Annotated in this window: 50 protein-coding genes and 4 pseudogenes (2 of these 54 cut by a window edge); 9 read left to right on the forward strand and 45 right to left on the reverse strand. The window is 50.7% G+C overall.

Features of this window, described 5'->3' with window-relative positions:
* The 3 genes from ABDZ76_RS14040 to ABDZ76_RS14050 all read left to right on the forward strand — a co-directional run.
* Window positions 1-634: the 3' portion of a FecR family protein gene (locus tag ABDZ76_RS14040; protein WP_343806593.1), read on the forward strand. 320 nt of this gene lie to the left of the window's left edge; the window shows 634 of its 954 coding nt (coding positions 321-954); its start codon lies off the left edge, out of view; the stop codon is at window positions 632-634.
* A 186-nt stretch (window positions 635-820) separates the two neighbouring features.
* Window positions 821-3,334, forward strand: coding sequence for a TonB-dependent receptor (locus ABDZ76_RS14045; protein WP_343806595.1), 2,514 nt, complete (start codon window positions 821-823; stop codon window positions 3,332-3,334).
* Between the two features lie 256 nt (window positions 3,335-3,590).
* A complete protein-coding gene (locus tag ABDZ76_RS14050) occupies window positions 3,591-4,229 on the forward strand; it encodes a trimeric intracellular cation channel family protein (RefSeq protein ID WP_343806597.1) in 639 nt (212 codons plus the stop codon).
* A 65-nt stretch (window positions 4,230-4,294) separates the two neighbouring features.
* Here the strand turns inward: ABDZ76_RS14050 and ABDZ76_RS14055 are convergent, their stop codons facing one another.
* The gene (locus tag ABDZ76_RS14055) at window positions 4,295-4,783 is read right to left on the reverse strand and encodes a hypothetical protein (protein WP_343806599.1); all 489 of its coding nucleotides are present in this window, start codon (window positions 4,781-4,783) and stop codon (window positions 4,295-4,297) included.
* 483 nt (window positions 4,784-5,266) lie between these two features.
* On the opposite strand from ABDZ76_RS14055, the gene ABDZ76_RS17675 reads away from it, so the two are divergent.
* A complete protein-coding gene (locus ABDZ76_RS17675; RefSeq protein ID WP_425541767.1) occupies window positions 5,267-5,776 on the forward strand; it encodes an IS30 family transposase in 510 nt (169 codons plus the stop codon).
* A 12-nt stretch (window positions 5,777-5,788) separates the two neighbouring features.
* On the opposite strand, the pseudogene ABDZ76_RS17680 reads toward ABDZ76_RS17675, so the two are convergent.
* The 8 genes and pseudogenes from ABDZ76_RS17680 to ABDZ76_RS14090 form a co-directional block, all read right to left on the reverse strand.
* Window positions 5,789-5,935: pseudogene (locus tag ABDZ76_RS17680) on the reverse strand (transposase); the annotation flags it as partial.
* A 160-nt stretch (window positions 5,936-6,095) separates the two neighbouring features.
* Window positions 6,096-7,163 (reverse strand): 4-oxalomesaconate tautomerase, encoded by a 1,068-nt coding sequence (locus ABDZ76_RS14060; RefSeq protein ID WP_343806601.1) that lies wholly within the window; start codon window positions 7,161-7,163, stop codon window positions 6,096-6,098.
* 39 nt (window positions 7,164-7,202) lie between these two features.
* On the reverse strand, window positions 7,203-7,691 hold the full coding sequence (locus ABDZ76_RS14065) for a tripartite tricarboxylate transporter TctB family protein (RefSeq protein ID WP_343806603.1): 489 nt from the start codon (window positions 7,689-7,691) through the stop codon (window positions 7,203-7,205).
* A complete protein-coding gene (locus tag ABDZ76_RS14070) occupies window positions 7,688-8,671 on the reverse strand; it encodes a tripartite tricarboxylate transporter substrate binding protein (protein ID WP_343806606.1) in 984 nt (327 codons plus the stop codon). Before ABDZ76_RS14070 ends, ABDZ76_RS14065 begins: the two co-directional genes overlap by 4 nt.
* Window positions 8,672-8,718: 47 nt before the next feature.
* Entirely contained in the window at window positions 8,719-10,203 is a 1,485-nt protein-coding gene (locus tag ABDZ76_RS14075) for a tripartite tricarboxylate transporter permease (RefSeq protein WP_343806608.1), read from the reverse strand.
* Between the two features lies 1 nt (window position 10,204).
* The gene (locus ABDZ76_RS14080) at window positions 10,205-11,092 is read right to left on the reverse strand and encodes an NAD(P)-dependent oxidoreductase (RefSeq protein ID WP_343806610.1); all 888 of its coding nucleotides are present in this window, start codon (window positions 11,090-11,092) and stop codon (window positions 10,205-10,207) included.
* Window positions 11,093-11,133: 41 nt separating this feature from the next.
* Window positions 11,134-11,805, reverse strand: coding sequence for a 4-carboxy-4-hydroxy-2-oxoadipate aldolase/oxaloacetate decarboxylase (locus tag ABDZ76_RS14085; RefSeq protein ID WP_343806612.1), 672 nt, complete (start codon window positions 11,803-11,805; stop codon window positions 11,134-11,136).
* An 86-nt stretch (window positions 11,806-11,891) separates the two neighbouring features.
* A complete protein-coding gene (locus ABDZ76_RS14090) occupies window positions 11,892-12,626 on the reverse strand; it encodes a PIG-L deacetylase family protein (RefSeq protein ID WP_343806614.1) in 735 nt (244 codons plus the stop codon).
* Between the two features lie 143 nt (window positions 12,627-12,769).
* Between ABDZ76_RS14090 and ABDZ76_RS14095 the strand changes: the two genes are divergently transcribed.
* Window positions 12,770-13,951 (forward strand): LysR family transcriptional regulator, encoded by a 1,182-nt coding sequence (locus tag ABDZ76_RS14095; protein ID WP_343806616.1) that lies wholly within the window; start codon window positions 12,770-12,772, stop codon window positions 13,949-13,951.
* 1,038 nt (window positions 13,952-14,989) lie between these two features.
* Here ABDZ76_RS14095 and ABDZ76_RS14100 read toward each other — a convergent pair.
* The 12 genes and pseudogenes from ABDZ76_RS14100 to ABDZ76_RS14155 all read right to left on the reverse strand — a co-directional run bounded on the left by ABDZ76_RS14100 (window position 14,990) and on the right by ABDZ76_RS14155 (window position 26,800).
* Entirely contained in the window at window positions 14,990-15,781 is a 792-nt protein-coding gene (locus tag ABDZ76_RS14100; protein ID WP_343806618.1) for an ABC transporter ATP-binding protein, read from the reverse strand.
* Window positions 15,778-16,830 (reverse strand): FecCD family ABC transporter permease, encoded by a 1,053-nt coding sequence (locus ABDZ76_RS14105; protein ID WP_343806620.1) that lies wholly within the window; start codon window positions 16,828-16,830, stop codon window positions 15,778-15,780. The genes ABDZ76_RS14100 and ABDZ76_RS14105 overlap by 4 nt, the downstream gene beginning before the upstream one ends.
* A complete protein-coding gene (locus tag ABDZ76_RS14110; RefSeq protein WP_343806622.1) occupies window positions 16,827-17,900 on the reverse strand; it encodes a FecCD family ABC transporter permease in 1,074 nt (357 codons plus the stop codon). Before ABDZ76_RS14110 ends, ABDZ76_RS14105 begins: the two co-directional genes overlap by 4 nt.
* Window positions 17,900-18,616: a siderophore-interacting protein gene (locus ABDZ76_RS14115; RefSeq protein WP_343806624.1), complete on the reverse strand. Its 717-nt coding sequence runs from the start codon at window positions 18,614-18,616 to the stop codon at window positions 17,900-17,902. Before ABDZ76_RS14115 ends, ABDZ76_RS14110 begins: the two co-directional genes overlap by 1 nt.
* Complete coding sequence (locus tag ABDZ76_RS14120) at window positions 18,613-19,629, reverse strand: iron-siderophore ABC transporter substrate-binding protein (RefSeq protein WP_343806626.1); 1,017 nt, start codon at window positions 19,627-19,629, stop codon at window positions 18,613-18,615. Before ABDZ76_RS14120 ends, ABDZ76_RS14115 begins: the two co-directional genes overlap by 4 nt.
* A gap of 11 nt (window positions 19,630-19,640) precedes the next feature.
* Window positions 19,641-22,100, reverse strand: a complete 2,460-nt coding sequence (locus tag ABDZ76_RS14125; protein ID WP_343806628.1) for a TonB-dependent siderophore receptor — start codon at window positions 22,098-22,100, stop codon at window positions 19,641-19,643.
* A gap of 154 nt (window positions 22,101-22,254) precedes the next feature.
* Window positions 22,255-23,232 (reverse strand): FecR family protein, encoded by a 978-nt coding sequence (locus ABDZ76_RS14130; RefSeq protein WP_343806630.1) that lies wholly within the window; start codon window positions 23,230-23,232, stop codon window positions 22,255-22,257.
* A gap of 93 nt (window positions 23,233-23,325) precedes the next feature.
* Window positions 23,326-23,817 carry an RNA polymerase sigma factor gene (locus tag ABDZ76_RS14135; protein WP_343806632.1) on the reverse strand — a complete coding sequence of 164 codons (492 nt, stop codon included), beginning with the start codon at window positions 23,815-23,817 and terminating at the stop codon, window positions 23,326-23,328.
* 1,017 nt (window positions 23,818-24,834) lie between these two features.
* Window positions 24,835-24,976: pseudogene (locus tag ABDZ76_RS14140) on the reverse strand (IS5/IS1182 family transposase); the annotation flags it as partial.
* 209 nt (window positions 24,977-25,185) lie between these two features.
* Window positions 25,186-25,566 (reverse strand): hypothetical protein, encoded by a 381-nt coding sequence (locus tag ABDZ76_RS14145; RefSeq protein WP_343806635.1) that lies wholly within the window; start codon window positions 25,564-25,566, stop codon window positions 25,186-25,188.
* 220 nt (window positions 25,567-25,786) lie between these two features.
* Window positions 25,787-26,131, reverse strand: coding sequence for a hypothetical protein (locus ABDZ76_RS14150; protein ID WP_343806637.1), 345 nt, complete (start codon window positions 26,129-26,131; stop codon window positions 25,787-25,789).
* Between the two features lie 99 nt (window positions 26,132-26,230).
* Window positions 26,231-26,800 carry a hypothetical protein gene (locus ABDZ76_RS14155; protein WP_343806639.1) on the reverse strand — a complete coding sequence of 190 codons (570 nt, stop codon included), beginning with the start codon at window positions 26,798-26,800 and terminating at the stop codon, window positions 26,231-26,233.
* Between the two features lie 100 nt (window positions 26,801-26,900).
* Here ABDZ76_RS14155 and ABDZ76_RS14160 point away from each other — a divergent pair, with 100 nt between their 5' ends.
* From ABDZ76_RS14160 to ABDZ76_RS14170, 3 genes are read left to right on the forward strand one after another with little or no spacing between them, the layout of a single operon-like run.
* Window positions 26,901-28,613, forward strand: coding sequence for a hypothetical protein (locus ABDZ76_RS14160; protein ID WP_343806641.1), 1,713 nt, complete (start codon window positions 26,901-26,903; stop codon window positions 28,611-28,613).
* The gene (locus tag ABDZ76_RS14165) at window positions 28,610-29,185 is read left to right on the forward strand and encodes a hypothetical protein (RefSeq protein WP_343806643.1); all 576 of its coding nucleotides are present in this window, start codon (window positions 28,610-28,612) and stop codon (window positions 29,183-29,185) included. Before ABDZ76_RS14160 ends, ABDZ76_RS14165 begins: the two co-directional genes overlap by 4 nt.
* 16 nt (window positions 29,186-29,201) lie before the next feature.
* Window positions 29,202-30,341, forward strand: coding sequence for a COG3904 family protein (locus ABDZ76_RS14170; protein WP_343806645.1), 1,140 nt, complete (start codon window positions 29,202-29,204; stop codon window positions 30,339-30,341).
* A 1,153-nt stretch (window positions 30,342-31,494) separates the two neighbouring features.
* Here the strand turns inward: ABDZ76_RS14170 and ABDZ76_RS14175 are convergent.
* The 24 genes and pseudogenes from ABDZ76_RS14175 to ABDZ76_RS14290 form a co-directional block, all read right to left on the reverse strand.
* Window positions 31,495-33,231: an ABC transporter ATP-binding protein gene (locus tag ABDZ76_RS14175; RefSeq protein WP_343806648.1), complete on the reverse strand. Its 1,737-nt coding sequence runs from the start codon at window positions 33,229-33,231 to the stop codon at window positions 31,495-31,497.
* The gene (locus ABDZ76_RS14180; protein ID WP_343806650.1) at window positions 33,224-34,078 is read right to left on the reverse strand and encodes an ABC transporter ATP-binding protein; all 855 of its coding nucleotides are present in this window, start codon (window positions 34,076-34,078) and stop codon (window positions 33,224-33,226) included. Before ABDZ76_RS14180 ends, ABDZ76_RS14175 begins: the two co-directional genes overlap by 8 nt.
* Window positions 34,075-35,136: a FecCD family ABC transporter permease gene (locus ABDZ76_RS14185; RefSeq protein ID WP_343806653.1), complete on the reverse strand. Its 1,062-nt coding sequence runs from the start codon at window positions 35,134-35,136 to the stop codon at window positions 34,075-34,077. Before ABDZ76_RS14185 ends, ABDZ76_RS14180 begins: the two co-directional genes overlap by 4 nt.
* Window positions 35,133-36,143 (reverse strand): FecCD family ABC transporter permease, encoded by a 1,011-nt coding sequence (locus ABDZ76_RS14190; protein ID WP_343806655.1) that lies wholly within the window; start codon window positions 36,141-36,143, stop codon window positions 35,133-35,135. Before ABDZ76_RS14190 ends, ABDZ76_RS14185 begins: the two co-directional genes overlap by 4 nt.
* 26 nt (window positions 36,144-36,169) lie before the next feature.
* A complete protein-coding gene (locus tag ABDZ76_RS14195; RefSeq protein ID WP_343806657.1) occupies window positions 36,170-37,003 on the reverse strand; it encodes a siderophore-interacting protein in 834 nt (277 codons plus the stop codon).
* 4 nt (window positions 37,004-37,007) lie between these two features.
* Window positions 37,008-37,964 carry an iron-siderophore ABC transporter substrate-binding protein gene (locus tag ABDZ76_RS14200; RefSeq protein WP_343806659.1) on the reverse strand — a complete coding sequence of 319 codons (957 nt, stop codon included), beginning with the start codon at window positions 37,962-37,964 and terminating at the stop codon, window positions 37,008-37,010.
* Between the two features lie 51 nt (window positions 37,965-38,015).
* Window positions 38,016-40,469: a TonB-dependent siderophore receptor gene (locus ABDZ76_RS14205; protein WP_343806660.1), complete on the reverse strand. Its 2,454-nt coding sequence runs from the start codon at window positions 40,467-40,469 to the stop codon at window positions 38,016-38,018.
* A 137-nt stretch (window positions 40,470-40,606) separates the two neighbouring features.
* The gene (locus ABDZ76_RS14210) at window positions 40,607-41,596 is read right to left on the reverse strand and encodes a FecR family protein (protein ID WP_343806787.1); all 990 of its coding nucleotides are present in this window, start codon (window positions 41,594-41,596) and stop codon (window positions 40,607-40,609) included.
* Between the two features lie 127 nt (window positions 41,597-41,723).
* Window positions 41,724-42,224: a sigma-70 family RNA polymerase sigma factor gene (locus ABDZ76_RS14215; RefSeq protein ID WP_343806661.1), complete on the reverse strand. Its 501-nt coding sequence runs from the start codon at window positions 42,222-42,224 to the stop codon at window positions 41,724-41,726.
* Between the two features lie 703 nt (window positions 42,225-42,927).
* Window positions 42,928-44,751 carry a UvrD-helicase domain-containing protein gene (locus ABDZ76_RS14220; protein ID WP_343806663.1) on the reverse strand — a complete coding sequence of 608 codons (1,824 nt, stop codon included), beginning with the start codon at window positions 44,749-44,751 and terminating at the stop codon, window positions 42,928-42,930.
* Between the two features lie 8 nt (window positions 44,752-44,759).
* Complete coding sequence (locus tag ABDZ76_RS14225) at window positions 44,760-46,619, reverse strand: ATP-dependent nuclease (RefSeq protein ID WP_425541766.1); 1,860 nt, start codon at window positions 46,617-46,619, stop codon at window positions 44,760-44,762.
* 271 nt (window positions 46,620-46,890) lie between these two features.
* Window positions 46,891-47,391, reverse strand: a complete 501-nt coding sequence (locus ABDZ76_RS14230; protein WP_343806665.1) for a hypothetical protein — start codon at window positions 47,389-47,391, stop codon at window positions 46,891-46,893.
* Window positions 47,392-47,831: 440 nt separating this feature from the next.
* A complete protein-coding gene (locus ABDZ76_RS14235; protein ID WP_343806667.1) occupies window positions 47,832-48,077 on the reverse strand; it encodes a DUF2274 domain-containing protein in 246 nt (81 codons plus the stop codon).
* 2 nt (window positions 48,078-48,079) lie between these two features.
* Window positions 48,080-49,186 carry a TraB/TrbI/VirB10 family type IV secretion system protein gene (locus ABDZ76_RS14240; RefSeq protein WP_343806669.1) on the reverse strand — a complete coding sequence of 369 codons (1,107 nt, stop codon included), beginning with the start codon at window positions 49,184-49,186 and terminating at the stop codon, window positions 48,080-48,082.
* Window positions 49,183-50,087: pseudogene (locus ABDZ76_RS14245) on the reverse strand (TrbG/VirB9 family P-type conjugative transfer protein). Before ABDZ76_RS14245 ends, ABDZ76_RS14240 begins: the two are co-directional and overlap by 4 nt.
* Window positions 50,084-50,773 (reverse strand): conjugal transfer protein TrbF, encoded by a 690-nt coding sequence (gene trbF / locus ABDZ76_RS14250; protein ID WP_343806671.1) that lies wholly within the window; start codon window positions 50,771-50,773, stop codon window positions 50,084-50,086. The pseudogene ABDZ76_RS14245 and the gene trbF overlap by 4 nt, the downstream one beginning before the upstream one ends.
* Window positions 50,770-52,131, reverse strand: a complete 1,362-nt coding sequence (gene trbL / locus ABDZ76_RS14255; RefSeq protein WP_343806675.1) for a P-type conjugative transfer protein TrbL — start codon at window positions 52,129-52,131, stop codon at window positions 50,770-50,772. The genes trbF and trbL overlap by 4 nt, the downstream gene beginning before the upstream one ends.
* A gap of 3 nt (window positions 52,132-52,134) precedes the next feature.
* Window positions 52,135-52,356, reverse strand: a complete 222-nt coding sequence (gene trbK-alt / locus ABDZ76_RS14260; protein ID WP_343806678.1) for a putative entry exclusion protein TrbK-alt — start codon at window positions 52,354-52,356, stop codon at window positions 52,135-52,137.
* A gap of 22 nt (window positions 52,357-52,378) precedes the next feature.
* Complete coding sequence (trbJ, locus tag ABDZ76_RS14265) at window positions 52,379-53,146, reverse strand: P-type conjugative transfer protein TrbJ (protein ID WP_343806681.1); 768 nt, start codon at window positions 53,144-53,146, stop codon at window positions 52,379-52,381.
* Between the two features lie 17 nt (window positions 53,147-53,163).
* Window positions 53,164-54,537 (reverse strand): annotated as a pseudogene (locus ABDZ76_RS14270) (TraG/VirB4 family ATPase); the annotation flags it as partial.
* Between the two features lie 14 nt (window positions 54,538-54,551).
* A complete protein-coding gene (locus tag ABDZ76_RS14275; protein ID WP_343806684.1) occupies window positions 54,552-54,830 on the reverse strand; it encodes a VirB3 family type IV secretion system protein in 279 nt (92 codons plus the stop codon).
* Entirely contained in the window at window positions 54,830-55,162 is a 333-nt protein-coding gene (locus ABDZ76_RS14280; protein WP_343806687.1) for a TrbC/VirB2 family type IV secretion system protein, read from the reverse strand. The genes ABDZ76_RS14275 and ABDZ76_RS14280 overlap by 1 nt, the downstream gene beginning before the upstream one ends.
* Entirely contained in the window at window positions 55,159-56,142 is a 984-nt protein-coding gene (trbB, locus tag ABDZ76_RS14285; protein WP_343806690.1) for a P-type conjugative transfer ATPase TrbB, read from the reverse strand. Before trbB ends, ABDZ76_RS14280 begins: the two co-directional genes overlap by 4 nt.
* Window positions 56,143-56,296: 154 nt before the next feature.
* Window positions 56,297-57,184: a LysR substrate-binding domain-containing protein gene (locus ABDZ76_RS14290; protein ID WP_343806693.1), complete on the reverse strand. Its 888-nt coding sequence runs from the start codon at window positions 57,182-57,184 to the stop codon at window positions 56,297-56,299.
* 92 nt (window positions 57,185-57,276) lie between these two features.
* On the opposite strand from ABDZ76_RS14290, the gene ABDZ76_RS14295 reads away from it, so the two are divergent.
* Window positions 57,277-57,671, forward strand: the 5' portion of a protein-coding gene (locus tag ABDZ76_RS14295) for a LysE family translocator (protein ID WP_343806696.1). It continues 223 nt past the right edge of the window; 395 of the gene's 618 nt are visible here — the first part of the coding sequence; the start codon lies at window positions 57,277-57,279; its stop codon lies off the right edge, out of view.

Consider the following 57,671-nt stretch of genomic DNA (forward strand, 5'->3'; position numbering starts at 1 on the left):
TCTCACCAGCGATTATGCAACAACCACCGGTGAGATGCGTAGTATCACCTTGGCAGATGGCAGCCATGTCGATCTTGATGCCTATACAGCAATCGCCGTTGATTATAGCGCCAACACACGTCTGATCAGGCTCTTGCATGGCCGCGCTTTTTTCGATGTTGCCAAAGATAGCAGCCGCCCATTTACCGTGCAGGCAGCAGGTGGCAGTGTAACCGCATTAGGTACCCGTTTTGTTGTGCATCAATGGGCTGATGAAGTGACAGTCTCAGTTGAGGAAAGTGCTGTTTCCATCATTGCACCCGATCAGACCACACGCGTTGTGCAAGCTTCGCAAGCAACAAGTTTTAACGCTGACGGCTTTGGTAGCTTGGATAGTGTGGATGCCAATATTGAAGCCGCTTGGAAAAGAGGCAAACTGATTTTTGAAGATCGCCCGCTGCGACAAGTGCTGGCGGATATAAACCGTTACCGCCCTGGCACCATTCGTGCAACCAATGCAAAACTGCTTGATATGCGTGTCAGTGGTATTTTCGACATCCAAAACCCTGACGGCGTGCTGGATGTCATCCGCAACACTTTGCCAGTGCGCGTGACAGAGCTTACCCGCTATCTGGTATTTTTAAGCCCTGCGTGAGCGCAAAAGCCTTACCTAAAAGATCAGAAAATAAATATGATATTTATTTTCAACTTTTATGGTGAGGGAGTCGACTGCAGGACTCGTCTTGTTCGTGAAGGGCATTGTTAAGCCGCTAAGTACGATCAGGACGGAGTATCATCAAAAGCCATGCATATGGAATTTTCAAGCAATTTATCCAAGCGGATGAAAACAGGAAAACTGTTGCTGGCTCTGCTGGCCACAACCGCAATTCAGATCAGCCCATCCTTTGTGCAAGCCAGCCATGCCCAGCAGGCAAACATCACTTATGCCATTCCGGCCGGATCGCTGGGCGCTGTCATTTCCAGTTTTGGCGATAGTTCAAACCTGCAAATCCTTTATCCTGCTGACCTCGTTCGCGGCAAACGCTCGGCCGGTCTGCATGGCAGTATGAGCAAACAAGAAGCTTTGTCACGCCTACTCGCCGGCACGGGCTTAAGCTACAATTTCACCAGTGCAAATACGGTAACAATTACCGACCGCGTTGCCGCGGCGACCAGCAATGTGAGCAGTGCAGATGGCTCCATCATGCTGGAAACCATCACTGTCAGCGGCGCATTAAACAATGCCGACAAACCTTATCAAACATCCGGCTCCTCTTCTTATATCAGCGCCGAGCAAATTCAGATTGTACCGCCTTCTTCAACCGGCGATATTTTGCGCAATGCACCGGGTGTATTTTCTTCAGGCAACCGTACCGGTCAGGCACTTGATGTTAATATACGCGGGCTGCAAGGAATGAACCGCATTGCCACTTTGGTGGACGGTGCACAGCAGAGCTCATCCGCCTATCGTGGTTATAAAGGCATGAGCAGCCGCACCTTTGTTGACCCTGAATTTATTGGTGGTATCGACATTCAAAAAGGGCCGCCATCAGGCGCACAAGGCAGCGGCTCGATGGGTGGTGTGGTCAATATGCGGACGCTTAACGCTGATGACATCATTATGGACGGTAAGTCTTATGGTGTTAAAATCAAAGGTGGCTTTTCCGGCAACAGCGCCAAGCCACGTGAATATTTTTCTCCGCCTGAGACAGAAGCACCTCGTTTTGGCGGCAATGACTGGCTGAACGGCAACAGCAATATCGGCAGTATTGCACTTGCCACCAAGCAGGATAATTATGAGCTTGTCGGTGCTTTTGCCTATCGCCGCAACGGCAATTATTTTGCCGGTAAACATGGCGAGCGTGAGGTCAAACGCTATTCCTTCGGCGGAAAATATAATTGGGGCCCGATGTCTGCCTATAGGCCCGGCAGCGAAATTTTTAATACATCCCAAGACACCAAATCTTTATTGCTGAAGGGCAAATTTAACTTCGATCACGACCAGACAGTCGAGCTCGGTTATATCCGCTACGACAGCAAATATGGTGAAGAATACGGGGATATGAATAATCCGGTCGCCATTGGTGGCTGGCCACCTTATCAAGCCAATTTAAGCCGCACCAAATCCGACATGTATACGGCAAAATATACATGGAACCCTGAAGAAAATGACCTGATTAATTTCCAGACCAATGTCTGGCATACACGGCTTAATGATAATTGGGCAGCGATTGAAATTCTGACCGGTGTGCCGGGGGATACCAAAACGGACACAACCGGTGTGGAAGTCACCAACGCATCCCATATCGACAGCGACTTCGGCCTTTTTGACCTTAATTATGGCGCAACTTACTCTCACGAAAAGACAGTGCAAAATCCGGGCACCAATATCGGGATGGAGGGAAGCCGCGCCGTTGGTGCCGTTTTCGCCAATGCCGATTATAAGCCGGTTGACTGGCTGACATTAAGTGCGGGCTTGCGTTACCAAGCCTATGAGACACGCGACAACAGTGAAAATTCCACTATTAAAGGGTTAGACGGCTCACGGCTGACACCAAGGCTTGGCGTCACTGTCGAACCACTCGACGGCTTCCAAATCTTTGGTAACTATGCCCAAGGCTGGCGCCCGCCGAGCATCCGCGAAACGCTTTTCAATATGCCGGGCTTGATTGAACCGAACCCGCTTTTAAAGCCTGAGCGCTCCAAAAACTATGAAATAGGCATCAATTATCTGAATGATAATCTGCTGCTGGATGATGACAAATTACGTCTGAAATTGTCCTATTTTGATAATAGCTATGATGACTATATTGTCAGAACTTATGGCAACCGTGCCGGTCTGCCTTATCCGTATCGCGTCTATGCCAATATTGACGGCGCAAAGTTTAAAGGCTTTGAAATTTCAGCTTCTTATGATGCGGGCATGTTCTTTGCGGACGCCAATTTCAACCGCTATACCAATGTGAAATATTGCTATGCGGCCAAGGCTGGTCAAAATGCTGAATGCAATGATGGCACTCCGCCGGATGACTATCAGGCCATTTATGTGCCCCCCGTCTATAGCGGGTCGCTGACCATCGGCGCTCGTTTCCTTGAAGAAACACTCACGGTTGGCGGCCGCGTCAATTTTGTCGGCGACCGAGCGCTAAAACGCAGTGGTGTCGGCATGGTGGAAAGCGAGTGGCGCTCCTATCAGGTCTATGACACCTTCGCTTCTTATAAATTGAATGAAAACTTCTCATTCAATGCAAGTATCGAGAATGTTTTTGACCTTTATTATCTTGATGCGATGAGCGAGGCTTTGACCCCATCACCGGGGCGCACATTCCGCATCAGTGCGACAGCCCGCTTCTGACCTTTTACAGCCCATCAGGCGACAGAGCTCGCCTGATGGGCTTCTTATTTTTAAATACGTACTAGTCACTATAAATGAACTTGCATCACATTGTTTTTAAGCGAGTGAAAAAATCGCTCTGCCTCATAAAAATGAGCACTATCACCACAGAAATGGTGATAATTGTCCGCTTCGATTATGCGTCATCCCGAATTCATAATTAAAATGGCTATTGAATGAATAGCTTTAATACCGCTGAAATTTAAAATACCGAAATATGATTGACTATATAAACAACAATATTATTCACATCCTATATGTAATTGCCATTATAGCCGAAGCAATGACCGCTGCACTCGCAGCAGGCAGACGACAAATGGACTGGATTGGTGTATTTATACTTGGATGCATTACAGCTCTAGGCGGCGGCTCTGTACGAGATGTTTTACTTAATCACCATCCAATTACCTGGGTCGCAAATCCCGTTTATTTAATGATTACCGGTTGCGCTGCTTTGCTGACCATTCCGATCGCTCGTTGCATGCGTCATTTACGCAAGCTATTTTTATTTCTTGATGCAATCGGCCTAGTCGTCTTCACTGTTATCGGCTGTAAAATTGCCATTACCATGGGCTTGCCAACCATCATTGTTATTGTAGCAGGCGTAATAACAGGCTGCGTTGGTGGCGTTTTAAGGGATATTCTTTGCAACGATATTCCATTGCTTTTGCGCTCGGAATTATATGCAACCGTATCAGTGGTTACAGGCAGCCTGTATTTATTGGCTACGCATATAAACATATCCGTAGAAATAGCCGCGATTTTTGCAATGCTCGTTGGGTTGACTTTACGTTTACTCGCAATCAAGTTCAAATTAGGCATGCCCAAATTCGTATATAATGAAGACTATCATTAATCTCCCTATCCATGCGGATTCTCTTTGATCCCACATGGATGAGTGCAAAATGAAGCCGTTTGAATTTAGCCCTTTGGCCGCTCACCATTGACTAAACGCTGTTCAATATCATTAAGTACCGGCAGTAAATCTGCAACCGTATCAATAATATAATCCGGCCTATGTCGCCCTAAAACATCAGAAGCACGTGCGCGCAATTTTTGCACCTCCTCATCCGACATAGCTGCCAATTGCTCAGGCGTAACACCTGCCTCATTGCCGCTCAGCGTAACAGCCACTGTCCAGCATCCGGCCTCACGCCCTTCATCAATGCCAACGCCGATATTTTCAACTTTTACCACCGCATGAGCAGGCCAAACCTGAAGATCTAAAAAGCATTGATACATATTCATCGGTGTCAGGCGGCCATATGGCAAATCACCGTGGACTTGCTTCGTAAAAGTGGAGAGATTTTCTTGAGCAGAAAGGAAACTTACATGACGAAGCGAGCAGACTTTACGAAGGAATTTGAACGAGAAGCAATTCCACTTGCTGAGACAAGCGGTCGAACCCATAAGGAGGTCGCAGAAAATCTCGGCATAGGTCTTTTGACACGAACACGCTGGTTTTCCCGCAATCGTGACCCTGGCATGAATGACCCTTGCCAGCGCAAGTCCGAAGAAAGATATGTCGGTTGAGCTTAAACGCCTTCGCCGTGAAAACGAGTTGCTGCCTCAGGAGCGAGATTTATTAAAAAGGCTGCTGTAGATTCAACCTGTCAACGCAACATAAACTTCCAATAGTTGCTTTCACAGGTGTTCAGCGATGAAGAGAAAATTCACACAGTCAGAAAAAGAAACATGCTGGTCTTTATGGAGGAAGGACTTGAATTCAGCGACATTGGTCGCGTGTTGAGTACTAAGCCTGGTTCTATATTTACGTTTCTTCGAGAGCATAGCGAGGTCACATTACCAAGACCTTAAAAGAGCCAAATAAGTCTAGCTGCGAATATTGCTATCAGACAAATAGCATGCTCGCTGCGTCGTTCTCCATCGACGATTTCATGGGATATAAATAAAAATGGAGGCATAGGAAAATACAGAGCGATTGTAGCTGAAGCTGCTGCATGGAAACGGGCTAAAAGGCCGAAACCAGCAAAACTAGCTATCAATATTCCATTAAAATCTCTTGTCATTGAAAAACTTCAATTAAAATGGTCGCCAGAGCAAATATCAGGGTGGCTCAAAATTGAATTTCCATTTCTCAAAAACATGCAGATCTCCCCAGAGACAATATATAAAAGTCTTTATATTCGCTCACGCGAATTGCTTGATATCGCCTTGATGAACAGCCTCCGTAGGGCACATAAAATACGACAGAGTAAGCGTCACTCTCGACGAGATGATCGAGGCTCAATCAGTATTGTGAACGGGATATTCTTACATAAAAGGCCATCAGAGATAGATGAGCGTTCAATATCAGGTCATTGGGACAGTGACTTGATCAGTGGTTCTGGAAATACGCATAGTGACACGAGCAATCTCTTGCTTCAAGCGCCTGATCTCTGACAATTGATCATTCTACGCAGCTGCTTTCACAGGGGCTTTATAGTGCTTAATCCAACTATAAAGTGAATGTGTACTTACGCCCAAGCGACGAGAAACATCTGCTACGGAATAACCGCGCACAGTAATTTGTTTAATAGCATCAAGTTTGAACGTGTCAGTGAAATTAGCTCTTTACCCATCATAAGCTCCTTGCCTCTTTTTTAAGTCAAAAGGTGCCTACAAATCCAGGGATTATTCAACGCTTTCCATGCACACATATTGGTAATATCTGTTTACATTGTTATACAAGCCTCCTTGCAACTCAGTAAATTCTCTATTTCTATGTGGCTAGCCTAGGTGCAGGATACACCTCACCATCAAACAGTTTTCGCGCGGTTCTTAAAGAGCCTGCGCCAGTGACTTTACCACTGCTGTCCCGTTTAATGAGAACATCTGCGGAACCACTTGGATGTTCAATAAAAAAACTCTCACCATCAGGTTGAACTGCAATCTCTGCTGCTGGAGATCCAGCTAACGTGCAGGCTGTTGCGATACTCACAGCTGCAAAAACCCCAATACTTGCGTGACAACGATGCGGGATAAAGCTTCTCGTGCTGATAACACCACCTGATAAAGGCTTAGAAACTAAAGTCATCTTAGGTACAGACTTATCGACAACGTCACCAAGATTCATTAATGGCCCGCATTTGAGCCTGATAGCTTCGATGCGTGACTTTAGATCAACATTGCTATCAAGTTCTGCACGGCTCTCTTGTCCGGTCAATCCGAAGTCTGATGCCCGCATAACAACGATCGGCATACCATTATCAATCATGGTAACATCAATACCATCGACACTATCTACAGAGTTTCCAGTAGGAAGCAGTGCGCCAGTCATTGAGCCCGCAATGTTGTCAAACAGCAATGTAATTGGAGCATGAGTTCCAGGTACCCCGTCTATCTGGGCATTACCTTCATAGGTCAGTTTACTATTTGGAGTGGAGACTTGTGCTGTAGCAATTTCACCAGTGTTGACCATGTAAATTTTTATACTAGTGGTGCCGTTTACGGCTTTCACTAAACCACGTTCTAATGCGAATGGTCCAACACCCGCTATAATATTCCCACAACCTTGAGCGCTGGACACGAGTGCATCCTCTACATAGACTTGTAAAAAAAGGTAATCAACATCCGCATCTTCACGCCTTGATTTAGATATGACGGCTACTTTAGAGGTTAGTGGATCCGCTCCTCCAATACCATCAATCTGGCGAACATCCGGGCTGCCCATGATACGAAGTAAGAGTTGATCACGTTCGGTCTCGTTTTCTGGCAAGTCCCTTGCCAGAAAATAGGCCCCTTTAGAGGTGCCGCCTCGCATCCAAAGACATGGAATACCATCACTCATATCTATATTCCTTATTTTTTATTTATAATTCACAATAACTTAGGGGAGAGGTAAGCCTAAAAAACTTGCGAATAGGAACTCAGCGATCAGCCATGTAGCTATTGCTGTCACTAATGCGCGGAAAAGCCTTCTGTTCCCAGAAAATAAAAGCGTTACTAAGCCAGCTGTAATGCCAAGAGAAACGGCAAGACCGATATAATGCGCTGCTATTGGAACTACAAAAAAAGCACCAATAAAAAGGCTAACCCTTTCGAAGGCAGGAAAACTTGGCTTCTCGTAATCAGGCAGAAGCCTGAAAGCGAGGATTATTAAAACCAAAGATAACCCAACACTGAATATTGCAACTCCATATGGCAAAGCAGCTGGCCCAACGTCCCCCCGTGAGTGTCCGGCAGGCAAATTAGTAACTAAGTACCAGTAACCAGTGGCACCACTTAAGTAGATAAGTGCTGCAATGAGTTCAGGCCACGACATTTGCTGGTTGGAACGCCCCATAGTGGAGCGTTCTTTATCAACTATTTTTGTCATTGCATAAACCCAGCTGCTTTAAGGAATTTGCTTTGCTGTTCGATGTCAGATTTGACACGCTTGGTAAATTCTTCTTCACCCCAATTTGGGCTATCTTGAAACTGTTCAACTTGGAAGTTTTTCCAACTATCGGAGGCAATAACTTTATCAATTGCCTCTTGGATAGACACTACCACATCATCAGGAGTTCCCGCCTTGACACCAACTCCTCGCCAAATGGCTCCACTCACATCAATACCTTGTTCAGTGTATGTGGGCACTTCGGGCAAGAAGCTCGTGCGGTCTTCAGTTGAAATACCGAGCAAGCGGACATCGCCATTCTTAACTTGAGCCAAACCTGTTGATGGTGTCATCATTGCTGCATCAAGATGTTTTCCTAGAAGAGCTAGTGTCACTTTTCCGGAGGCATCGAATGGTATCCATCCACTTTCAAAGTCTTCTTGACCCATCATTTGATAAAGCATGTACTGATGGAAGCCGCCAGGTGCGTGGCCACCAACTTTCAGACCGTTAGGATTATCTTTCATGTATCGAACGAAATCGGCAGTTGTTTGGAAAGGGCTATCTTTTACAACAGCTAATGCCGATGGTTCGGACTGCATGGCTCGGAGCAGACGCAGATCGTCAACACCAAATGGGATCAGTCCTTGCGCTATACCAAAAGACAATGTTCCGGTCATAACCAGAATATTATAACCGTCATTTGGTTGCGCCATGACTGTTGATACACCTACAGCGCCACTGCCCCCCGGACGGTTATCAATTTTAACAGACCAACCGGCTTCCTTTTCAAGAAGCTCGCCCAGCTTACGTCCATAGGTATCGAGTGCGCCACCAGCTCCGGACCAGATTACTAAATTAACTGTTTTCTGTGGGAAAACAGCTGCGTTTGCTGTTCCTATAATAGAGCTTAAGGTGAAGCCCGTAAGTGCAACTGTAAAACTTGCAGTTCTTGCAATATTTTTTATATTATTTAACATTGTCAAAATCCCTCCATTTTATTGACATGAGCTGCATTCGTTTATTTTTAAGTCTTCGCAGCAGGTTCTTTCATAAGTCTAACAATTGGAATCATTATACTTATCAAGCTTAAGACTAAAAATATGAGGCTCACTGGATCTGTAACGAAGATCGAGTAGCTGCCCTGAGATGAGACCAGTGCTGTGCGATAGTTGGTTTCGATTAAGTATCCAAGAACCATGGCCAGAATGACTGGCGGCACTGGGAACTTTAGTTTTTTCATGAAATAGCCGACTACACCAAATCCAAGTGTAATCCATACGTCGAACATCAAGTTGCGGATGGCAAAAGCGCCAAGGATAGCAAAAATCATAACCCCCGCTGCCAGAACAGCATCAGGCAATTTGGTAATCTTTGTCATAACAGGCAGAAACAGTGAACCAACGATGTATTGTGCTATTGCTGCAATAATTACACCAAACAAAATCGCATATACGAGTGCAGGCGCCTCAGTGAAAAGTTGCGGCCCTGGATGCAGACCGTGCATTATAAGTGCACCTACTAAAATAGCAGTTGTAGGCGATCCGGGAATACCAAGGGCAAGCAGAGGGACAAGCGCACCACCGACTGTTGCGTTATTCGAAGCTTCAGGGGCGGCAATCCCGTTTACAGCACCGTGACCAAACTCTTTTGGGTTTTTAGAACGAGCACGTGCATAATCACGTGCAACCCAACATGCAATATTACCACCAACGCCCGGTAAAATACCCAAGAGTGTACCAATAACGGATCCAGATATCATAGAACGCCATGTCTCGCCCCAAAGCTTTGACGACATACGCACATGACCAACTGCGTTTTCGACCTTTTGCCGAACGGCTGAATGTTTTTCGACCATAACCATAGCTTCAGACACTGCAAACAAACCAATGAGTGCTGCTAAGAACGGAACGCCTTCGAATAATTCATAGTATCCAAGTGTAAATCGTGGAGTACCGGCTATAGGATCGATCCCCACCATAGCAAGGGATAAGCCGAAGCAAACACTGATAATCCCTTTTATTAATGAACCACCAGAAAGAGCTGCTACGGAAGTTAACCCAAACAGGCCTACAGAAAAATAGCCTGCAGGTCCGAATTGTAGTGCCAATTTCGCAAGCGGCATTGCAAGCACTAACAAAGCTACGCCCCCGAGTATCCCGCCAACAGTCGAGGCCGTTAGTGAAATTGATATTGCTTCGTTCGCTCTGCCTTGTTGCGCCATCGCGTAGCCGTCAATAGCAGTTGCAGCCGCAGCTGAGGTGCCAGGAGTAGAAAGCAGAATTGCACTGATTGAACCACCATATTCAGCCGACATGTAGAGCGATATCATGATTAACATGCTCAGTTCAGGGGATAAATTATATGTGAAAGGAATTAAAAGACTCAGACCGATAGACGGCCCAAGTCCAGGAAGCGCACCTACAATAATGCCGAGTGCCGCGCCAATTAATAAAACTGCAAGCCCGCTAAAACTAAAAATAATGCCTAATGACTGCGCAATTCCTTCCATTTCAGCCCCCTTTTACGAGAAGACGAGACAGAGAAGGTACAAATTTTTTATATCCATCATTACTAGACAGGTTTTCTTTTTTCAGTTCTTCATGAGCCTTGCCAATTACTTTACAAGCAGCACGAGACATATGCGGACTGAAGCCCAACTCTTCAATTGTATTAGCTGCTTCGTTCATTTCTGTTACACGGCGCGCACCATGCTCGAATGTCCGGCTGAGATAATAGTCAGATGTTTCACGCCAATTGACACCAGGGAATGTTTCACCCACAGAATCCAATATTTTTTCTGTAACACCAGCTTTTTCGGCAGCACTTAACGCCTCAATTAAAAGAGCTTCGACCCCCTTGACCATAACCGACCTAATCATCTTCAAAGCGGAAGCCTGACCTGGCTCAGTCCCAACTGCTTCCAAATTCATACCAAGTGCATTGAGTTTTTCAGCTGTTTCTTCTGCAGCACTACCTGCAACAAAAATTGGAACTTTTGCGCCATATGGGGGGACTCTAGCCATCACCGCCCCTTCAACAAAAGTGCCTTTGCCCTTTCTGATTTCTACAGCAGCTAAAGTTTTAGTAGCTGGCCCAACAGAGTTCAGATCAATAAAGATCGCGGTATCTGATAGATAGGCTGAAACAGATTTTGCTACGGCTTGTGTGGCGGAGCCAACGACTAAAGACAGAACGAAATCCACATCGGATAATGCGCTCAAATCCATAATAGGAACAACATTCATGCTTTCAGCTTTGGCTAGCAGATCTGCTGATGCCTGTTTATCGCTAAACCGCACATCATATACAACAATCTCTTCAATTTGAGATTGCTTTGCTAAGTCCTTTGCCATTGATTGAGCAGCTTCACCAAAGCCTATAAATGCAATTTTTGTCATTTAATTCCTCCCTCACCCCATCTGATAGACTTAATAAATCCTCAGATATATTTCAGGCCCTTCTCAGCAAGTCGCTCACGCATTTTATAGATATCTAAGCCCAATTCACCCGAAGCTAATTTGACACGCTTTTCTTCCTCAGCAGCCATGCGAGCTTGAGTCGCTTTAAGTGTTTTTTCTGCATCCACACGCTTAACAACACAAACACCATCATCATCAGCTACAATGATGTCGCCCGCTTCAATGGTCTGCCCACCACATACGATAGGAACATTCACAGAGCCGAGGGTCTCTTTAACTGTACCTTGTGCAGAAATCGCTGAAGACCATACAGGGAAACCCATCTTGGTAAGGTCGGCAATGTCGCGTACACCAGCATCTATGATAAGGCCGCAACAGCCATGTGCTCTGGCCGATGTTGCCAACAGATCACCAAAGTATCCATTATCGCAGGGAGAGGTCGGTGCCAAAACCAAAATGTCCCCCTCTTGTAATTGCTCAATTGCGACATGAAGCATCCAATTGTCACCTGGAGGCGCTGAAATGGTAACTGCAGAACCGGCAATACGTGCACCGGAAAAGATAGGGCGCATTTTACTGTTTAGGGAGCCTATACGCCCTTGAGCCTCATGAACCGTTGATACACCAGCGTCTGCAAGACCACTGATGATACGTTTATCCGCTCTATCAATGTTTTGACGGACTATAGCCATTCTTAACTCCCAATATTACTATACTCAGTATGCATATGGTGTTTACGCAGCCCTTAGAAATTCAGCTGCGTAAATCAACACTTCAACTACAACTCATCAACTGTACGAGGGAAAATCGATTGGAACCCTTCTGCAAACTGACAATCGCGTCCGCCTGATTGGCCTCCGGAGTTGCGCTTAAAGTGATTGGCACGGTTCTGCGCTACACGAGTATAGTACTCCCACAGATGCTCTTGACCCTGCATGGCTTCAATTGCAGCACGTTTTTTCTCCCATACAGGAGTGATGTCCAAAAATGTATCCGGCTTCCATCCCATCTGCTCTGTTTGATGCGGTTCAAACAAATACAGTTGCGGAGAACCTAGAACTTTCTCACCAGGATTATGCCCCCAAGCTTGTGCAATCATGCGGCACTCAAGTGTGACCTGGGTCGTGTACATATGATCTGTGTTGTATGGATCATACTGAGAATGCGACAGCATAAATTTCGGCTGAACCTTACGAATGATGTCGATCAGTTTAAATTTGTTTTCTTCATTAAGTATGAGCGGGTAGTCGCCCAAGTCCATACAAATGAGATCGTGAACACCTAGATGTTTCGCAGCATGCTCCGCTTCATTCCGGCGTGCATTTTTGACCGTATTGAGCTCCATCCCAGGTTGTTTCCAAAGCTTAGCACTCTCGCCACGCTCCCCAAACGACAAACAGACCACAGTAACATCATAGCCTTTAGCGGCATGAAGAGCGATTGCCCCTCCGCAACGCCACACGAAGTCAGCTGCATGCGCACTAATTACAAGAGCTGTTTTTTTCTCTGTCATATACTTATACCTCCTAAGTTGTAATCAGCTTTACGTATCAGAAGGTAAAAGGAAAATTGGAACTTTGGTGACTTGCATAAGTTTTTGCTATAGCTAAAACTTATAAAGTCGTTAAGCATCCAATGGGGAGATCGGATGTTATTATGGATATAAATTTAAGGCATTTACGTTTGTTTCTCGCGGTAGCGAAAACGAATTCAATAACGCTTTCAGCGAATGAGTGCTCAATCTCACAGCCAGCAGCAACTCAAGCAATTCGCAACATGGAAGCTGCTGCCGGAATTAAATTATTTAATCGTACAAAAAACGGTACTTTCGCCACTAATGCTGGTGAAATATTGAAACACAGAGCGGAGCGTGCATTTTCATTACTAGATCCGGCATTAAATGAAATTTCTAAAAGACTGAAAATTACCTTAACAAATACACAGCTTAAAGCGCTCATCGCGGTTTGTGACGCTGGCAATTTCACGCTGGCAGCCAATAGACTTAACTTGGCGCAGCCAACAGTGCACCGTGCTATTACTGAGTTAGAATTTGAAGCTGGAGAGCCATTATTCCTGCGCACCGCTCATGGAATTTTATCTAAAAAATCAACCTTGAATTTAGCCCATAAGGCAAAGCTGGCATTTGCTGAATTACAGCAGGCCGCTTCAGAATTGGCAGATATAAATGGAGCAGAAGTCGGACAAATCGTAATTGGAGCCTTACCACTTTCTCGGTCTCAATTAATACCAAAAACACTGGTGTCATTCAGAAAACGAAGGGCTTTCATACCTGTTCAGGTAATTGATGGTCCCTATAACGAACTTTTGCAAAGCCTAAGGCATGGTGCCATTGACATGGTATTAGGAGCTTTACGCCTACCAATACCTATCGATGATATTGAGCAATGTACTTTGTTCGATGACGATTTGGTCATTATCGCCTCCAAGGATCACCCCATATACAAACTGAGATCGATTAACTTTGAGGATTTAATCAATTACCCTTTCATTGTTGCTTTAAAAGGCACGCCAACGCGAAATTATTTTAATACTTTTCTTGAAGGCAATATAAAAAAGGGCAACATAAGTCTTGTTGAAACGGCTTCGATCGTTCTTATGAGAGAATTGTTGGAAAATAGTGACCATCTCGGCTTTGTTTCGCGTCTTCAGGCTTTAACTGAATCAAAGTATGAAAAGATCAGCATCGTCAATTATCCTGTTAAAAATTCTTCACGGCCAATTGGCATAACAACTCGAAAAGGTTGGAAACCCACTCCTGCTCAAGCTGATTTTATTTTGTCATTACATGAACAAGCAGAAAAAATAAGTAGCAATTAAGACACCTAGCTTTTTCATGAAGGCCTTATTGCTCGATTAAAAAATCACCATGAGTAGCTATGAAATTCGTAGATACTGTTCGTTATCGATTTATGATTTTATTAAAAATGAACCGATGAAATTATTGAGCACCATAGGTATTTATGATCCACCTAATAAATAACCTCAATGCACTCAATCATTATTTTATTGACCTTAAAATAATTTTCAAATTATTCTTCACGTTATCATAACTATAATTAACAATTGATACGAAAACATAAAAAGCTTATAATTTGCATTAATACATATATTAAATATTACATTTTGAATTAAATTTTTAAAGATAAAAATTACACTACCAACATTGTTGTAATTTGCAAAATTATAAATCTCGACAAAGATAATCTATGAAAAGCAAAGCAACGAACAAATTCTATTCTTAAATTCGTGTCCGAATGGCTCGAATTATGACGGAGCATAAAGCCGAATATTTTTCGCAACTAACGGTAGCCCACCAGAACAGCCCACATGGCTGCATACCCTCAATGAATAGGTAAAGAAGGTCTACGGCAACAACCATCCAGGTTTGCCAAATGACATGTCGTCGAAGATGAAGCTCTGGAACAAGAGAGCTGAGAGTTTCGTCAGGCGAATGAGATCTCGCGTCAATAATTGATATATTTTACCCGTAAGGAAATCTATCGCCACTAAAACGATGGATTTCAGCGAATGCTAACCCGTGCGCGGGGCTACCAAATTGCAGACTACTGCCGATTGCCAACCACAAACCGTCTAGGAGATGGCTACGAATTCAGAACGTCAGTGTCATAATACCTGATCTAGTATTGATCATTCCGCCCAAAATGGGCTTATCACTATTGGTAGTCATTGTCTGGCGTTGATAATTGATGCCTCTATTCTGCCCCATAAAACGCAAAAAGCTCAAGCGCTGAGCTTGAACTTTTGTGATTTTGGTTGCGGGGACGAATAACCACCGCCACCGACATCCCACTACAATCATAATTTGATAGGCTCTTTAGATTACAGATAATCTACCTACTTTGGCACGATCATTGGTGTGTTTGTGATTGGGTCTGAGATGATAAGCGATTTAAGGTTGAAGACCGTCTGAATGAGGTTTTCATTGATGATAGTCGAAGGCAAGCCTTCCGCTATAATTGCTCCGTCCTTCATCGCAATCAGATGTGAAGCATAGCGGCATGCCTGATTGAGATCATGCAACACCGCAATGATCGTACGCCCTTCTGCGTTCAGGGTTTTAAGCAGTTCCATCAGCTCAATCTGATGGGCGATGTCGAGGAAGGTCGTCGGCTCGTCCAAAAGCAAGAGCAGTGTTTCTTGCGCCAGCACCATGGCAATCCACACGCGCTGACGCTGACCACCAGATAGCTCATCCACCAACCTGTCAGAAAGTGCGCTAATATTGGTTGCATGCATAGCAGTTTGCACGGCTTGCTCATCCGCAACCGTCCATTGCCGGAAGAAGCTTTGATGCGGATAGCGCCCGCGCGCTACCAGATCAAAAACCGTAATCCCCTCCGGCGCCAGCGCCGATTGTGGCAAAAGCCCGAGGCGACGTGCCGTTTCTTTAGCAGGGATCGTGTGAATGTCATGCCCGTCAAGCAAGACCTGACCATTTTTAGGCATCAGCAATCGGGATAAAGCCCGCAGCAATGTAGATTTACCACAAGCATTAGGCCCGACAATGACAGTGAATGAACCATCAGGAATATCCACCGAAAGATCATTGACAATCATGCGGCCATCATAGCCGAGTGTAATCTGATCAGCCTGTAAACGTGATTGTGGTTTGGGTGAATGGCTCATGAGTGACCTTCCCTGAGCAATAACCAGATAAAATAAAGTCCGCCGATACTCACCGTCATAATACCGACTGGTAGCTGGATGGAAAAAGCATGTTGCGCCGCCCAATCCGCACTGAGCAGTAAGAGTGCGCCTGTCAAAGCAGAAGGCAGTAGCGCCACTCCGGCAGAGCATGTCAGGCGTCGCGCAATCTGCGGTGCTGCCAGTGCGATAAAAGCAATCGGCCCTGCTGTTGCTGTCACCATGGCGGTAAGCGCCACACCCAGCACCATCAGGCTCAAACGTGTGGATCCTGTAGAAATGCCGGAGCTGCGTGCTATATCATCACCAAGTTCCAGCTGCTTCATCGCACGACTGCTCAGACATAAGAGCGGCGCTAAAACCAGCATGATGATGGCCACAGGGACTAACTGCTCAAAGCCCAAACCATTGAGCGAACCTGCGCCCCAAACAGCCGCAGTCATAGCCACATTCAAATCAGCCGCCTTAATCATCCAGCTATTGAACGCAGAAAGCATGGCCGAGATACCAATACCAGTGATGATCAGCCGAAAGCCGCCCAGACTATGGCGCATGGATAACAGATAAACAACAAGCGCGGTGACAACCCCGCCGATCAGCGCGCCAAGCGCAATTTGATAATAGCCGCCTGATAATAGTAAGATAACAACCAATGCACCGGTATAAGAACCCGCAGTAAAGCCGATAATATCAGGACTACCCAAGGGATTGCGTGTCAGTGACTGGAAGATTGCACCACTCATGCCCAACGCACTGCCAAGCAGAAGGCTGAGCAGAATACGCGGCAAGCGCCATTCCAGCACAATCATCCGCACCATCTCTTCGCCTTGCCCTTGCAGGCTAAGCAAAAGATCTGCGAGCGACACCGGATAGGTTCCGCTTGTAAGCGACAACAGTGCCAGCAACAGCAGACAAAAGCCAACAACCACCATCACCATCAGGCTGCGCTTATGGAGCCGCCATGACAGCGCCCCGCTAAACAAGCGCACGACCAGAGTTGGATGCGGCTTTATTCTGACCTTCGCGCTCATAGGCCACTCACTTGTCTGCGTTGCGCCAATATGATCAGCACCGGCGCACCGATAAAGGCCGTGACAATGCCTGCTTCCAATTCACTAGGAAACAGCACCAGTCTTCCGGCAATATCGGCGCTCAGCAATAAGAGGGGGGCAAAGATCATGGTGAAGCCGATAATCCGGCGTTGATTAGGCCCTGTAAACCACCGCACCATATGCGGTACCATCAGGCCAATAAAACCAATCGGCCCGCAGGCGGCAGTGGCAGCGCCTGCCAGCAAAGTGACAGCCAGCACCACCCAAAGCCGTGTGCGCAAAATATGCGTACCCAGCGAGCGCGCCAGATCATCACCCAATGCGACAGCGTTCAAGGCTGGGGCGATCAGACAAGCGATTAACAGCCCTGCCAGAATGAAAGGCAAAACACTGACCAGCACATGCATATCACGCCCTGCAACCGAGCCGATGCTCCACATGCGCAATGCATCAAAGGTTTGCGGATTAAGCAAGGCAAGCGCCGAGCCGATACCACCAAGCACGGCGGACAAAGCCACACCGGCCAGTACCAGACGCACAGGTGTTGCTCCACCTGCTCCTGACGAGGTACCAAGCAAATAGACAATCCCTGTCACGATAACCGCACCGGCAAAAGCTGCCCAGATATAGGTATCAATGGATTGCCAGCCGAGCAAACCAACCGCCAGCGTTACAAAGAAAGCAGCACCTGCATTGACACCCAATATACCCGGATCCGCAAGCGGATTGCGCGTTGCGGCCTGAATGAGTGCGCCCGAAACACCAAAGGCAGCACCGCACAAAACCGCAAGCAAAGTGCGCGGCAGCCGATAATCCAACAGAATGATCTGCTCGGTTGTGTCGCGCACCTCACCTTGCAAAGCCTGCCACAGATGAAGCGGCGTCAGCATTCGCGCGCCAGCCAGCAGGCTTGCCACACACATAAACCAAAGCAACAGCAAGCCTAAAACCAGAAAAAGCAGAGAGGGTTTTGAACCCCTCTCCGCTATCGGATCAGCTTGATCAGTCGGCTTTATAGCATCAGGCACAGAAAATTGTTCAGGCAACATCAAACACGCGCCTGTCCTTCAATCCAGTAACCCACCGCATCAATGCGCTTTTTGTCAAAGCCCAGCACATCACGGAAATGCTTGCGGCAGGCAGACGCTGCCCGTGCTTCACCTGCAATGTAAATGTAGCCCAAGCCCTCAGGCAGTTCTTTGATCTCCGCAGCAATACGTGGCAGCTCGGTATAGCCTTTACGATCATCACGCAGCCCATGGCAGCAATGCCAGACGATATGCACATCGCCTTGCGTCGCGATCTCCTGCTTATCCGCCTCGCATGGCACTTCCACATGCACAATTGCCTTAAAGCCTTTTGGTAACTCCTCCAGAACACGACCAACCGCAGGCAAACCCGTGATGTCGGCAATAAGAATAATATAATCAGTCTTTTCTGGCGGAGCAAAACGAGAGCGTGGCTTTAGCAGGCGAATATTGTCACCGACATCAACCTGTCGCGCCCAATGCGTTGCGATACCGGTCTCATGTTTCACAAAATCAACTGTCAGTTCTTTGCTCTCGTGACACCAGTTACGAACCGTATAATAACGCCCCTTTTCATCCGTTGACCCAGCGACCGGAAAAGATAGCCAGATAAACTCATCGCCATAACCGGTGCTCTCAAAGCGATGTAAATCACCATCTTTGAGCACGATCCGGATCATAGACGGGCTGATCATTTCTTTATGACGAACGATTGCAGACAGATAATCATAAGTCATGGCACTATACCTGTAGCACTGCTTTTTTCTGCAGCTTCCACTAAGAGATCAATAAATGCAGCATACCCATAAGGAATGGACAAAACGCTCGGATTTGATGTCACCCACATAGAAATCGGATCATCCACAGCTATAAAACCACCGGCTTGAACCGGAGCAAAACGCTGGAACAATGGCTGGCGCTCTGCATCTTCTTTTCCACCTGGCGGAAACCATAAAATGAGTAAATCGGTTTCGATATCTTCCAGTTTTTCAAAACTGATTGATGTTCCGATCTGACCGCTATTTTGGGTAGCCAACGCCTGAATTTGCAGCGGAACTTTTAAACCTAGTTCCATTAAAGTCGCGACACGCAAATCATCAGGGAAATAGACGCCAATTGCATTGCTTCCCGGAAAATAAGAGCCAAATATAAATGTTCGCCCGTCTAAAACAGGATTTTGCGTATAAAGCTGATGAAGATATTTTTTTGTCTCAGCGATCAGTTTCTTCGCCTGATCGGCTTGTCCCAAACATTCACCTGCCAGCAATGTGATTTCTTGCCAGTCAGCCTGTAAAGGGCCTGATCTATAGGCCATTGTTGGTGCAATGCTGTTAAGTCGCTTCCAATCATGACTAGTTATATTGGTACGCACGGCAAGAATGATATCGGGCTTCAGAACAGCGATAGCCTCGAAATCAATTATGCTTTGCGAAAGCAAAACTGGCTTTTCAGCGCCAAGCCGCTCCTCAATCCATGGCAATATCCCGCTGTCGAACTGCTCATAACGTGGCATACCGACAGGAATGGTGCCAAGCGCGATAAGCGCATCTTCACCACCCCAGCCGAGTGTCACAATCCGTTTTGGCAATTCATTAATGGTTGTTTCGCCAAAATGGTGACTAATAGAAACAGGAAATAATTTGCTGTCTGCAAAAGCAACTTTGGGCATATAAGCAACTGCGCCCATCGTCATTGCTGCAGATAAAACAAAACCACGTCTGTTATAATCAATATTTTCCCGTTTCTTCATCGTTGAGAACCTCAAAACTCTCCCTTAAGGCTCAGCGTGAATGAACGTGGCTCGCCGTAGAAATTACCCCAACCCGGTGCGCTTACCGTCTGATAATATTTCTTGTCAAAAAGGTTATCGACATTCAAAGCAGCCGAAAAGTGATCATTAATCTTGTAACCAACCCGTGCGCTCCAAACGGCATAAGCAGGCTGCGTTACGCTAATATCGCGTGTTTTACGGCTGCTCTTGGTTTGATAGCGAACGCCTGTTCCTACACTCAAACCTTCCAGCTGATCGGCAAACTGATAATCGCCCCAAATCTTGATGATATGCTCAGGGTTATAGGTTGCAAATGACTGGCTGACGTCATTTTTACCTTCAAGATATTCAGTGTGGGCATAAGTATAACTGGCTGCGAGCTGCATATTAGAAAACAACTCACCGCTTGCCTCTACTTCAAAACCCTGACTTCGCACCTTACCGCTGGCAACATAACATTCGCCCCACATACCCGTATCACATGGATAATTATCTGAATCGAATTCAGCACGGTTTTTATTATCAATACGGAAAAGTGCCAACGACGTGTTAAGCTGGCCATCAAGCAGGCTACCCTTTACACCCACTTCATAATTGGCACCTTCAATCGGCTTCAAAGCTTTGCCACTGGCTGTTACTTCATCCTGTGGTTTGAAAATGCTGGTATAACTTGCATATACCGTCCAATCTTTATTCAGATCATAAACGATACCACCATAAGGCGTGAAAACGCCATTTTCGCTGTATGGACTAACAAAATCTTCGCCCGTATCGCGGTAGCGTGAAGTCATTTTATACCAGCTGACACGCCCGCCCAGAATGACCGTAAGCGGATCAGCAATGCTCAACCGCGTAACACCATAAATACCTTCCTGACGCAATTTAGCTCTGTATTTTGCGCCACGGAAACGGTTTTCCCTCATCCATTCATCAGAGACTTCAGGAATTTTGACAGGATCAAAAACATTCTGCGCAACACCCAGACGTGCAAGTGAATAATCATTATCACTCACCAGATTATTCACGCTGGCACCAAAGGTAACGGAATGCGTGCGGCCAAACAGATCATATTTACCGTCGACATAAGTATCAAAAGACACGTTTGACGAGTCCATATCAAAAAGACCCGCATACATAGTGGAACCCGTCAGTGTTAACGGGTCAATGGCCCCTTCCGAAAAAGCATATTTTACATCATGCTTCTCGTTCCAGTAATTCAGCGATGTTTTCCACTTCCAGTCATCATTAAACTCATGGGTTACATCTGCAAAGACAGATATCTGATCTGTATCCCAATGGTTCCAGCTCTGACCAAGACAAGTATCGCGCGCAAGGCCGATATCGCTGCCATCTGTATAGGTTGGCAAACCATGAAAGCACGGTGTCGAGGTTTTGCGTTTATAACTGCCACCAAAACCAATTGTGGTCTTATCGGTGATATCAGCTTCTAAAATACCATAAAGAAAGAGGTTACGGCTTTCAGCGAGATCCGTAAAATATTCACGATCATTAAATGAACCCGCAATACGACCACGCACACTGCCTTCTGCATTTAGCGGGCCCGTGGCATCAACTTCTGTATTAAAATTGCGATGCGAGCCACCTTGTTGTGTGACCGTCAACTTTTTTTCATCAAGCGGGCGCTTACGCACCATATTAACCGCAGCACCCGGATTGCCTGCGCCTTGCAAAAGACCTGTCGCTCCGCGCATGACTTCAACACGGTCAAATGCCACCATATCTTCCGAAAAACTATTTGCTTGCGGATAATAAATTGAGCGGTTCACGCCGTCATATTGATATGTATCAACCATAAACCCACGCGAAAACACATAACGCGCACCCATCGGGCTATCATAAAGCGCAACACCCGGCGCCTCTTCCAGCGCATCATCGATGGTTGTTACATTACGATCATCCATATGTTTGCGCGTAACCACAGAAACGGATTGGGGAATATGACGAATATCCTGCTCGCCTTTGCCAATCGTAACCGTGTCTGCCGTATATGAGTTAGAACCTTCTGTGATCGCTCCGGCGGCCTGAACGGTAATTGTCTGCAAAACGGTTGTGCCATCTTCAAGCAGCCCCGCCTCACCAGAGGAAGCTGTAACGGCCGGTAATATCTGAATTGTGTTATTGCTGAAGCGATAACTCAAACCCGTTCCCGCCAAAAGTGTGGCGAGCGCTTTTTCAGCAGTCATCGTACCACGCACTGCCCTGCCGGAAGCTGTAATGGCTTTGTTTTCACTAAATGCAACGGAGAGGCCGGCAATCCGACCTATATCGTTGACAGCCTTTGTGACCGGTTTGGCGGCTATATTAAAATTATACTGGCGCTCATGCGATTGCTGTTGTGCTTGCGCACCATTGATAGAAACACCACTTGTTGCCGCCAGCAATGCTGTCGCCAAAACATAACTCCGACCACGTGCGCCATACACAGCCATACCAGCCAGCCCCTTTACCCTTAAACACGATTAGGCGCAGTTGAAATCGTCATGTTTTCTGCGCGTCTAAACAGTTCACGGTTGAGAGGCGCAATCACTGAACCACAAAAAACAAAATTTTTTGAATTTTTTAATCAAACCGCCCAATCGGCTCTTATTGGCGAAGAATTGTGAGACGATTTCCAATGATATTGATCTGAAACCCCACACTGGATTGCAGAGCAGCAAGTGCAGCATCCGTATCTGACAATGAAAAACTTCCCGTTACCAGCTCATCACCCAGCGTCGAGGACGCGATCAGAATACGACCATTCCGATAGCGGGCAATTTCATCCACAACATCCGCAAGTCGTGCACGGTAGAAGATATAACGCCCGTCACGCCAAGCGAGCGCATCAGCAAGCTCTACAGGCTGAACGGCTCCAATTATTCCGCCAGCGTTCAAACGCACTTGTTGTCCCGGCTCCAGGATCGTTGCATCGGTCTGTTGATCTGAAGTTACGGCAATACGTCCATGCTCTAGCGTTACCGAAGCACCGCCCTCATCTAACCGGACATCAAAACCTGTCCCCAAAACACGCACTTCAGCATCTGCAGCGGCCACAACAAAAGGGATATCCGATGGAACGACATCAAAATACGCAGCCCCCCGCAGCAATTTTACGCGACGTGCATCATGCGTATATTCATCCGCCAAAGCGCTGTCTGCATCCAGTAATATCGTGCTACCATCGGCCATTATGATGGTACGCCGTTCCGCTTTCAGTGTCGTATAATCAGCCACCATATCCTGAAGCAGAGATGGCCGTTCCAGCCAAATTGCACCCCCTAATAAAGCCACTAAAACAAGGCTTAATACAGAGAGAGCTTTAAATGTCTTTTTCTGTTTTTTCGTCTGATCCATAGCATTAAGATAAACAGCCAGTTGCTCCGCATCATTTGCAGCAAGCCTTTGCCCTGCATTTTCAGTGGCATGCCAATTTGCTTCAACCATGCGGTAGGCTTCATAATGCTTCGGATCACTTTGCAGCCATAAGTCGAATTCGGCTTGCTGCTTAGCTGTTGGTTTATCAAGCAATATTACAAACCATGCTCTGGCAGCAGCACGAACAGTGTCTTCCTCGGAAGTCATCGATGGCTGTTTAATGATGGTCATTGGCTTTCAAAACTACAAACAAAAAATTTCGCGTTGTTACACGCAATCCCACTATTCTTTATCGCAATGTTAAGCAATCGCATCACAGGCGGCAACAGCTTTTGCTATGTGCTTTGCCACAGCACGTTGCGAAATCCCCATGACACCGGCAATTTCAGAAAAACTTCTGCCATGCACACGGTTCAATAAAAAAATATGCCGTGTCCGTTCAGGCAGAGCTGCAAGGATTTCATCAATGCTACATAAATCTTGACGAGCGCACACTATGTCATCCGGAGTAGCTGGTGCCGTGGCCAGTTGTTCAGGCAGAAATCCATTGAGAATATTTGCACGAGCACTCTCGCTACGAACATGATCTATCGCCGCATTACGTGCACAGCGTGTTAAATAAGCAGACGAGTTTCCGGTGCGCTCTGTCGCTTTTTCCCAAATACGTAAAAATATATCATGGACAAGATCACAAGCTGTTGCACGACATCCAACCCGACGGCAAATTTGCCGTTCAAGCCTTTCATGCTCAGCAACATATAAAATTGCAATTTCTTCGGTTTTTGCACTCATAAAAACAACAGCTTTCGACCTGACTGATCGCAATTACCTTCGATTATGGTTCCTAAGCTTTGTAAAATATCCATACGAGTAGGAAGGCAAAAGCCATATTTACGTATTTATATGACCAAAATCTTAAAGTGGTGAGTTATCCTCATGTTTATAAGCGATTATCAGTCATCTATAAAATTAACAAGCAAAAAACGGGTTTTCTCGACGGGCGCAATTATAGCAAAACAATAGAAAAGCTCCTGATTTGTGACACTTCAGCAAAAGGAAAAGACGCAATTCGATTAACAATAATCGATACATTTCATTTGTAAGTCGATTCTGAGTTGAACCACACTGACTTTTCTGGAAACCCTAAGTCTGGATAAAATAGGGGCTGCGACAAATAAAACGACGAACAAATTCACTCCTGAAATTCGTACCCGAATAGTTCAAATGCTGAAGGTGCATGAAGCCGAATATTCTTTGCAATGGGCGGCACCTCCATAACTGCCAAGTTACTCTACTTCGCGCACACTCTTCATGAAGAGGTAAATAAGGTCCATACTGACAACGATGCAGATTTGCCGAGTGACATGATCGTGAAGATGAAAGCTCTGGAGCGAGTGATAAGCGACCTTCATCAGACAAATGAAATCTCACACAAAGTCTCAGTTTATTTTGCCAGGTCAGAACACAACTACCCCTGAAACGATGATTTTCTGCATCACGAATACGGCTCAGTGCTCAGAGTCAAACCAATCAGCGGACTACTGACGATTGTCCCTTCATCACGACCATTAAGTATTGTGTGTGGTTGCGGGGTTCATTACCCCCGATTTGAACTTGTTTGAGCTAAAACACTAATATAATTTATAAATCGAAATTTTGATGCATTCTGGTAAATTTAGGTACAAAAAAAAGCTCAAGTTATTAGCTTGAGCTTTTTGTTTGGTTGCGGGGGCGCGCAACCACCGATACCGACATTTATTCTCAATTGAAGTTTAAGCCTTATCTATTAGACTCCAGTCTCATTGAGTTTCACAGCCATGAGAAGAGGAGGATTGCTGAGTGGAAAGTCTCCGGACATCGGCGGATCGGGTTGCAACGCGCCGCCAGTCCTTGAAGCGGCCGAAAATGATCTCGATGCGATTGCGTGTTTGTAGCGCCGCTTGTGATATTTGCAGTTTCGCGCCAACTGAACCTATCATTTCAAGTGAATGTGAAAGTGAAAGTGAAAGTGAACCCAAAATCCATGAATTTGCATCATTACAACACCAGACAGATCATATAAGCGAGATCGCGCACCAGCAAGACACCCTAAGATATGAAGCTGAAATATGAATGCGTTATTCTTTTGCGAATATAGGGCCTGACAATTGAGAAAAAATTTTAGCCCAGAATGGAACCGATAGACCAATCACCGAAACTCGCTTCAATTTCCGAAGCTTCGGATGGACACATCATCGCAAGTGAAAAAGCTTTTTCACCCTCTGCATACCAAGCTGCCTCTTGGGCATTCTTGTCTGCAAATTGTCCATAGCAAACCGCAGCCACACTCCCGTCAGCGGCGATCATCATGCCCCAATTCACATCACCACCACTCGCTGGCTCAAAACCACGTGTATAAAGAATATCGCGCACGTCCTCAGCCGGAACTGCGGCTTCAATAGCAGCGCGCACCTGCGGGTGGTTCAGAAAACGCGTGCCATCCACTTCATCATAGACATATTTTCCAGCATAAACAGCCAACAGCGGCGTAGCCGATACCATTTCAGCCTGTGCGAATACATTGGAAATCGAGAATAATTAACCAAGGACGACAACCCAATAAAAGGCAACAATTTCATTAAAACAAATCTTTTAAATGTTATAAAATCTTAAGCCCTTACTCACCTATTTGCGCTGACTACCACGACAGATTTCTTGATAAAGATACGCACAGGCTCTCCTATAGGAGAGCCACATGCACGAAATTTTATATGCGCAGAGCTTAGTTCTGCATTTTTTTCATCTGTTCGCACATGGCCTGCTTCTGACTTGCACTGCCTGCAGCAATTTTAGCTTTGGTTTTTTCATAGCCTTTGGTGAAAATTGTGTCGAACTCTGCGGATGAAAGTCCGCCAGCAGAAGATGCAGATTGCTGTCCTGCCTTCATTTCTTTCAGCTGATCAGCAGAATAACTACCACATTCTTCAGCCATGGCATGCATCGCACCGCCAAACTCGGCGATTTTTGCCATATTTTCTTTTTCTTGCCCCATAACGGCACTTGGTACAAACACAGTCGAACATAAAGCGACCGCAAATAGTGTTTTTGTTACACTTGAATAGAACATAGAAATTCTCCCACAATAAATAGCCGAATAAAAGCTGCAGGCCTGCGTAAAGCACCCTGCAATAGCTTTCAATAATAAAATTATAGTATCGTGTAAGTATTATTGGCTTTTATTCTCACAGCGCAGCCATTCAAATTTGCCTGAATCATAGCACCAACCAGCTTGCTCCATGGCATCTTCAAGCGCGAATAGCGGGGCAATTTTGGTTTGCGCATCACGCTGACAAGTGAAGGACGCGATATCCTCGTCCCCTTTGGAGATGTGAACACCTGCTTCCAGCTCGGCCTCCTCATCAAGCCGGTCAAAGCTCTGCCACACCTGATATTTGTAGCCCTCATTATTAAAGGTAACAGTTGAATTAATGGCTCTGCCAACACCTTTCCATGGTGAGACGGTTTTGGCGGAAAAATCCTCATACAACGAAAGCCCGTCTTTGTCTTTTTCAGTAAATTGATAAGTAAACTTCGGCTCCGCATCGCCATTGGCAGGTTCGATGCAAATCTGGAGATGCTTATTCTTGGCGACATTGCAAGAAATGAATGTTTCACCCGAGCAATTAGGCGCAGCGAATGCAGGCGCCGTATCAACCACTGATAGCCCGCCGCCGAGTGCCAACAGTGTTAAAAAGGAAGTAAAAAGGCTTTTATTTCTCATGAAGATAAACCACAAAATAAAGAAATTTATATACTTGAGTTAGTGTGCTTAAGATTGACACATAGGGCGTATACATTAAGCATTTGCATTTTGTAATAACGAATCAAGGATACTTATGCAAAAACCTGTCTTAATTCTGATAGCCAGTCTGGTGCTTGGTACCATTTTTGGTTTTCTGGATGTCAGCAGTTTTATAGCTGATCAAGGCTTGAGCAATATTACCGGCTACGGCATTGGTGCTGCAGCAGTAACTATTCTTGGTATTGCGGGATTGATACGCCTGCCATGGGTCATAGCGGGTGCTATTTTCAATGGCTTGCTCGTTGCGGCTTTTGCTTATTTTGCATCCAACGGTATTCTGACAGGTGAGTTTACAGGGCAAACAGTGGTTGCCACGCCACTCTTGATGATCATTCTGCTGCCACTGCCTTTTTGGGTTTCCTATGCGCAGACCCGTCATTTTGATTATACACTCATCTATCAATCCGCATGGAGTATTTGCTGGCGCGTCTTCGGAGCGCTTGCCAGCCTGTTTTGGGTCGCTATTTATTCCACAGCCTCGGGCATCGGTACAGATATTGCCGATCCCGAACTGATGCGCTTTTTTCCATGGCTCATTGGCGGCGCGATAGCCGGTGTGGTTGCCATATTAACAGATCGGCTTGAGCCATCTTTTATATCGCCAAGATCGCGCTTCATTGCGCATCTGGTAGGGCCGCAGTTATTGTTACCACTCATGGCAATGATGATGCTGATCGTGTTTTTTGGCACTGAATCGGACAATGACTCCCAATTTTCGATCAGCCTTACACTGTGGGCAATGCTGAGCTGGTCAATTATTGCCACCATCATTGCCGAACGCAATGAAACAGAGCGCCTGCAAGGCGGATATGACAAGCTCGGCAAGATTGCTGTGCTTGCTCTTTTGGCTTTCGGATGCCGCGCCGCATGGCTGCTTTATGGTGATTATCAAAGTTTCGGGCTGGTGCCGGTTGATGTTACATTCATTTACCTGACAGCCATCGGGCTTATATATGGTTTTGCCTATCTGTGGGCGCTAACCGGAGGCGCAGCATGGGCACAGCGTTTACGCTGCATCAACCTTGTCATGGTGCTTCCGGTCTACTGCATTTTTGCTCTGGCTTTGACGGATGCACTGTCTCCGTTACGTGTTGCTGCACAGCAGCAGGTGAGCATGGCATTGGCGGGAGATGCGCGCTTTACCGAAAATAGTGTCAAGCAGCTGATGAAATGGGGGCAACCCGGTGCCGATGCCCTTAAAACCTTAAGAGAAGCTGTTGTCGACAAGCCTGAGCTTGGAAAACTTCTGGGCACGCTGCTCCCTGAAAAATCCAAACCACTATCCGTACCGGAACAAGTCATCACGCCTACACAGGGGCTTAAACTGCGCGATCAGCTCATTGAGCAGGCGGTTTTTGTGCCGGACAATGAGGAAATCCAGCAGATAACACGCAATGCTTTTACGCTGATGCCGGATTATCTGTTTCAGAATTATGCGAGCCTATGCGCAGTAACGGAAGCGAATACAGGCTGTACCATTTATCTGGCCGATTTTCTTCCCCAAGCCACAGGCAAAGTGATCCTGATTGATAGCGGTAAAGCTGATCCGTTGCGTTTTCAGGCTTTACAGGTCAATGGAACAAATTCTGCGTCGCTGCAAACCTTTGTTCATGGCGACATCACCGATGAAGACAAAGGCGGCGCAATGGTTGCTGTTGCAGGATGCGACGTCAATGCTATGCAATTTGGCAAGGCACTTGTGGTGGCTCTCGATGGATTTGATAAGAAAAAGGCATGCCAATTATGAGCAATAGATTCACCTTTAAAATTTTGTCAGGTCTGATGCTCGTTGCAGCCTTAAGCCTGTCGCAGCCATTATCTGCAAAGGCGGATGCAGCAGAAGGCGATCTGGAAGGCGCCAAACTCAGCGAATTGCTGGAGCAATCCGGCATTCAATGCAGCGATACTAAGGGGCTTAACTGTAGCGCCGGAAATTACGAAGTGACCATTCATAGTGATTGCGCGGTTGCACCCTATTATGGCGCGATCTATGGCGGGCCTGCCAAGCTCAGCGCACGCGCTGGCGGCAGTGATCAGAAAATAGTCGCCAGTCTGGCCGAGGATCAGCTCATCTGCATCAAAGCGACAGCCAAAACCGGTATTTCAGATGCTGAATATTTTGTCATGGCAATGCCGATAGATCGGTTCGCTAAATGCGACGGTGTGAATGTTTTATGCCGCGCCTCTGCACCATTGCCGGAGCCTTACCGCACGACTATGGAAAATTGTAAACAGCTGAAGAACGGCGAAATTTCATCTTGTCCGCAAGGCTGGGTACAGGCCGATGCGATCGAGCCTTATCCGAACGGCTTGGAATAAGAGGGGTACGGGAATCATGATCAATTACAAGTCATTATTAGCGAGTGCCTGCCTCGCCTTCTCACTCAACGGCACTGCTGTGGTCAGTGCACAGACACCACAACAGCAAGAAGCCAATTTCGAGCGCTACGGGCCGTTTTTCTTTTTTCCAGATAAGCCTGAGCTTCTCATTTATACCGGTCAGGTGGGCGCAAATGACCTGCTCAATCTTAAAAAAGCATTGCGCGAGAACCCTGCTGTCAACACGCTTATTTTGAGCAACAATCCAGGTGGTCTGGTTCATATCGGGCTGGTTATCGCGGAAGAAGTCTATGAGCGGGGCATGAATACTTATATTCCGCCGGATTCATATTGCGCTTCAGCCTGCTCCTTTGTGTTCTTTGCAGGCAAAAACCGTGTTGCCGATGGCCGTCTTGGCGTTCACCAGATTTCCGCACCGGAACTCAGTGGAGAACAAGCGCAATTTGGCGTATCGGATATTGTGGCGACTTTGCCAAAATATGGCGTATCAGCCGATGTGCTGGGCATTATGTTCAGCACACCAGCCAAGGATATGTATTATTTCAGCCCGCAGGAAGTGGTGAAATACGGTATCAATCGCACCGGTGAAACCCAAGTTGCCTCAGTGCAACCGGTTCAGCCCAATAGCGGCAATGTTACTACACCAAGTCATGTTAGTCCGGCTCAGGCACCGCAACAAGCCGCCCGCCCGAGTGATGCCAATGCCAATCCTCAGCAACAGCACAATGCGCCAAGCGCCATGCCGGCAATGAATGATGAGGATAAGGCCATGAATGTTGCCGCCCTCATGATCCAGACTGGCAGTGCCAATAATGATGATGCGATGGCATTCGTGAATGAATATTACGCCGATACTGTCGATTACTTCAAAAAACGGCGCCCCAAAGCAGAAATTTTGCAGGATAAAAACAGCTATTTCAGCCGCTGGCCGGTCAGACGTTTTGTCGTTGATGAAAGCTCGCTGAAAGCCAAATGTGAAAATGGCCTTTGTGCAGTCTACGGTCTTTATGATTACACAGTGTCCAGTCCTGACCGCAACAAGCAATCCAGCGGGACCTCGAATTTCACTTATGTACTGGACCTACAAGACAACTACCGCATTGTCCATGAAGATAGCGAAGTAGTTAAGCGTTAAGGCTCTCCGCCATATTCTGATGTGCCAGAAAGTAGACTATCTGCCTTCTGGCACATCCGCATCAGAGCAAATGACCATACGCCACTTATTTAAGACACCGACACTGACCACCTCATGGAATTCAAGTTTTGGCAAGACCAGACCAAAATCATCCGCAATTTGTTACAATCCAAGCGTGATATCCTGATAGGCAAACGCAAAATCTTCTATTTTCAGCCATAAACGCAGCGAACAATCGCAATATTGCAACGCCCGATAATCAAGTATGGATGGTCGAAAAATTGAGCGAACTGGCAGCGGACTTCCAGGAAGTCGCTGGACCGAACTACTGGTTAGCCAAGCTTTACCGAGCCCTGTCGGAAAACGAAGACTTCTGCTACGGTGGTTTCGATGGCATCAAAGTCGAGAAGATAGTTGTCCCCCCCTAGTTTGATCAACTGACAAATAGCTTAAGCCACTCATGTTCAAGGTAACAATGGCCACACCTTTGGAGGGCTTGCGGCCATAGCTTTCCGCGGTATCGTTGAAACTGAACTTCAAAGAAAAGCCCTTGGCGTCCGCTTCTCCGGCCTGACGAATGAAAGCGGACACTCTGTAAACCACTCCTTCTCAGACGTTGAATGCATGATAAGCGGAACGACCGCTATGGAATGCGTGTGGATGCTACGCTAACGTCCGGAATAGGCGCGATTACGGTCCGGCAGCTGCCGTCCGCAAAGCTGCCGTTCGATTATCATGAACGCTCAATAAAGATCGAGTGCGAGACAAATGTCTATATATCGCGATGGTTCATACTTTTTTGGATTGCCCCTGCTCCCACATCACGGTCATTAATTATTGTATGTGGTTGCGTGGTTCGTCACCCCCGATTTGAACCTGTTTTAGCTAAGACATTGATATGCCTATAGAATGATTTTTTGATGCGTTTTGGGGGATTTAGGGCAACAAAAAACCCTCAGTCAATATATTGAATAGATTGAGGGTTTTGGGTTCTATTTGGTTGCGGGGGCGCGCAACCACCGATACCGACATTCATTGACAATCCTGATTTAAAGTTTTGTTCTAGAACTAAAATCAAAGACTCCGATTTTGCATTAATAGCAAAAAATCAATCATCTACAGTATCGCTTAGAAAGCACATTAGAATGGTTACCTAAGCGCGCCACGGATAATCTTGTGCAAGATGCAGACGGCGATAACGTCCGTCCTGTTTTGCCAATAATTCTGCGTGCGAACCCGCTTCAGCAATAGAACCATCTTCCACCACAAAAATGCGATCCGCATTGACGAGCGTCGCAAGTCGGTGTGCAATAATCAATGTAGTCCGCCCCTCTGCCAATTCAGCAAGAGATTGCTGGATGGCACGCTCAGTCTCCGTGTCCAGTGCCGATGTCGCTTCATCAAGAATGAGGATCGGTGGATTTTTTAAAAAGATACGGGCAATAGCCAAGCGTTGTTTCTGTCCGCCTGAAAGTTTAACGCCACGTTCGCCGATGACCGTGTCAAGACCAGCCGGAAGTGCTGCAATCACATCATCCAACCGTGCGCGCTGTGCAGCTTCGATAATCTCCGCTTCGGTTGCATTAAGCCGACCATATGCAATATTCTCACGAATAGTGCCCGCGAATAAAAAAACATCCTGTTGAACGATGCCTATGTTTTTACGCAATGATTGCAACGTCATATCCCGGATGTCGATATCATCTACTTTGATCGTACCCCCAAGCACCTCGTAGAAACGCGGCAGCAGTGAACAAATTGTCGTCTTACCAGCGCCCGACGAACCGACAAAGGCAACTGTCTCGCCTGGATAAATCGAAAAACTCAAACTCTCGAAGACAGATTTATTCACCGAATAACCGAAGCAGACATGGCTATATTCAATGCGCCCTCTCAATCGATCAACGTTAATGGCTGTGTCCCGATCTGAAATATCTGCTCTTGTGTCCAGAAATGCCAAATAACGCTGAAATCCTGCAATACCGCGTGGATAGGTCTCAATGATTGAATTGATTTTGTCTATTGGCCTGAAAAAGACTCCCACCAAAAGTAAAAAACCGACAAAACCGCCTGACGTTAATTCACCCTGCACAACATACCATGCGCCAATCAGCATGACGACGACCTGAACAAATCGCATCGAAAGATAGGACAGCGACATGGATGCGGCTATCACTCTGTAGGCTTCAAGTTTGGTAAGCAGATAGTTACGGTTATTTTCGGCAAACAAAGCTCGCTCATGAGCCTCATTGGTAAAGGCCTGCACAACACGAATACCGCCAATATTTTCCTCTATGCGCGCGTTGAATTCCCCGATCCGACTATAAAGCGCATGCGAATTGGCCGTCATCCGTTTACCGTAGATCGTGGTCATTATAGCAATGGCCGGAACGATGGTCGCAGTGATCAGTGCCAATGGCTGGTGCACCCACATCATCAGCAAGAAGGCGCCGATCAAAGTCATTAATGCTATGAATAAATCTTCAGGGCCATGATGAGCCACCTCGCCAATTTCTTCCAGATCTTTGGTCAGTCGCGCAACGAGGTGGCCTGTCTTCTGATTGTCAAAAAACCCGAAGGAAAGTTTTTGCAAATGATCAAAGGCTTTGCGACGCATTTCAGTTTCAATTTTGAGCCCTAGCATGTGTCCCCAATAGGTTACGATCACTTGGAGCCCGGAATTGATGAGATAGATAAGGAACAGACCGAATGTGGCAAGCGCAATCATGCCGGTCTGATTTGTCGGCAAAAGGCGATCAATAAATAACGTCACGGCAATTGGAAAAGCGAGTTCCAAAAGCCCTGCCACAACCGCCGATGCAAAATCGAGCACGAATAAAAAACGATGTGGATTATAGTAAATCGCAAAGCGTTTCAGGTCATCAAGCACGATATAGCTCCGTTTTTAAGCGGCAGAATTTCTCAACAGCATCAGGCTTATGCCGCCCTTTTGGCACGATAAGCGGCGTATGGGAAACTGGATCAGGAATAATAATGGATGACAGGCCAAAGACCTGCTCAACCAGCTCCGACGTTACGATCTCTGACGGTCTGCCCTTTGCAACAATTGCCCCGTCTTTCATCGCAATCAAATGCGAGGCATAGCGACAAGCTTGATTGAGGTCATGCAGTACAGCAACAATAGTGCGTCCCTCATTATTGAGATCAGCCAATAAATCCATGAGTTCAATCTGATGTGCAATATCAAGGAAGGTGGTCGGTTCGTCTAACAATAAAATCGGTGTGTCTTGTGCCAGCACCATGGCAATCCAGACACGCTGACGCTGGCCACCGGAAAGATCCGCAACCAGACGACCTGACAGATCTGCAATACTCGTTGCCTCCATCGCCATGATAACGGCGTCTTCATCCGCCTTTGACCATTGCCTGAAGAAAGATTGATGCGGATAGCGACCACGTGCCACCAGATCAGCAACACTGATGCCTTCCGGCGCAATCGAACTTTGTGGCAGCAGGCCAAGACAACGCGCCACCTCTTTGGCTGTGCGATCCTTTATATTTTTACCATCCAGCATTACATTTCCGGCACACGCAAACAGCAGCCTCGAAAGTGCGCGCAAAAGTGTAGACTTGCCACAGGCATTCGGCCCCACGATCACAGTGAAAGAGCCATCTGGTATAGAGACCGATAGATTTTGAGAAATTATGCGCTCTTCATAGCTCAATGACACATTATCGGCGTGAAGGCGGCCAGTCTCGAATTTCGAATTGGTCATTTGCGCCCCTCCCGTATCAATAGCCAAACAAAATAAAGCCCGCCAATACTCACCGTCATAACACCAACTGGGAGTTGGGAGCGAAAGGCGTGCTGCGCTGCCCAATCCGCAGCCAGCAGCAAAAGCCCTCCCATCAAGGCTGATGGTACGAGCGCCACTCCAGCTGAGCGGTTCAGGCGTCTTGCAATCTGTGGGGCTGCAAGCGCAATGAAAGAAATCGGACCCGCTGCGGCTGTGACGATGGCTGTCAGCGCCACACCAAGCACCATCAACGCAACTCGCGCTCTGTTGGCATTGACCCCTGAAGCACGGGCGACATCATCGCCTATTTCAAGTTGCGCCATAGTGCGCGAGAGAAAGATGACCAATGGAGTAACAACGGATAGCGCGATAAAAACCGGTACAAGCTGCTCAAAACCGAGACCATTGAGTGAACCAGCGCCCCATATCGCCGCATTCATCGCTATTTGCAGTTCTGCCTCGCGGATCATCCATATATTGAAAGCGGACAACATAGCGGCAACACCAATGCCAACAATAATGAGCCGGAAACCTTGCACACCGTGCCGATAGGCCAACAGATAGACCGCTATTGCAGTAAGAATACCGCCAATAAGTGCACCAATTGCGGTCTCATAATAACCACCGGAAAAAAGTAGCATGACCACCAGAGCACCAGTGTAAGATCCTGCAGAGAAACCGATAATATCAGGCGATCCGAGAGGATTACGGGTTAAACTCTGAAAAATAGCACCGCTCATTGCAAGTGCAGCGCCCAGCAAAAAAGCCAGAGCAATGCGGGGAAGACGCCATTCCATGACAATCATCCGCACCTGAGCGTCACCATCCCCTGTGAACGCGCGTAATATATCAGTCAGCGTGATCGGATATTTACCACTCAGCAGCGAAAAAACAGTAACGCAAACCGACAGAACCAGAAGCGCGAGACAAATAAATAATGAGCGCGTATCCAGCCGAACCGATAAATGCCCGCCAAAGCTGCGCACACTATGCACAGAACGACCAAAATTAATACGAGAAGACTGAGTGCCACTCATAGGCCGCTCGCTTGTCTGCGCCGCGCCAACAGGATTAAAACTGGCGCACCAATAAAAGCCGTGACAATGCCGGTTTCAAGCTCACTTGGATGGAGAAGGAGACGTCCCACTATGTCCGCTGATAACACCAAAACCGGAGAATAAAGCATCGTCAGAGGAATAATCCGCCGTTGATCGGGGCCGGTAAACCATCGCACCACATGCGGCACCATCAGGCCGATAAAACCAATAGGGCCACAAGCAGCCGTACCTGCACCTGCAAGCAATGTCACCGCAATCAGTGTCAGTATTCGTGCGCGCAGAATATTGGCTCCGAGCGAATGAGCCAGATCGTCCCCAAGCGCCACGGCATTCAGAGATCTTGCAGCGATAAGCGCAATTACCAAGCCGATCCCGATAAATGGAGCAACGGTTACAACCACGCCCATATCACGTCCAGCAATGGAACCGATTGACCAAAAACGCATGGCATTAAATGTTTGCGGATCAAGTAATGTGATTAAAGAACCGATGCCGCCAAGAACCGCTGATAAAGCAACACCAGCCAATACCAACCGCACGGGTGTCGCCCCATCACGACCGCTCGTACCCAAGGCATAAACAACAAGTGTAACGACAATTGCACCTAAAAAGGCAAACCAGAGATATGCACCGATGGAATGAAAACCAAGCACGCCAACTGCCAGCGTCACAGCGAATGCTGCCCCTGCATTGACACCTAATATTCCCGGGTCTGCGAGCGGGTTGCGGGTTGCAGCCTGTATCAATGCACCAGACACGCCAAAGGCAGCCCCGCAGAGGATACCAAGCAGGGTTCGCGGCAAGCGATATTCCACCAGCACAATATGATCAAACGACCACGGGTCGGGTGCGATTAAAGCCTGAAACATCCTTTCAGGTGAAATCAGTCTGGCACCCACAAGAAGGCTGATGACTGATATACAAGCAAGCAAAACAACACCGCACAAAAGAACGGAAGTGGCCTGACGTCCGGTGGTGGATGGCACGATATCAGACCTTATGAAGTCCCGCCTCATCCGCGCGACTGGCCTTCAATCCAATAGCCGATAGCCTCAATGCAGTTTTTGTCGAAGCCAAGCGTATCGCGAAAATGCTTACGGCTTTGCGACACCATTTTTGCTTCACCAGCGATATAAATATAACCATTGCCCTCTGGCAGTGCTGTAATACCGGCCGCGATAGCCGCAAGTCTTGAATGCTCCGTCCCGCCCGTTCTTTTTGTATGGGTAATGTGCCAAGTCAGATCAAGTTCCGCCTGCGTTTTCAAAGACTGCCGATCTTCTTCCAACGGTATTTCAACATGAACATACGCAGCAAAGTCGGATGGTAATTCTTCCATCACCCTAGCAACAGCTGGCAAACCAGTAATATCTGTTACCATCAGCAACCAATCTGTTTGCTTTGGCATGCGAAAACGACCACCGGGATTGCAAACACCAATGCGATCGCCGATGCGTGCTGATCTTGCCCATTCGGTGGCAAGCCCGCTATCATGAGCAACAATATCAATTGTCATTTCATAACGAAAACCATCCCAGTGACGCACAGTGTAGGGACGATCCGGACATGGCTCAGCTCCATCCGGCCATCTCCATTTGCCGTTCTCATCACGAACTTGCAAAGTCAAAGGCGTATCAGCATTTGGCTGAAAACTCAGCCTCACCCACTCATCAGGGCAGCCGCTGGAAATAAAACGTTCCCCGTCTTCAACCTTGAAAATGAACCTTGTCATCGAGGGTGTTATTTCTTCAAAAGAAACGACATCCGCCCAGAAGCAATCATAGACATAGGGTATGGGATCAGACACGGTGTCTGTCTTTTTTTGAACCGCAACACGACCACTCAATCATCTAATCCTTCTTTAATCTTGCGGCATCCGCCAGCCGCCTTGCAAAACTTTGAAAACCATAAGGTATTGATAAAACACTCAGCGCAGACGTGGCCCAAAGCTCAACCGGACTTTCCAGCGCCACATAAGATCCACGTCTTACTGAGCCCAGTGCCTGAAAAAGCGACTGCGCTTCCAGCGCCGCACGCGCATCATCTGCAAACCAAAGAATGAGAATATCCGCGTCGACGCTGTCGATTGTCTCAAGGCTTACAGACGTTGAAAACTCATGAGGATATTGTTTGCCAAGGGCTTCCACTCCGGCTGAAAGTTTCAGTCCCATCAGCCGCAAGGCCTCCACACGGGGATCAGAGGGCAAATAAACGACAAGATTGCCGGAACCGGAGAAATATGTGCCGAACGTAAATGTCTTGCCCCACAATTCAGGATAAGACTTTCCAAGCTTCACAAGAAAATCATCCGCCCCTTCAACAAGCTTTTCTGCTTTATCAGATTTGCCGAGTGCTTCGCCGGTGATCGTCATCTGCTCACGCCAATCAGCGCGCCATGGCCCGGAACGATATGCGACCGTTGGTGCAATCGACGAAAGGCGCTTATAGGACATCTGATTGAGGCCGGAATAAACACCGAGAATGAGATCCGGCTTGAGCGCAGCGATGACCTCATAATCAATGCCGAAATTAAGAAGAACTGGTGTGCTCTTCAGTTTTTCTTCATTCCACGGAAATATCCCGCTTGGGAAAGCGCCGTAACGAGGCATTGCCAACGGTGTCACACCAAGGGCTAACAGGGAATCCTCTCCGCTCCATCCCAGAGTGACAATGCGCTCGGGCGGAGCTTCAATTACAGTTGACCCCAGGCCATGTTTCACCACGAGCGGAAAACTGGCGTCTGCCCAAGCAGCGCCATAACTTCCATATCCCAGAAGAGCCAGATATGTGAGTAAGATAAGCTTCATAATGCCAACGTCATCTGAAGCCTGATGCAGCCTGCTGCATCAGGCAACAAGTCAGAATGTGTGTTTCAGGTTCAGCCTGAATTCACGTGGCGCACCCATCCAATTATTCAGCCCTACAGTCGGATCAATTGACGTGTAGTAACGTTTGTCAAAAATATTATTGACGTTGAATTGGATCGCCGTCTTCTCAGTCAGGTCATATTTAGCCATCACGTCAGCAACGACAAATGCCCCCTGCTTCAAGTCAACAGTTTGGGTTTTGGAATAGATTTTGCTTTGCGCGCGCACACCACCGGCAATCGTCCAATGTTCGTCCGGGAAGGAATAAGACGTATAGAGCTTGAATACATGTTCCGGTGCCTGGGTCGTATTAAAACGCTGACCATCCAGACTGCCTTCTGTATATTTAGACACGGCATAAGTGTAGCCTGCCATCATGTTCCAGCGATCAGTGATAGCGCCGCGCATTTCCAACTCGATACCTTTGGTTTCGACGCCGTCAACACCTTCGTAGCAGCTGCTTGCGAGAGGATTACAATAGGAAATTCCAATAATTTTTTGCCCGACATTGTCACGTTTGGTACGGAACACCGCGGCAGTGGCAGAAAGTTGACCATCCAGAAAATCCGCCTTAACACCGGCCTCAAGATTGGTGCCTTTGATCGGATCAAGCAAATGACCATCGCGGCCATAGTAGTTCTGCGGTTTGAAAATACCGGTATAGCTGGCATAAACGGTCAGATCAGACGCGACATCATAAACAAGGCCGACATAGGGCACGAAATTCGCATTGGCGCTATAATCGGAATATGTTGTCGCTCCCGTCTTATAAGTGGTCATTTCCTGATCCCACTTCCACCATGATATCCTGCCGCCGGTAATCAGCTTAAGATCATCGGTGAGACTAAAGCGTGCAGAGGCATAAGCACCCAGCTGATCCGTCTTTTCCTCACTTCCGCTGGTTAAAGCAATAGCATCAGGCTCAGGATCAGCACTCGGATCCCAATTGGTCGGATCCATGATCCAAGCATCATAGTTAGAAACACCGACGCTCAGTTTGGTTCTGGATGCATTAACACCAAAAACGAAATCATGCTCTCTGCCAAAGAGTTCTACCGGCCCTGAAGTATTGACATCAAATGAGTAAACATCGTTTTCGTAAGGGAAACGCCCCGGGTAAAACCAAAGATTATCGCCAATCCACCAAGTGTAGCCACCACGCATATCAGCTCTCGACCAGGCAGCGCGTCCATCGACGTTCAATTTCCAGCCATTATCAAAACGATGTTCAAGATCAAGGAACAAAGTATTTTGACGACGGTTCAAATAGTCCCACTCATGTCCAAGAAATGTAGAAGAGCTGAAATTATAAAAAGAACCATCTGGTCGTGCCGGCAAGCCGCCCCAGTCAAATCCGTCGATTTTTTGATCCTGATAACTATAGCCGATATTTAATGTCGTATCTTCAGTCAGATCAGCATCGATGGTTCCGTAAAACAGGCCATCGCGGTTGGAATAATAATCCTTGTAACTATCGCCAGCACCGAATGCGCCAACGATACGGGCGCGCACGGTTTTTTCTTCATTGAGAGGTCGGGAATAATCAATAACACCACGTCCATTGCCCCATGATGAGGCTCGCGTGGTAATTGTTGCCTTTTCTTCATCAAGAGGGCGCTTGCGTATAAGATTGATTGCACCAGACGGATTGCCCGCGCCTGTGGTCAGCCCTGCCGCCCCCTTAATGACCTCGACCCGATCATACATGTCCATATCATCCTGACCATCGCTATCGCGGGCAAAATAATGAACATTGTTAGAAACGCCATCATATTGAATATTGTCGATTTCTAACCCTCGCGACCAATATTCATGGCGAACACTTGATGCACCGATTTTTGTGGTTATCCCTGGCGTATCAGCCAGTGCTTGATCGAGTGTCAGATAATCTTTGTCATCAATCATCTTTCGGGTGACCACAGAAACTGACTGCGGCGTTTCTCTGATCGACATCGGCAGTTTCAAAGCAGTCGCCATTGAGCGTGTTGTGTAAGAATTCGTGCCTTCGGTTGTCGCTCCACCTTGTGCTTGTACAGTGATTGTTTGAAGCAAAATGGAACCATCAGCAGAAATATTTTCGCCTTGAGTGCCTGCCTTCGTAATGAGAATTGTTTTTGGGCTACCGAAGTGATAATTCAGGCCTGTGCCCGACAGTAAACGTCCAATGGCAGCATTAGGCGTCAGTGAACCTGAAACACCAGCTGAGGAAAGACCTCGCAATGCCGCAGCATCTACAGATACCTGAATGCCGGCTTGCTGACCAAAAAGTGTAAGAGCATTCTGAAGAGACTGGGGGCGAATATTAAAATCTTTATTTTCTGAGTTTAATGCTGGGGCGGCAAACTCCTGCGCCTTTGCCGGCAAGGCGATCGTTATCGTTGCCAGCGCTGTGCTCATCCATAATGCGCTGACAAAAACCCGTCTAACAATTCCCTTGCTCGACATTCTCAAAACCCCTTCATCTTCAGTACGAGGGGCGATGCGATCACATCGCCAAAAACCCTCTCACATAAAGAACGAAACAGGCGGGGTTATTTTCAGACAAAAATACTCAAGTTTTAAAAAAAATTCATTATTCGATTTCAGTAACGACTAATGACCGTCAAAAATCCACTAACTTGACGCATTTGAGCACCATGCGCCTGTGCAACAGCACCAAGTGCATCGATCGGATTTTTAAGATCGTAAACACCTGTAACTCGTTGTTCGCCGAGATTCCCATCAGCTAATATGATCTTACCCTTATAGTGCCTACGAAGTTCGCTGATGACATCAGCAATTGGCCAGTCTTTAACCACCAGCATACCGCTACGCCATCCACCGGCGAGCTCTGGAGCGTCATTGCCGCGCTCAACCTCACCATTGCGGGAAATCCTCAGCCAGTCACCAGCTTCCAAAGGCGCACCAAGTGCTTGATCCGCTCCTACACTCGCAACTCCCACGCGCCCATGGTTCACAGCGACAGCAACTCCACCGGCAATCAGCTTTACATCAAAAGCTGTGCCAAGAACTGTTGTTTCAACATTCGATGCCTCCACCTTAAATGGCCTATTCTTATTAGGCACAACTTCAAAATAAGCTTCTCCGGTCAATAGGCGAATGAGCCGCGTTTGCGGCTCAAAGGCAACCTCAATTGCGCTATCAGCGCCTAGATGGACAACACTTCCATCTTCCAAAGCTATCTGACGCATTTCGGCAGTGGCAGTTGAGTAGTCAGCTGCCAGCCATATACTGATTGCAGGCAGGAAAATGATGGCCATACAGACAGACAATGCACCTGCCGCTAATGCAGCAATATTGCGCGGGCGAAATTTTGCCCGCGAAGATGTCAATCGGTTATGTGACTGAGACCTATTAGCTTTTGCCATCATATCGTCGGAAGCTTGACCAGCCATGCCCACAGTATTCCACACATATTGTGCTTCATTCCATGCAGGCAGATTTTCGGAATTACTCTTGCACCAAGCATCAAAACGAGCTTGCAAATCCGCATCGTCAGGGGCTTCCTGAAGAGCTATCAACCAATGAAGTGCTTCCCTACTGGCTTTTTCTGATGGTGCATTCGATTTAATGAGTCTGTCTCCCGAAAGAACTTACGGCGCTTTGATAGCTTGCTAACCAATCAATTGAAATAACGCATCTATATAAAGAACGATCGACAACGCTCTTTTTTCAACAACTGGTTCATATGGCTAAGTTTCATATCAAAAGCCGTTTACGGCAATGTTGCAATCCCTCATAAACAAGGGCATGAGCAAGTGCGACTGAGATGCCTAAATGGCTGGCGATTTCCTTCAGCTTACACCCTTCGAAACGGTGCATATGGAGAGCTATTCGCGTTCGCTCAGGCAACTCCTCCATAGCATCGATCACGATGCGTAATTCATCCCGATCCGCTAAGATGTCTTCCTGTGAAGGCCGATCCTCAGCCACGGCCTCAAAATCCGCATTGTCGTCATATCGCCGTCGTTCGATACCAGAACGTCTTATCCAATCGATTGCAAGATTACGAATGATACGACGAAGATAGCGTACCGGTTCATCTAGTGATCGATCCACAGCTGATGATTTCAGACGAAGGAACGCTTCTTGAACAACATCCTCGCCCTGCGAGCGATCGCCTACGATAGCTGTGGCATAGTCAATCAGTTCGACACGATGGTCCAGATATATCCTGAGGTTCTTTTCAGAATAACTCAACTTATATTACCTCATGAATACCATAGCCCAGATAGATAGAAAGGTTCACCAACACGCTTGTCCACCATCATAAATGCGGTTCCAAAAGCCGTTTCAAATTTACCAATTATAATTGATTAAAGCTGAAAAAGACCACCAATAAATATGAGTAAAATACACATCTTTTCAATGATATCACTCAAAATCTCTGAAAGATCATTAAATTAGGATGAAATACGAATTACGGAAATGACTACCAAGCAATCACTCAAGAGGCTTATGCCATAATGAATTTTGTTTTTTATGTGCTTACTTGAACAATGTCAGTTATCATCTCCACATACAAAAACAATGCATTGTGTATGGTTGCGCGGTTCGTTACCCCCGATTTGAACCTGCTTCAGCTAAAGTACTGATATGTCTTATAAAACGAGATTTTGGCGCGTTTCGTAGGCTCTGTCTACCAGCCAATTATTTGAATTTATTGAAGGTTTTAAGTTGCATCTGGTTGCGGGGGCACGCAACTACCTATACCGACATTCGCTAAAAGTTGCGATCTAGCAGCGTTTAAGAGACAGAAGATCGCGCCTTTCAACATATGCACACCGACAAACGGTACAACACTCTAGCCGATAATGACCGTCATACCTGACACCGTAGGAGGTAAAACGCACATCTAACCTCGCTCATCTTCTTGGGCGCACGCAGCCTCCGCAACCTAGCTCTACTCGACAGGGATAAGCAGGACGCAAACGTCGTCGCTGGGCGACATGATTGTCGTGCGGATTTTCGCGCGCGTCACGCTCACGCGGAGGTTCTGGCGGGCTTGCATCATCGCCCCCGCGCGGACGTTGCCGCCCACAATACGATCCGGGTTACCGACGATCTCACCCTTGTAGCGCTTCGGCCATCCTTCGAAGATGATGACCTCATCGAACTGCTTCCCCTTTGCCTTATGCATGTTCATCACAACGACACCCGTCTCCGGCTTGTGAGCAGTCGCGAAATACTCCTGCACGAATGCTTGGCGAGTGACCGCCAGAGCGTTCTTGTATCCGCCGGTATCACGCCAATCCTGCGACAGGCTTTGCCGGAGCTGCGTTCCGCGTTCGAGAAGCCGGACGTTGCGCGCCTCCTTCGCAACCTCGGCGAGCCGAGTGCAGGCCCCAGCATCAAGCACCGCTCGAATGGCAGTCCAGTCGCCGTCAGGCTGTCCAGTCAGCGCAATAGCCGTTGCAGCCTCATGGACCGCGAACGTGGCTTGCAAGACGCTGTTCGCCGGAACGGCCTTTCCCTTCGCAAGGCAGTCATTCCATTTGCCGAGCGCCGAGCGGAATCGCATAGCTTCCGTCAGGTCGCCCTTCGTCGGCGACTGGCCCCCTCGACCGCTGAAATAGCTGCAAAGCACATCGACGAATTCGTCAAAGCAGCCGGCGTGACTTCGCTGCTGGAGAAGGAAGGCAATCACCTCCGCCGCCAGGATCGGGCCTTCCATGTCGACGACGGCCGTATGCGAGATCGGAGGCACGTTGCCCAAGGGCTCGCGCAGTTTGTCGGAGACCAGCCGAGTCATACGCTTAGTCGGCACCAGAATCGCAAGCGACCAGTCCCGGCTGCCCGTCGCGATTAGCCGCTTACGCGCTTTCAGAACCTGAGCGACAAGCGAGGCGAAAGCCTGATTAGGATTCGAGGCAAACCCCTCGTAGTCCATGCCCTGATACGCTTCTTCCCGAAATTTGCCGGTAAGGAGGTGGTTGCCGAACAAGGCAATGTCTGTCCCCTTGCTGCGATGGTTGTCCCCGGCCAAATCGTGCTCGGAAGGCTTAAAAGCCTCCCTGAAGTGGTCGAGACGCTCCGGGTCCGCGCCAATAAAATCAAAGATACGCTGCTCTGGATCGGCCAAAGCGATTAGCGTGCTGCTCTTCCCGAGCGCCTGGACCACGTGCCACTGCTGAGCGCTGGTATCCTGAAACTCGTCGAGGATGATGAACGGATACATGGTCGACACAAGGTTGCGAACCTTGGCGGAGCCATGCAACAGGACAGCCACTCGCTCCGCGAACAGGTCGAAGCAGATTTTACCTTCCTCGGTCGCAAGCCGCATCCGCTCGGCAATCTCAAGCGCGGCTTTCTGAGCCTTCTCCTCCTCAGTGAGCTTGGACGGCGCCTTGAATGCGCTGCGAATCGCCGACAGCGCGATCGCCTCGTTTGGTGGTGTCAGAATTGCCATCCGGCGCGGAAACCCGACCAGATAGCCGTGCGCCTTGAGAAGGCGCCAGAAGAAGGAGTGATACGTGTCGACCTCGATCCGCTTCTTCTCCTCCTTTGTGACGGACTGCTCTTCGTCGATCGCCTCGAAGACGCGCGAAACCGTTGCGCGCGCAAAACTCAGAAACAGGATGCGCTGGCCCGGTCTGAGTTTTTCGCGGGCAATCTTCGCCGCCTTCAAAATGGACACGGTGGTCTTGCCGGAGCCGGGGCCGCCAACGACGAGCTGATGTCCGTCTTCCTTCAGAACATCCTTCTGCGCGGGAGTCAGATAGAACATTCGACCCTCTATTCGCCGGGCTCGTCGGCAGCGTTGTCGCCCTTCCCCAGCGGAAGGGCCGGCGGCGCGGGCGGCGGATCGCAGAGTGCCTTGAGGGTCACACAGGCCTCGCGAATCCACGACGGGATCTCAGCCTCGGAACATTGGCCGAGGAAATCCGCGATTCCCCAATTGCCCTTTGCCCAGCCGAAATACTCCTTCAGCGCGACGATCAGGTTGGCCTTCGGGTCGGGGAACTTCTGCAACAGGTGCTGCGGCCAGTCGAGCGCATCGGAAAAGCGCTCAAGCGCGGCCTGGGTCGTGTTTTTGAGGATGAGATCTTCGATGCCCTTTTCCTCATGCATGAACAGGCGTTCGACCTGGGCTTCGATAGCGGCCTTTGCCGGGTCGGTCTGCTTGTCACACAGCGCGAACGTCCGCTTGCCCAAGCCCTTATAAAGCCCAGCCAGATCAGCAATCTGCGACTCGGTGCCCGCATCGATGATGCAGATGCCGAGAGCTTCGAGCGAGGCATAGACACCCGGGCTCAGTTCAGAAAGCCGGCGGGCCGCGACCGGAAAGGCGCTCGCCTCGGTCGCGCCCTCGGCGATGAGGACGCGGCGGGACAGCAGGCCCTCGCAAAAGCGCGTGCGAAATTCCTGGCGATAGCGCTTATGCTTCACGCTGTCGGGTAGCGCAATCTGCGACTGTTTCAGCATCCCGTCATTCGCCCGCGACAGGATCACCGTTTCGTCGAGCTTGAATTCCTCAAGGACATAGGGCGAGTGCGAAGTGACGATCGATTGTGACGCCAGCTTGCGCAGCTCATGAACGATCCGCTTCTGGGCATAGGGCGGGATCGCGGTCTCGACCTCCTCCATGGCGAAGATAACGTTCTGCTTGTCCTCGGCAATCTGCGACAGCATCGCCAGCACCAGCATGTTAATGGTGCCAGTGCCCTGCCGGAAGAAGGGCGCGGCATGGGCACCATCGCCGGTGGCGATGAACGCCGTCACAACCTTGCGCAGATGCTCGCGCGTGAGGTTTGAGACCTTGAGATGGGGCTTTACGCCCCATTCCCGCGGCACATATTTCTTCAGCGACTTGTCGATGCTCTCCAGTACGCCCGAGATGCCGATTGTGGGATCGCTCGCAACATCGAACGCTGCCAGCGTGCCGATCGTGCCTTCCCACATTTGCGGCCGGATCTCCTTCAACCGCAGGATGATGTCGAGCAGGCTTCCATGCTCTAGGCTGAGCGCACGCGAACCCGTGCGCAGCGAGCGCAGGAAGAGGAAACCGCAATGCTGCTTGTCCTTCTTGGAGAAGGGCACCGGAGTCTCTTCCTCCGTCAGACTGCGCGCGTAATAGGTATTGCCGACAAAATCGTCCTCATCCGCGTCATATGCTCCGATGAAGGTGACGCGCAGCGCAGCCTTGATGTTCGCAGCATCCACGCCTGCGGGAGTTGCTTCCGTGAAGAAATCCCCCGTCTCGACATTGAGCCACTCGATATTGCCGCCAAACCGGGCTTCCTGTTCCTCCGACAGCCCGATGATCGTGACCTCGACAGTAATTTGCGGGGCGGATTGCGGCTCTGCTGGCGCTGCGCCCTCTTCGGCCGGAGCCGGATCCACCGACAGATATTTACCCTCATAGAAATCGTGCTCGTCAACAGGAGGCCGGCGGTTCAGTCGATCCGGCCCAAGCGCAAGATCTATGGCTTCAAGCACGGAGGACTTTCCAGTGTTGTTGTCGCCGATGAGGACGGCGTGATCGGGCAGAAGCAATTTAGTTGAACTGATGCCTCGAAAATTCTCAATATACACCGCGTAAATCTTCAAAATCGCCCCCCTAACGGCATACATTTCATGCTGTACTTTCTTCACACTATACTCTTCTCCCCAAAACGTCATCCACCGTATCAGGGAGTGTCAAGTTTTCCGGTAAGTACTTTGAAAAAGCGAACAGGATCCCGTATTGGGATCGTAGTAACCGAGATCAAGTGCCGAACCCAAAGGTGGATCTTACAGGGGAGAGAAAAGTTCCGATTGCAACCAAATGCAGTGTGAGTTCCATAGCAACCGGTCATTCCTCGAATAAACTGCAAGATTGCCTCGATATGCGCTGCACAAGAATTATAATGCATGTCCGTCGTTTTTAATCCGGATGACGAGCGAGCCAATCCTCTGCGATATCGAGACGATCAGCATGCTGCTCCGCCAGCATCCGATAAAATGCCGCGAGCATCGCGATTGTCTTTCTCGACCTCATAGACTGATAGTATTGGTAGGTCATTGCATTCTTTAGGTATCTATTATCTGTACGAGACCCCTCGGATAGGGTGTCCTTGCAATACCACCGAACACCATCAGGTTGCAGACTGCCCACATCTTCCATGAGCTTCGCATTATAGTGCCACGGGTTGATCTCGTGATCGACTTTCCAAACATGAAGGAAGCCAGACTCGACATAGAGCTGCATGATCAGCTCGTCGTGCTCGGAATGCTCCAGCACGAGTTTGTCGACGTCGCTAAGATGCTGGATATTTTTATCGATCTTCCGAGCGCCATTCAGGATGTGGTTTGTCGACTGCCTCATCAGGTCTAAGCCGCTAGGATGCGCCTGCCAAGCCTGAAATTCCTCGTCCGTGACATCCACGGTAGCATCGGCGACTTCGACTAGCTTCGCGCTATTCAGTAGATCCTTAGGAGTGCAAAATCGGTATTCTTGACGAGATCGAAGCCGTTGGCCGCGTAAGCCTGCGCAACGAGACGACTACAGAACTGTTTGGGTGTTCCTTTTTTTCCCAGCCCCTGCCACGCCCTACCAGCTTCTAATGTAGCATACTCACTTCCGATGCGCTCTTGGACATAGTTGCAGATTTTAATTGCTGTGGAGGGTTCCAATCCGCCCTCAAGGCGAAGAGCGAATACAGCGTTGTGTATTCGCCGAATGTACCCCGTCTCCCGTCGCGTCGCTAGTCGTCAGGATCACATCCCCGCGCTTCAATACCTGTTCGTTCAATCGCTTTTTCATGGAGTCTCCCTAGAGAAGGCCGTTACGGCCGACGCTAGGATTACCTGTGAACACGGTCAAAGTCACCTGTTCCTTAATGCAATCAGGTGGATACTGGTTTTCGATAATGATGATTTGGCGAAGCCGTGATCCGTGGCGATGAAGCGCTCCAGCATCGGGACGATGAGCATGGCGGGCTCGATTGGCGCACCGCCTTCGGCCAGGAGGCGGCCATAGTCGGTGAGGTCGCGGTGGAGCGCTGCAGCCAGCTCCACCGTCACCTTTACGGTTTTCTCGTCGGCGATGGGGCCGAGTTTCAGCTTGGTCATATTCAGCTCCTGTAGGGTTCGAGAACTAAATCTCTTGTAACAATGACCCTGACCGGGAAGCCGGGACGAATGGTCAGGGTCGGCGCGACCTGCAACTGGCGTTGGACGATCTGCTGGCCGGCCTGGTTGATCGTGTCCTGCGCGCCATCGCGGATGGCGCGGATCAGGCGGTCATTGTCGTCGGTGGCGAGTTCCGCGCCGACGCCGAGAAGTGTCGAGAGTGCTGCGGCCTTGGCGAGATCCCACCAGTGGTAATCGACACCATCCTCCAGTCCGGCAAAGCCCTGTGGATCTGCGCCCAGTTGGCGTTCCAGCACCATGGAACGGCCGTTCGGCAGGATTAGACGGTTCCAGACAAGCAGCACGCGGCGCTGCCCGAACTCGACGGAATTATCATATTGACCGATGAGCCGGGTGCCCTGCGGCACGAGAAGGATGCTGCCGGTCGGGCTGTCATAGATGTTCTCCGTGACCTGCGCCGTGATCTGGCCCGGCAGATCGGACCGGATGCCGGTGATGAGGGCCGCCGAGATGACCGCACCGACCTGAAGCACGAAGGGCGACGCCGGAGGCGTCACACGGTCGGACGTCACAGTTCGGCGGTCGGCCGCCGCGTTGAGAAAGGCAAGCTGGCGATCCTGCGCGGTCGTGGGCTGCGCGCCGGCCCCGCCAAGATCAAGGCCTGCAAGCCCCGGCATTGTACCGGGCGCCGCAGCACCCGTCGAACCTTGCCGCGACTGGAAGAAGACGGTGCTAAGGCGTGCGGCCTCCTCTTCAGCGAGCCGCCGCTGTTCGGCCTCGTCGACGCCGGGCGTCGGAACGACCGGCGGCGCGACGGGCTGGCCGGGAAGCGCCGGCCCTAGGACGGGGCCGGTATAGTCGCGCGGCAGGCCGGCAAGGCCGTCTGCGGTCTGGCGATTGGCAGTGGAGTAAAGCTCCTCGCCGCCATCACCGGGGGCGCGGGTCTGGAGCGCATAGATCAGCACCCCGCTGATACCAACCATGGCGACGGCGGCGACGCTCACCAGCATCTTGCGCGACAGGCGCGTAACGCGCGGGGGTTCGGCGCGCAGGTGCATCGGGGCGGCATTGGTATCGGTATCGCTCATGATTGCGGCCTCCCATCAGTACGGGCAATCCTGACGGTCTGCTGCTTGTCGCCCGCGCCAAGGCGCAATTCAGCTGCGCCGAACAGGCGATCGACGATCAAGATGTGTTGATGGATGCGAGTGTTGGCGATCTGGGCCTCGCCCTCGGGACCGATGACGAAGATCGGTGGCATTTCGCCCTGCACGATGCCACGCGGGAATTCAACATAGACGCGGCGGCCGTCGTCATAGACGGCGACGGGCTTCCAAGGTGGATTGTTGTTGCCGGTCAGGCCATAGCGGTAATTGCGGGCATATAGGGCTTCTCGCCGGATCGCAGCTCGACCATGTATGTCCGTCGGTCGGTGGTGATGACGAGATTGGTGGTGATGTCGGCGCGGGTCGGCTTCACCAGTACATGCACGCGGCGGGCCACGCCGGAACCGGATTCCGTGTCGCCGATAATCCAGCGGGCGGTATCGCCTGCGGCGATCGGTCCCGCGCCGGTCAGGCTTTCACCGGATTCGAGCGCGATATTGGTGATCTGGCCGGGCGCGGCATAGACCTGATAAAGCGCGCCTTCCGACCACGGATAAACCTGGATAGCGTTGAAGTAGCCTTCGCGCCGCGGCTGCACGCGGGCGGCGGCGTTGGCGTTCTCGACACGGCCGGTCGCCGTACTGGCGGCCTGGCCGCCGCGCGCGACTGTCCAGGCGGGCGGGACATGGATCGGCGTCAGACGCTCGTCCGTCACCCCGGCTGGGATCGCCGGCAAGGGCGGCACGCTAGCGTCGTAGCTGATCTGCGGCGGCTTTCTCGCGGTGACGCAACCAGCCAGCATGGTGGCTGAAAGCAGGACAACCGCGATTGCGGATTTACGGAAAGACGGATTGCCGCCTTTACGGAATTGCGGGTGGCTCATTGGCTCATCTCCCGCGACCAGCTGATGGCGTTGACGTAGATGCCGAGCGGATTGACCTTCAGCCTCTCGGCATCGCGCGGCGACTGGATGGCGATGGTCAGGATTGCGGTCCAGCGCTCCGTGCCCGAAAGCTGGCCGTTCCCGAAATGCCGCTCGGTCCAGGCGACGCGGAAGCTGTCGGGCGAGGCCCGGATGACGCTGGAGACCTCGACCGCGACCTGCTGCGTGCCGACCTTGGTGAACGGGTCATTGATACGGGCATAGTCGTTGAGTGCCCCCGCGCCGCGATCCGTGGTCCATTCATAGGCGCGCAGCCAGTTCTGACGCACGATGATCGGATCGGCGGGGATGCTGCGCACCTGCTCGATGAAACGGCCGAGATGCCAGGCGATCTGCGGATCGGTTGGGCGGAAGTCGGCGGTCGCCGGCGCGACGGTCTGGGCCTGACCGAGATTGTCGACCTGCACGACCCAAGGAACGACGGTGCCCTGCAACGATTGCCACACAAGCGCTGTGGCGAACCCCGCCGAGAGAACCAGGGAACCGAAGGCCATGTAGCGCCAGTTCCTGGCCTGAACGCGGGCCGAGCCGATGCGATCGTCCCAGATCTGGGCCGCCTTCTGATAGGGCGTTTCGGCTTGCGGTGTCTTGCCGTAATGCGCGGCGGGTCGCCTGAAGAGATTCATGAGCGGTCACTTTCAGAGAGGTTGACGGAAGAGCCGGAGCCGTGGCTCTCGCCGGAGCGGATGGCATGCGCGGCTGTCTGTGCGGTTCGCCCCATATGGCCGGACTGGCGCATCCGCTGCGCCCAGCCGGGCGCGTTGCCGGACGGTTGGGACGGAGCGGCTGGGCTTTCCGTCGCACCGCCGCCGATGGTGCCCATGGTTGAGCTGCCGCCGGTCGCTCCGAATCCGGACTTGGCGCCATCGGAGAAGTTGGACTTCATGCTGGCGGCTGCACGGCGCAGCGGCGAGGACATGGCATTGCCCACCGCACTTGCCCCTGCGCGTCCGACGCCGCCGAGACCGGAGGCAACGCCTGCGGCGCCCGACTGTCCGAGCGAACGGAGGCTATAGGCTGCGGATGCAGCGCCTGCGGCGGTCGCCCCGCCGCGCATGGCGGCAGCGCCCCCGGAAATCGCAGCGGCTCCTCCCTTCGCGGCCAGACCGGCAGCGCCCGCGCCGGCCATGACAAGACCACCGCTGGCCAAGACCGTTCCAACAGCTGCGCCAGCACCGAGTTGCGGCCCCCCGGAAACGAGGCCATTGGCGATGCCGGGGCCGAAGATGCCGAGGCCGACCAGCGCAAGCGCGGCCAGAACCACGGCCATGGCGTCGTCGATCGTCGGTGTCGCGCCGCCGAACCCGCGGGTGAACTCGGCAAAGAGCGTCGAGCCGATGCCGATGATGACGGCGAGAACCAGAACCTTGATGCCGGAGGAGACGACGTTGCCGAGCACCTTTTCGGCCATGAAGGCGGTTTTCCCGAAGAGGCCGAACGGGATCAGGACAAAGCCTGCAAGCGTCGACAGCTTGAACTCGATCAGGGTGATGAAGAGCTGGATCGCCAGAATGAAGAAAGCGAGGATGACCAGCGCCCAGGCAAACAGCAGGCAGGCGATCTGGATGAAGTTCTCGAAGAAGGAGATCCAGCCCATCAGATCGGAGATAGATTCGAGCAACGGCCGGGCGGCATCCAGCCCGGTCTGGGCGACACGGCCCGGACGCATCAGGTCGGCTGCGGAAAAATTCGTTCCCGATCCCTTGAGGCCAAGCCCGGCAAAGCTGTCGAACACGATCTTGGCAAGGTTCGACCAGTTGCCGATCAAATAGGCGAAGACGCCGACGAACAGCGTCTTCTTGACCAGGCGCGCAATGATGTCGTCATCGGCGTTCCAGGACCAGAAGAGTGCGGCCAGTGTCACATCGATGACGATCAGCGTGGTCGCAATGAAGGCGACTTCACCGGAGAGAAGTCCGAACCCGCTATCGATATAGCGGGTGAAGGTCGCGAGGAATATATCGATAACGCCGGCGCCGCCCATGGATCAGCGTCCCTCGATCTGGCTTGGCGGCATTGGCGCGGGGCTGCGGCCAAGCTGCTGGCACTGGCGCTGCCCGTCGCGCAGCGGGTCGCGCGCGGGCTGTTGAAGACTGGCCGGCAATGGCGTCGGCGCCTCTTCCTTGCGGGTCATCTCGATCGCGGTCGCGGTAATGGCGATCGCGACGAATATGATTGCGCCCAGCCGGGCCAGCATCTTGCCGTCCATGACGGTGCTCCCCTTCTGGCGATCAATTGCCGTTGTTGAACATCTGCGCGTTGCCGGGCGTGTAGGCGGTGCCCGGCGTCAGGAAGCGTTGGCGCTGCACGCGGCCCTGTTCGGCTGCGGCAGCGCGTTCGGCTTCGCTCAGCGATCCCGCGCGGCCGTTTGCGGCCATCAGCGCGATCAGATCAGAGAGCTGCTGCGACTGGAGCGCGAGAAGCTGGTTGCCGGCCTGGGTCGCCTGAAGCGCGCCGGCGGCGCCCTGGCTCTGGCCGACCAGCTCCGACATCTGCGTGCGGTTGGTGTCGATATTGCCGACGACGCCGGCCTGGACCCGCATGGAGTCCTGAAGACCGCCGACGGTGTTCGTCCAGCGGTCGCGCGCGCCCTTCACCAGTTCGGCGTCGGTCGCAGAGAGCGAAACATTTCCATATTGGCTCTGAAACGCCTGGTCGACCTTTTGGACGTCGAAGGCGATGTTCTGCGCCTGTCCGAGAAGATGCTGGGTGCGCTGGACGTTTTGCTGCAAGGTCTGGAGCGAGGAATATGGCAGGTTCGCCAGGTTCTTCGCCTGGTTGATGAGCATAGTCGCTTCATTCTGAAGCGAGGTGATCTGATGATTGATCTGCTCCAGCGAGCGCGCCGCGGTCAGCAGGTTCTGCGCGTAGTTGGTCGGATCATAGACGATGCGACCGAAGCCGGACTGCGCATGGGCCTGCGTCGTCAGGATCGGCGAGACGGCCAGCATGGTCGCGGCCAAGATGGCGGCGCGCATGCGGATGGAACGGGTCTTCATGGTCAGGTCTCCTTTTCGGCTGCGAGGAAGCCGTCGCGGCCGTGCTCGGCCACGAGGTTGGCGATCAGGGTCTGGTCGGATTTGGAGGATGCGGCGCAGAGCGCGAGGCCGACTTCGGACAAGCCCAACTCGAACAGGCGGTTGCCGCGCCGCGACTGGCAGTAATAGTCGCGCTTGGGCGTGGCCCGCGCGAGGATCTCGAGCTGGCGGTCGTTGAGGCCGAAGCGGCGATAGATCGCGGTTGCGATCGCGGAATTGTCGATGTCCGACAGCGACTGCGTGGCGAAGATGACGGATGCGTTTTTCTTACGCAGCGTCTTCAGCCACTCGCGGAGCTGGCCGGCAAAGCCTTCGTCGTCCAGCGCCAACCAGCCTTCGTCGATGATGAGCATGGTCGGGCGACCATCGAGCCGGTCGCCGATGCGGTGGAAGAGATAGGCGAGCACGGCAGGCGCAGCCCCCGTGCCGACCAGGCCCTCGATCTCGAAAGCCTGCACGTCCGCAGCGCCCAAATGTTCAGTCTCGGCGTCGAGCAACCGGCCGTAGGGACCGCCGACGCAATAGGGTCGCAGCGCCTGCTTCAGGTCGTTTGACTGAAGCAGCACGCTGAGGCCGGTGATGGTGCGTTCCTCCACCGGCGCCGAGGCCAGCGACGTCAGCGCAGTCCAGATATGCTCCTTGACCTCCGGGGTGATGGTCATGTGTCGCGGGCGAGGATCGCGCCCAGCCAGTCGGAGGCCCAGGCACGCTCATAGCCATCATCGATGCGGGCGAGCTGTTGGAGCGAAACCGAGACTTCAGAGCCTTCGGTGAGGCCACCGCCGAGATCGTGCCAGTCGCCGCCCATGGCGAGCGACGCAGCCCGGATCGAACCGCCGAAATCGAAGGCGAAGACCTATGAGTTGTCGTAGCGCCAGCAGCACGGACTTGCCTGCGCCGGTCGGCCCGACGCCGGATTGTTCGCGGCCCTCGTAGAGCCAGGTCTCGGCGCGTGCAGCTTCCTCGGCAGGCGGCAGATGGAGGAAGGTCAGGTAGTAGCCAGAGACGAAATGGACACCTTCTTCCTCGAAATCGGCCTTGCGCTCGGCATCGACAAGGCCGGAGGCCGGATCGGGAAACGCGCTTGCAGGATAGGTCGCGGCCTCGTGGCGCTGCGCCTCGACGAAGATGCTCCAGCCGGAGCCGAGACGGCGAAAGGCGTTGTGGATGCGGCCGGCGACTGCGACCAGCTCGGCCGCGACGGCGCTATCGAGATCAGGCCCGCGAAACGACGCGGTGCGCTGGAGTGAGCCGTCCTTGTTCAGGACAACGCCTTCGGCGATCAGCGCGACCCAGGGCAGATAGTCGGCGAGCCGGGTGGCGCTGCGGCTATATTCGACAAGGTTCATCATTGGATACACGCCCTTCAAACCGACAGATGACCGGGGATGCGCAGGTGCCTGCGCCCGACCTCGACGAAGAGCGGATCGCGTTTCGCCGCCCAGACCGCTGCGAAATGACCGACAGCCCAGATCAGGAGGCCGACCAGCCAGAGACGCAGGCCGAGGCCCACGGCCCCGGCCAGCGTTCCGTTCAGGATCGCGATGGAACGCGGTGCACCGCCGAGCAGGATGTGCTCGGTCAGCGCGCGGTGAACCGGGACGGTGAATCCGGGCACGTCCAGTTGCTCGAAGGTGACCGCCATCAGATCAGCGCCCCGCCGCCAAAGGAGAAGAACGACAGAAAGAAGCTCGATGCGGCAAAGGCGATGGACAGTCCGAAGACAATCTGGATCAGCTTGCGGAAGCCGCCCGACGTGTCGCCGAAGGCGAGCGCCAGGCCCGTCGCGATGATGATGATGACCGCGACGATCTTGGCGACCGGCCCTTCGATCGACTGAAGAATTTTCTGGAGGGGCGCTTCCCACGGCATCGAGGAGCCGGAGGCGTGCGCCGCGGGAACGAGGACGAAGTTGACATAGGTAAAGGCTGCCGCCGTCGCGAGATAGCGGCGGGCGCGCATGGTGGTGCGGATCATGCGGGATCTCCTGTGAGGCTCATGGTGGCTGGGTTGATGCGGTAGTCGCCGTCGGGGCCGAGCCCTTCAACGCGGACAAGCTCGGTGAGCCGGCGCGCGGTACCGCGGCCGGAAAGAACGGCCACGAGGTCGATTGTCTCGGCGATCAAAGCGCGCGGGACGGTGACAACGGCTTCCTGGATGAGTTGTTCGAGGCGCCGCAGCGCGCCGATGCCAGTTCCGGCATGGATCGTGCCAACGCCGCCGGGATGGCCGGTGCCCCAAGCTTTGAGGAGGTCGAGCGCTTCGGAGCCGCGTACCTCACCGACGGGAATGCGATCCGGGCGCAGGCGCAGCGACGAGCGGACGAGATCGGAGAGCGTCGCAACCCCATCCTTTGTGCGCATCGCGACGAGGTTTGGCGCGGCGCATTGCAGCTCGCGCGTGTCCTCAATGATGACGACGCGATCCGAAGTCTTCGCCACCTCGGCGAGCAGCGCATTGGTCAGCGTCGTCTTGCCGGTCGAGGTGCCGCCGGCGACGAGGATGTTGGCGCGGGTGGCGACGTTGAGGCGCAGCACCTCGGCCTGAAGGCCGGTCATGATGCCGGCGGTCACATAGTCGTCGAGCGTGAAGACGGCGACGGCGGGTTTGCGGATGGCGAATACGGGCGCGGCGACGACAGGCGGCAGCAGCCCCTCGAACCGCTCCCCCGTCTCGGGCAACTCGGCCGAGACGCGCGGGCTACGGGCGTGAACCTCGGCGCCGACATGGTGGGCCACCAGGCGCACGATGCGTTCGCCATCGGCGGCGGACAGCCTCTCCCCCGTATCAGCCAACCCTTCGGAGAGACGATCCACCCAGATGCGCCCGTCAGGGTTCAGCATCACCTCAATGACGGCGGGGTCTTCGAGAAACAGCGCAATGGCGGGACCGAGCGCGGTGCGCAACATGCGCGCGCCGCGCTGGATCGCCTCCAGCTTGTGGTGAGAAGAAGTCATGTCGGCCCCAAATTCCATGGGGTCGCAACAGACGATCCCCGGATCGGGTCGATTAAAAGAGCCTGAAGTCAGGCCGGTTCAACAAGTATTTAGCCGAGTGCGGGCATCGGCGAGTAAGGGCGGCAAATAGGATGGGCTGAGGTCTTGAGGCGAATTATGCCTGTGCCTCTTTGGCCGCCAAGTCAGCCAGCCAGTGCTTAAATTGTGCTACCGTCGATTCGCCTTCCGACTCCTGCACCGAAAGCAGAAAATATGCGCTTCCATCAAGGCGGAAGCCTTGGGGGGCGGCAAGCAGTTCAGCCTGAATATCATCCTGCACGAGGTGCCACGGCCCGATGGCGACGCCCAAGCCCGCAATAGCAGCTTGCAGGCTGAAATAGAAATGCTCGAAATCCTGGCCGGGATTGGGCCGACAGGTTCCACCAGTAATCTCGGCCCACGTCGCCCAAGCTGTTGGCCGCGTGCGCGTATGCAGCAGCATCGCAGCCGCATTCATTCGATCGAAATCGAAGAAGTCCTTTGCCTTGTCGGGGCGGCAGACCGGACCTATGCGCTCATCGAACAAGTGCTGCGCAAGGTAGCTTTCCGGCCAAGTGAAATCGTTACGACGAATGGCAAGATCTACGCCGGATCCAAGGGTGACCGGCCCGCCACCAGCCAGCAGGCGGACATCGGCTGTTGGGTTCGCCACATGGAATTGCGGCATTCTCGGGATGAGCCAGCGCATCATTAGCGTCGGCTCGCATGAGATGGTCACGGGCGCGTTGGTGTGCTCGGCCTTGATGCGTTGTGCCTCTTGTTCGATCTCCCCCAGCCCCCGTGCCACTACGTGCGCCAGTCTGCGCCCTGCATCTGTCAGAAAAACCGCACGGTTCCGTCGCTCGAAAAGCGGGGTTCCAAGATCGTCCTCCAGCAGCCGCACCGCACGACTGACCGCGCCATGTGTCAAGTTCAGTCGATCCGCAGCCTTGCTGAAACTCTCAAGATCCGCCGCAACCCGAAAGCAAACGAGCGCTGGAAGCGATGTAATGTGCTGTCTCATATGTTATTTATTCTCACACATCCTGTCAGAAGTCATCGTTTTTGTTAAAGCCGTAGCCGCGTTATCCAAGGTGAAAACGAAAGGATACGCCCATGGCCGAATGGATCGCTGTCATCACCATCACCATCTTCGCCGTCATCAGCCCGGGACCGGACTTCGTCATGGTGTCGCGCAATTCACTGTCTCTTTCCCGGCGCGCGGGCATCTTGACTGCGCTTGGTATTGGCGCCGGTGTGCTGGTTCATGTTAGCTATACGCTCTTCGGTATTGGAGTATTGGTCCGAGAGTCACCTGCCCTATTCAACATCCTGAAGCTGGTCGGCGCGGCCTATCTGGTCTGGCTCGGTGTGAAAATGTTGTTCAGCCGCAAGGCTGAGGGGCCCGCTGCGGTGAACGAAACTGCGCTGTCTGATCTGGGGGCCTTGCGGATCGGCTTCCTGACGAATGCATTGAATCCGAAGACGACGATTTTCATCGTCAGCCTGTT

The sequence above is a fragment of the Paenochrobactrum glaciei genome (assembly GCF_039522165.1).
Lineage (GTDB): Bacteria > Pseudomonadota > Alphaproteobacteria > Rhizobiales > Rhizobiaceae > Paenochrobactrum > Paenochrobactrum glaciei.

What these genes read in the sequence shown, in the direction of transcription:
- ABDZ76_RS14045 (WP_343806595.1), top strand. Translation starts at nt 821, where the DNA reads ATGAAAACAGGAAAACTGTTGCTGGCTCTGCTGGCCACAACCGCAATT.
- ABDZ76_RS14050 (WP_343806597.1), top strand. Translation starts at nt 3,591, where the DNA reads ATGATTGACTATATAAACAACAATATTATTCACATCCTATATGTAATT.
- ABDZ76_RS14055 (WP_343806599.1), bottom strand. Translation starts at nt 4,783, where the DNA reads ATGGGTTCGACCGCTTGTCTCAGCAAGTGGAATTGCTTCTCGTTCAAA.
- ABDZ76_RS14060 (WP_343806601.1), bottom strand. Translation starts at nt 7,163, where the DNA reads ATGAGTGATGGTATTCCATGTCTTTGGATGCGAGGCGGCACCTCTAAA.
- ABDZ76_RS14065 (WP_343806603.1), bottom strand. Translation starts at nt 7,691, where the DNA reads ATGACAAAAATAGTTGATAAAGAACGCTCCACTATGGGGCGTTCCAAC.
- ABDZ76_RS14070 (WP_343806606.1), bottom strand. Translation starts at nt 8,671, where the DNA reads ATGTTAAATAATATAAAAAATATTGCAAGAACTGCAAGTTTTACAGTT.
- ABDZ76_RS14075 (WP_343806608.1), bottom strand. Translation starts at nt 10,203, where the DNA reads ATGGAAGGAATTGCGCAGTCATTAGGCATTATTTTTAGTTTTAGCGGG.
- ABDZ76_RS14080 (WP_343806610.1), bottom strand. Translation starts at nt 11,092, where the DNA reads ATGACAAAAATTGCATTTATAGGCTTTGGTGAAGCTGCTCAATCAATG.
- ABDZ76_RS14085 (WP_343806612.1), bottom strand. Translation starts at nt 11,805, where the DNA reads ATGGCTATAGTCCGTCAAAACATTGATAGAGCGGATAAACGTATCATC.
- ABDZ76_RS14090 (WP_343806614.1), bottom strand. Translation starts at nt 12,626, where the DNA reads ATGACAGAGAAAAAAACAGCTCTTGTAATTAGTGCGCATGCAGCTGAC.
- ABDZ76_RS14095 (WP_343806616.1), top strand. Translation starts at nt 12,770, where the DNA reads ATGGATATAAATTTAAGGCATTTACGTTTGTTTCTCGCGGTAGCGAAA.
- ABDZ76_RS14100 (WP_343806618.1), bottom strand. Translation starts at nt 15,781, where the DNA reads ATGAGCCATTCACCCAAACCACAATCACGTTTACAGGCTGATCAGATT.
- ABDZ76_RS14105 (WP_343806620.1), bottom strand. Translation starts at nt 16,830, where the DNA reads ATGAGCGCGAAGGTCAGAATAAAGCCGCATCCAACTCTGGTCGTGCGC.
- ABDZ76_RS14110 (WP_343806622.1), bottom strand. Translation starts at nt 17,900, where the DNA reads ATGTTGCCTGAACAATTTTCTGTGCCTGATGCTATAAAGCCGACTGAT.
- ABDZ76_RS14115 (WP_343806624.1), bottom strand. Translation starts at nt 18,616, where the DNA reads ATGACTTATGATTATCTGTCTGCAATCGTTCGTCATAAAGAAATGATC.
- ABDZ76_RS14120 (WP_343806626.1), bottom strand. Translation starts at nt 19,629, where the DNA reads ATGAAGAAACGGGAAAATATTGATTATAACAGACGTGGTTTTGTTTTA.
- ABDZ76_RS14125 (WP_343806628.1), bottom strand. Translation starts at nt 22,100, where the DNA reads ATGGCTGTGTATGGCGCACGTGGTCGGAGTTATGTTTTGGCGACAGCA.
- ABDZ76_RS14130 (WP_343806630.1), bottom strand. Translation starts at nt 23,232, where the DNA reads ATGACTTCCGAGGAAGACACTGTTCGTGCTGCTGCCAGAGCATGGTTT.
- ABDZ76_RS14135 (WP_343806632.1), bottom strand. Translation starts at nt 23,817, where the DNA reads ATGAGTGCAAAAACCGAAGAAATTGCAATTTTATATGTTGCTGAGCAT.
- ABDZ76_RS14145 (WP_343806635.1), bottom strand. Translation starts at nt 25,566, where the DNA reads ATGGTATCGGCTACGCCGCTGTTGGCTGTTTATGCTGGAAAATATGTC.
- ABDZ76_RS14150 (WP_343806637.1), bottom strand. Translation starts at nt 26,131, where the DNA reads ATGTTCTATTCAAGTGTAACAAAAACACTATTTGCGGTCGCTTTATGT.
- ABDZ76_RS14160 (WP_343806641.1), top strand. Translation starts at nt 26,901, where the DNA reads ATGCAAAAACCTGTCTTAATTCTGATAGCCAGTCTGGTGCTTGGTACC.
- ABDZ76_RS14165 (WP_343806643.1), top strand. Translation starts at nt 28,610, where the DNA reads ATGAGCAATAGATTCACCTTTAAAATTTTGTCAGGTCTGATGCTCGTT.
- ABDZ76_RS14170 (WP_343806645.1), top strand. Translation starts at nt 29,202, where the DNA reads ATGATCAATTACAAGTCATTATTAGCGAGTGCCTGCCTCGCCTTCTCA.
- ABDZ76_RS14180 (WP_343806650.1), bottom strand. Translation starts at nt 34,078, where the DNA reads ATGACCAATTCGAAATTCGAGACTGGCCGCCTTCACGCCGATAATGTG.
- ABDZ76_RS14185 (WP_343806653.1), bottom strand. Translation starts at nt 35,136, where the DNA reads ATGAGTGGCACTCAGTCTTCTCGTATTAATTTTGGTCGTTCTGTGCAT.
- ABDZ76_RS14200 (WP_343806659.1), bottom strand. Translation starts at nt 37,964, where the DNA reads ATGAAGCTTATCTTACTCACATATCTGGCTCTTCTGGGATATGGAAGT.
- ABDZ76_RS14205 (WP_343806660.1), bottom strand. Translation starts at nt 40,469, where the DNA reads ATGTCGAGCAAGGGAATTGTTAGACGGGTTTTTGTCAGCGCATTATGG.
- ABDZ76_RS14220 (WP_343806663.1), bottom strand. Translation starts at nt 44,751, where the DNA reads ATGTTCTATCTGACTCCCGCGCAGAAGGATGTTCTGAAGGAAGACGGA.
- ABDZ76_RS14235 (WP_343806667.1), bottom strand. Translation starts at nt 48,077, where the DNA reads ATGACCAAGCTGAAACTCGGCCCCATCGCCGACGAGAAAACCGTAAAG.
- ABDZ76_RS14240 (WP_343806669.1), bottom strand. Translation starts at nt 49,186, where the DNA reads ATGAGCGATACCGATACCAATGCCGCCCCGATGCACCTGCGCGCCGAA.
- trbF (WP_343806671.1), bottom strand. Translation starts at nt 50,773, where the DNA reads ATGAATCTCTTCAGGCGACCCGCCGCGCATTACGGCAAGACACCGCAA.
- trbL (WP_343806675.1), bottom strand. Translation starts at nt 52,131, where the DNA reads ATGGGCGGCGCCGGCGTTATCGATATATTCCTCGCGACCTTCACCCGC.
- trbK-alt (WP_343806678.1), bottom strand. Translation starts at nt 52,356, where the DNA reads ATGGACGGCAAGATGCTGGCCCGGCTGGGCGCAATCATATTCGTCGCG.
- trbJ (WP_343806681.1), bottom strand. Translation starts at nt 53,146, where the DNA reads ATGAAGACCCGTTCCATCCGCATGCGCGCCGCCATCTTGGCCGCGACC.
- ABDZ76_RS14275 (WP_343806684.1), bottom strand. Translation starts at nt 54,830, where the DNA reads ATGGCGGTCACCTTCGAGCAACTGGACGTGCCCGGATTCACCGTCCCG.
- ABDZ76_RS14280 (WP_343806687.1), bottom strand. Translation starts at nt 55,162, where the DNA reads ATGATCCGCACCACCATGCGCGCCCGCCGCTATCTCGCGACGGCGGCA.
- trbB (WP_343806690.1), bottom strand. Translation starts at nt 56,142, where the DNA reads ATGACTTCTTCTCACCACAAGCTGGAGGCGATCCAGCGCGGCGCGCGC.
- ABDZ76_RS14290 (WP_343806693.1), bottom strand. Translation starts at nt 57,184, where the DNA reads ATGAGACAGCACATTACATCGCTTCCAGCGCTCGTTTGCTTTCGGGTT.